Here is a 57671-nt window from a genome sequence, read left to right on the forward strand (position 1 = left end):
CAACATCAAGCATAACTTGTTCTACTTCTAAAGATTTAGCAAGCTCAAGACATTCTTTAATAAGTGCTTTTCCTGCTCCAAGTCCGCGTGCTTTTGGAGATACATATACAGAACCGATTTTAGCTTTATGTTCTTGTTTTACATATGGTTTCGTTTCCAGTGTTGCAACCCCGATTAATTTTCCATCTTTAAATGCACCTAGCGTATAGTTTTCATCTTGTGCTAATTTTTGTGCTTTATATTCAATCGCACACTCTTTATTAATAATATCTTCATAAGAAGAGCTGAATGCTTCAGGGTTTTGCTTTAATCCTTCTACGCGAAGTTCTAAGTAAATTTCTGCTTCGTCTTTTGTTAATACATGGATATCCAATTATATCACCCTCCAAATCTTTGCAAATGTACCTTTATTTTATATTGAAATAAGAATAATTTCAAAAGCTTAGCTTATATGAGCTGTTTTTATGAACAAAATAACACCAGTAGTGTTTACTACTACTGGTGTTTTCACACGCATATTATTCAAAAGGTAGCTCGATTATAAAGTTTGTTCCCGCTCCTAATTGGCTTGTTACTAGAATAGAACCGTTATGCAATTCTACAATTTCCTTTGCAACAGCTAGCCCGATGCCTTTTCCGCCTGTAGCTCGTGTTCTAGATTTATCAACACGATAAAAACGGTCAAAAATATGCGGGATATCTTCTTCAGGAATACCTTCACCTTCATCTTGTACACTTATTGTAAAAGAATCTGTTTCTATGAGTACACGTATCGTAATGGATGTGTTTTCTGGCGAATGTTGATAAGCGTTGTGTAATAAATTTAACATAACTTGTTCCATACGTCTTTCGTCTATACAAACTTCTAAATCATCTTTGCAATATACATGAAGTTGCATTTGCTTATTCGTTAATGTTGTTTTTGTCTTTTCAACCATTCGTTCTAAAAATGGCTGAAGAAGCACTTTTTGTTTTTTTATAACAAATTGGTGTTGTTCTAATTGTACAAGCATAAATAAATCTTGGACGAGATCGGTTACACTATCCGTTTCATCCTCAATGATTTGTAAGTATTCTTCTCGCTCCGCTTTTGTTAAAGAGTCTCTCTTTGCTACCTTTGCATAACCTTTCATATAGGTCAATGGAGTTAATAGTTCATGAGCGACACTAGCGAGAAATTCATTGCGCTCTTTTTTCATATACGTAAGCTCACTCGATAAATCTTCAATTGTTTTTGCTAAACTTCCGAGTTCATCATTTCGTTTAATACCTAATTGAATTGGCTTGTTTAATTTTGACATTTTTTCTGTCGCTCTCTTCATTTTTATAAGAGGATCTGTAATAAGTTTAGAAAAAACAAAGACAGAAATAGTTGTTAAAATAATCGTCAAAATACTAATGATAAGAAATTGATGCAGGAGTTTAAGTAACATCTTTTCTAAGAAAGATGTTTTTAATAACATATGTAAATTACCTTGAAATCCTTGAATTTCAAGTGGACTTACTGTTGAGATGAATTTTGATTTTTTCCAGTTTCTTTCTACAATTAACCCGCTTTTTGGAATAGATTTTGTTTTACAAATAAGTTGTTTTTGCATGTCTTTCGTTATGGGTTCTGAGTTAGAAATAATTTTGCCGTTATTGTCAGTTATAATGATTGTGATATCAGTATTAGCAATTAATTCGGAACCGATTAAATCTTCAGCTGCATGCTCGATAGTGAAATCCTGATACCGAGGGTGTTTAGGACGTTCTGTGTATTGCTGTTGTTTAGAATGATCATTCCATCTTGCACGGTTTACAATCTTATCACGATACCGATTACCTTTCTCTAATAGAGCATCGGTTTCTTCTTTCACACGCATTGTTGAAAGGCTTTTATAAAAAGATACGAAAGCAATTGTTTCAATACATAAAGCTAATATTAAAAAGTATGTCCCAATTTTAAGGGAAAGTTTACTCATTTTCTCACCATACCTTATTCATAATAAAGAGTCAGTGGTATACGATTTCCCACTGACCGAAGTAATTATTCACTTTTCCATTTATATCCGACTTTATAGACCGTTTCTAGGTAATCTTCAATCGGAAATCCTTTTTTGCGTAGTTTATCACGGATATTACGAATGTGTGAATCAATTGTTCTATATTCGATATCTGTTTCATAGCCCCAAATTTTTTCGATTAAATCATCTCGGCTATAAGCACGGTTTGTATTTTGCAAAAATAGTCCGAGTAACGAAAATTCGATAGGAGTTAGCGAGATTTTTTCATCGTACACTGTGACGGTATGTTTCGTTTTATCCCACTCAATACCATTGAAACTAACAAAGCCATCTTTTTTTGTACGGCGTAATATAGCCTCGATTCGTGCGACTAATACATGCTCATCAAATGGTTTTGTAATATAATCATCTGCGCCCATCGTGAGGCCTTTCACCATATCGTAGTTTTGGTTGCGAGCTGTTAACATAATGATAGGAACGTTAGAAATTTGACGAATTTGATAGCAAGTATCCCATCCATCCATATTCGGCATCATAACATCTAATAAAATAATATCGAATTCTTTTTGTTCGATTAATTTTAGTGCTTCAAGGCCAGAGGTAGCTTTCATACAAAAATAGCCGCGAGGGCTTAAGAATAGATCTAATAATCGTAACATACGTTCTTCATCGTCTACTAATAAAATTTTTACCATAATCTTGTGCACCCCAAACTGTTCATTCTACTTGTATAGTTTACATGAAAATAATAAAAAACTCTTTTTATGTGATTGAATGGAGGGATGATTTTTTCGCTCGGAGTAATTGACATAAAAAATGCACTAGTTTTGCACAACTATTTTTTATAATAAAAAACGTAGCGACACAAAATACCCTATGTTGCGACATAACGTCATGTCATTTTATTTATAAAATGACAATTCCATTCTATTGTGTATGTGAGATAGAGAGGGTTTTCGTATTCACCTCGCATCGGATAAGAAAAATTTCCTATCTCACACTTTTTTTAAAAGGAGATCATACACATGAATTCAAAAGAAGAAATTTCAAAAAAAGAAAAGCAAGATCGTAATACGGTTGTCATGTGCGTTGCCGTATCTATGGTTATTATTATAAGTTGCGTAAATAAAATTTTGGGGATTTTATAATATAAAAAAAGCTGATTGCTTCTTAAGAAGCAATCAGCTTTTTTCATTGTTAGGGGAGTATTCCTATATGATAAACCAAGGTAAAATTGCTAACCCAGAAGTTACAATTGCTGTAGTAAATATTAAAAGCATAGCTCGTTTGTTTTGTTTCATGTCACATTCTCCTCTACATATCAAGTACATGCGATCAGCGTGGGATGTAGTTCCCCACTGAGTAAAGTTTCACTTTATATTTTTAGTATAATGAATGGTAAGGATTGGTACGATCGATAAAGGTGACATGAAGATTACATTGTTGTAATGCAAAAAAACATCTTTCTTATTAAGAAAGATGTTTTTGGAAAACTACCCCGCAAAAGCCCGATTGGTTCAGCTAATACTCAGTAGGGGATGGAAAAATCACCCACTGAGTAAAGTTTCACTTTATATTGAAGTATTAATCATTTAAGAACAGAACCATATGTTCCTCGTCCCAATATTGACCGTTATGTTTTAATGAACGCTCTTGTACGCCGTAAGTTTGGAAACCTAATGACTCATATAATTTTTTTGCTGCATCGTTACCAACTACAACATCGAGCATAAGTTGTTCTACATGTAATTTATCGGCATTTTCAATAATTGCTTTAATTAGAGCTCGTCCTGCTCCAAGGCCACGCGCTTTTGGAGAAACAAAAACGGAACCGATTTTTGCTTTATGTTCTTGTTTAATAAATGGTTTTGTTTCTAAAGTAGCGATACCAATTAAATCATTATCTTTGAAGACACCTAGAGTATACTTATCCGGATTGCTTAATCGTTTAGCCATAGCAGCCACAGGATTTTCATGTTTAAGAACATCTTCATAAGAAGAGCTAAAAGCTTCCGGATTCTTCGTTAAACCTTCCATACAAACTTTTAAATATATTTCTGCGTCCTCTGTTGTTAATAAGCGAATTTCCATAGTTGTAACCTCCCTGGTGGATTTCAAATAAATCCATTACTTTTATAAGATTGAGTATATGTTTTGTTAGTATTCTCTTTTAATTTGTAAAAGAATGAAAAGATATATGCTACAATGTTTTGTTTTAATTATGTAATGAAATTATATATTAACTTTGTTAACTATTCAAGTGTTTAATATGTTACATTTTTATAACTAAAATAACTCCTCGATTGAGGAGTTATTTTTTAAACATTGGATTGATAGCCATCAATTCGTTTTGGATGTGTGTAAATATTACAAGATTCATTTCTAATAAACCCTACGACTGTAATGCCTAAATCATGGGCAAGTTGCAATGCCAGTTTTGTTGGAGCGGATTTAGATAGAACAATTTCACATCCGATTTTTGAAACTTTGAGTAAAATTTCGGATGAAATACGTCCGCTAAATGCGATGATTTTTCCTTTAATGGATATATCGTTACGCAAACAATGACCATATATTTTATCTAATGCATTATGTCTTCCAATATCCATTCTTGATAGGAGGATATTGTTTCGATCACATAGCGCGGTATTGTGAACACCGCCAGTTTGGCGAAATGTAGTAGAAGATTGTTGCAAGGTATTCATTAAATGAAAGCATTCTTCAGGAGTAATTTTTACATGTATATCATGTAAGTCTTTTGCTTTTGCTGCGTCGTTTACGAAAATAAAACCTTGTCTACCTTTTCCGCAGCAAGAAGTGATGTATCGTTTATTATATAAAGTTTGATAGAGCGGATTCACTTTTGATGATTTTACATGGACAATTCCGTTATCTTTTTGAACCCATAGTTCTTCAACATCTTTATAGGAAGAAATAATCCCCTCAGAAATTAAAAAACCAATTACCATATCTTCAATATAATTTGGTGTGCATACGACTGTTACATATTCTTCACCATTCAATTTAATAGTAATAGGAGATTCTGTAACAATCTCATCAAGTTGTTTTGAAAATGTACCAGATTGATAACGTACAATTGTATAAGTCTCTTGCGTAGGCCCCATATTTAATTCCCCTTTTATATGTATTTATCTCCCACATTTATCATAAAACAATGGAAAAAATAAAAACACCTATTAACAAGAAGATCACAGATTATTTTGGTTATTATTGTATATGTACGATATAATAGAACTGTAGAATAGTGATATTTTCAAGCTTTCGTAGTTATACCTTATAACATCTAGAATCGACTTCATAAGAAAGTATTTGGGTAGAGCGTTTCAAAAATATGTACAGTAATGCGATTTTGAAAACGGATTCATAATTGTGTTGTACAGTTGGTTGTAAGGAGAGGGGAAACTATGGCAGAACAGACAGTCCGTGTAACCGTCGATGGTAAAGAATTTTCTGCATCAGGTGAAAAGACGATACTACAATTATTTAACGAGAGTAATTTGGAACATCCTCAAATTTGTCATGTACCAGAAGTAGATCCAATTCAAACTTGTGATACGTGTATTGTAGAAGTAAATGGAAAGTTATTGCGTGCTTGTTCAACGAAATTAGAGGACGGTATGCATATCGAAAGACAGTCCCAGCGTGCAAAAGAGGCACAGACTGAGGCAATGGATCGAATATTAGAGAATCATCTATTGTATTGTACCGTTTGTGATAACAATAATGGTAACTGTAAAGTCCATAATACAGTACATATGATGGGAATTGAGGAACAGAAATATCCGTATGAGCCAAAAGTAAGTGCGTGTGAAGTGGATATGTCACATCCATTTTATCGATATGATCCAAATCAATGTATTGCTTGTGGGCAGTGTGTAGAAGTATGTCAAAACTTACAAGTGAATGAAACTATATCGATTGATTGGAGCTTAGACCGTCCACGTGTTATATGGGACAATGGTGTAAGTATAAATGACTCATCTTGTGTAAGTTGTGGGCAGTGTGTAACAGTATGTCCATGTAATGCGTTAATGGAAAAAACAATGCTGGGTGAAGCTGGATTCATGACAGGATTGAAACCGGATGTGTTAGATCCGATGATTGATTTTGTAAAGGATGTAGAGCCGGGATATAGTAGTATTTTAGCAGTTTCAGAAGTAGAGGCTGCGATGCGTAAGACGAAAGTGAATAAAACAAAAACAGTTTGTACATTTTGTGGTGTAGGTTGTTCATTTGAAGTATGGACGAAAGACCGCCACATTTTGAAAGTGCAGCCTGTTTCAGATGCGCCGGTTAACGGTATTTCCACATGTGTAAAAGGCAAATTTGGATGGGATTTTGTAAACAGTGAAGATCGTATTACAAAGCCATTAATTCGCCAAGGAGATACGTTTGTTGAAGCTTCATGGGAAGAGGCTCTGGAAGTTGTTGCATCCAATATGCAGCATATTAAATCAGAATATGGAAGTGATGCATTTGGATTTATTTCTTCTTCGAAAGTAACGAATGAAGAAAATTATCTTATGCAAAAACTAGCCCGTCAAATATATGGAACGAATAATGTAGACAATTGTTCCCGTTATTGTCAATCTCCAGCAACAGACGGTTTATTTAAAACTGTCGGTATGGGCGGGGACGCTGGAACAGTGAAAGATATTGCGGAAGCAGGCCTTGTCATTATCGTTGGAGCAAATCCAACAGAAGGACATCCTGTACTTGCAACGCGTGTAAAACGTGCTCATAAATTACATGACCAAAAATTAATTGTGGCAGACCTTCGTAAACATGAAATGGCAGAGCGTGCGGATTTATTCATTCATCCGCGCCAAGGAACTGATTACGTATGGCTCGCTGGTATTACGAAATATATTATCGATCAAGATTGGCACGATAAAAAGTTCATAGCTGAAAATGTGAAGAATTTTGATGAATATAGCAAAATGGTAGAAAAGTATACGCTTGATTATACAGAAGAAATTACGGGGATTTCGAAAGAAAATCTGAAAGAAATGGCTCGTATGGTATATGAAGCAGATGGTACTTGTGTACTTTGGGGAATGGGTGTAACTCAAAATACTGGAGGAAGTACAACTTCAGCAGCAATTTCAAATCTATTGCTTGTTACGGGTAACTATCGTCGTCCTGGTGCAGGAGCATATCCATTACGCGGACATAATAACGTACAAGGCGCTTGTGATATGGCAACATTACCAAACTGGCTTCCAGGTTACCAAGCGGTTTCAGATGATGCGCTCCGTGCGAAATTTGAAAAAGCATACGGTACTACAATTCCGAAAGCACCAGGTTTAAATAATATTGCAATGTTACTTGCGGCAGATGAAGGAAAACTGCGTGGTATGTATGTTATGGGTGAAGAAATGGCTTTAGTAGATTCGAATGCCAACCATGTACAACATATTTTAGCGAATTTAGATTTCCTTGTTGTTCAAGATATGTTCTTATCGAAAACAGCTCGTTTTGCTGATGTTATTTTACCGGCAGCACCAAGCTTAGAAAAAGAGGGAACATTTACGAATACAGAGCGCCGTATTCAAAGATTATATGAAGTATTGAAGCCGCTTGGTGATTCAAAGCCAGACTGGTGGATTTTACAAAAAGTAGCTCGTGCACTTGGCGGGGACTGGAATTATGAAAGTCCAAGTGAAATCATGGATGAAATTGCATCGCTTGCACCTTTATATTCTCAGGCAACATACGATCGTTTAGAAGGATGGAATAGTTTATGTTGGGGTAGCCATGATGGTAGCGATACACCGCTATTATATGTGCATGGATTTAACTTCCCGGATAAACTAGCTCGTCTATCATTAGATGAATGGGTACCACCAGTTGTAGCGCCAGATGAGTATGATTTACTTTTAAATAATGGACGTATGTTAGAACATTTCCACGAAGGGAATATGACGAATAAATCGGCTGGTATTTTATCTAAAGTATCTGAAGTGTTCGTTGAAATCTCGCCTGAACTTGCCCTAGAGCGCAATGTGAAAGATGGTGGCCTTGTAGAATTAGCATCACCATTTGGGAAAATTAAAGTACAGGCACTTGTTACAGATCGTGTAACGGGGAAAGAGCTATATTTACCGATGCATGCAACGGTAAATGAAGAGGCAATCAATATTTTAACTGGAACGGCGACAGATCTTTATACGTGTACACCAGCGTATAAACAAACGATGGTAAAGATGCGTGTATTACGTGAAAAAGGGAATCGTCCGTTACCATCTTCAAACCCGAGAGATAAAAAGCGTAATCCGCAAAACGGTGTTGAAATCGAGCAAAAATGGCAAAGAAAACAATACGTATCACTTGTGGACTAGGGGGGCGGAGATAGTGGCGAAAGAAATTACTATAATTAAAAAGAAAGTTGTAACAGAGGAAGAACAGAAACAGCAATTAGCAGATGAACTTCTAAATGAGCTATCTAATAATCGTGAAGCAGTAGAAGAAACGATGCAGCTTTTAGCACAGTTGCAGAAGGCTGGTATATTAGATGCAGCGATTAGTTTACTTGCTGCGAAGGAAGATGTTTCAAAAATCGCTGTGGAGCAATTAAATCGTGAACCAGTTAAAAATGCACTCAACAATATGATGGGGGCAGGAGAAGCGTTATCTTCAGTTGACCCAGAAATAACGAAGCAAATTACGTCCAGTTTAGTTACAGGATTGCAATTTGCAACAGATGAATTAAATAGTGGTAAAAAAACAAAAGTGATGGATTTCTTTAAAGTATTAAAAGATCCAGATATCAATAGAGCTATTACATTCGGTTTTAGCTTCTTGAAAGCATTTGGACAAGGGCTAGAGAAAAAATAGAATAAATGAAAAAGTGATGGGAAGTAGCCATCACTTTTTTCATTATATGTATAAGAGTGTTCATGTTAAGCGGAATATATTATTATTAAAAAGATGGATTAGAACTGGAAATATGGAATCCATCTCAAATATCGTTTTAGAATGTGGAGGAATATATGCAACACCGTAAAAAACTATCTATACCAGGAGTAATAGGACATTCCTTTCAAACAGTTAAATTTGCTTTTTGGAATGTATTAACTTTTCAACTTGCTTATAAATTATTAGCAGCGATTGTGTTTGTTCCACTATTTGGAATCATTTTTAATAAGTTATTGTATTTTGGTGGTTATGCAAATGCGACAAATGATGAATTATTAGCGTTTTTAAAGACGCCTTATGGGATCTTAGCAATCGTAATTTTATCATTGTTAGCACTGTTTCTTATCTTTACAGAATTTGCGGTGCTTATTATTATTTCGTATTTCGCTCATAAAAGACAGAAGGTGAAATTACGTCCGATTTTATATAAAACGGTAACGTATTTACCTACTCTTTTTACATATTGCTTACCAGGATTTATTTTATATGCTGTCGTATTGTTGCCTCTTTTAAATATGGGATATGAAACGGCATTAATCCCGCAAATTCAAATTCCTAACTTTATTACAGGAGAACTGTTTAAGACAACGATGGGACAAGTTGGTTATTACACGTTCTTTGCTGTAGTCGCGTATTTGAATCTTCGATGGATTTTCGTTCTACCTATTGTTGTTTTAGAGCAAAAACCATTTCGCGTGGCAGCACGTAAAAGTGCAACTTTAGTAAAGGAAAGCTTTTTTAAAGTACTATTCTTTTTAGTAGGTTTTTTTATTTCAATTGGAATTGTATATGTCGTGTTTTTGGGAATATATTTATTGTGCCTATGGGGTGTTTATGAATTTACAAACCCGAAAGGAACATTTGCATTATTAGCTGAATCAACGATTTCTGTATTTTTAACGAGCACATTGTATTTATTCAGCTTTATCGTGACGCCATTTTATATTATGGCGATTACGCGATTATACTTACAAAAGGTACCGGTTGAGGATGTTTTATTAGAAGAAGGATTAGATTATTCGAAAACGAAAGCAGATAAATGTTTTTTTCAAAAACATCGTTGGAAATTCATTGGCGTATACATTGTAGGAATTATTACTGCCGGAATGGTCGTTGCCTTCATTGTAACGTTTATTTCAAATTCGTATAAAGAACCGATTATTATGGCGCACCGCGGGTATATATCAAAAGGCGTAGAAAATACGAAAGAAGCTGTGCAAGGTGCTATTGATGCAAAAGCAGACTACGCTGAAATAGATGTATTACAAACGAAAGACGGTGAACTAGCGGTTATACATGATTTGAAGCTGAAACGTCTCGCAAATGCCAATGTGCATGTGTCAGATTTAACGATGGCGGAGTTAAGGCAACTTACCCTTAGTCAAGATGGACTTTCAGGACAAATAAGTACACTTGATGAAATCATTAAGCTAGCAAATGGCAAAATCAAACTTAATATAGAAGTGAAGCTTCATGGGGGCGAAAAAGATTTTGTAAACAAAGTCTTAAAAACGATTAAAGATAATGAATTTGAGAAGCAATGTGTAATTCAAACGTTACACTATCCACTTATTAAAGAGTTTAAGCGTGCAAATCCAGATATAAAAGTAGGGTATATATTGTATGCAAGTAGAGCCAACTTAAAGAATGTGAAGGCTGACTTTTACGTAGCAGAAGAATATATGTTAAATAAGAAATTAGTAAAAGAAGCAAGGAAGTTAAACAAACCAATTTACGTATGGACAGTAAATGATATGGAAAATTTAAAGGCATATTATAAGTTGAACGTAGATGGTATCATAACCGATTACCCTGAAGATGCACGTGAAACAATTAAGATGTTAAAAGAGCAAGAAGCGGAAGAAAGTGATCTGTTTGATAAAATTACTGAAACGACAGATGATTTATTTTCTAAGTTATTTATAAGTTACCCAGCTGCTGGCTAAATGCTAGCAGCTGTTTTTTTTGTGAAAAGAATATATCTCTAAAGTATTGAGTAAAGTAATAACTGTATATGTATACGTTATCGCTTAGGTTTCTTACATTGTTACATTATTGTCAAATAATAAATGATTGCTGTTTATTTTGAAGTAGTATAATAAAAATAGAGTGAAAGATAATGAAATGACACGAAACCCCTAATAGAATCAATGTTTTATATATTTACACTATTCTAAATATAAAAACTTTAGGAAAATGTTATGTTAGCGTTTTCATAACTTTTAAGTTATGCTAGAATAAGGACATAAGTTATTAATTATTACAAAAAGAAAAAAGAATCTCTTTTTTCTGTTAATTATAAGGGGGCATTTCATTATGCGTATTGGGGTACCAGCAGAAATTAAAAACAACGAAAACCGTGTGGCAATGACACCAGCAGGTGTTGTACATTTAATTCGTAACAATCACGAAGTATTCATTCAAAAGGGTGCAGGTTTAGGGTCTGGTTTCACAGACGCTCAGTATGTTGAAGCGGGAGCAAAAATTGTTGATACAGCTGAAGAAGCTTGGAACATGGAAATGGTTATGAAAGTTAAGGAACCAATTGAAAGCGAATACAAACACTTCAGTGAAGGCTTAATCTTATTCACATACTTACACCTAGCTCCAGAGCCAGAATTAACAAAAGCTTTAATCGAGAAAAAAGTTGTTTCTATCGCATATGAAACAGTACAATTAGAAAACCGTTCATTACCATTACTTGCACCTATGAGTGAAGTAGCTGGTCGTATGGCTGCACAAATTGGTGCACAATTCCTTGAGAAAAACAAAGGCGGTAAAGGTATCTTACTTGCAGGTGTTCCAGGGGTTAAACGTGGTAAAGTAACAATCATCGGTGGTGGACAAGCTGGTACAAATGCTGCTAAAATTGCAGTTGGACTAGGTGCGGATGTAACAATCATCGACTTAAGTGCAGAACGTCTTCGTCAATTAGATGACATTTTCGGAAACCAAGTAAAAACTTTAATGTCTAATCCTTACAATATTGCAGAAGCTGTTAAAGAGTCTGATCTTGTAATCGGTGCAGTATTAATCCCAGGTGCAAAAGCTCCAAAACTTGTAACAGAAGAAATGATTAAATCAATGGAACCAGGTTCTGTTGTTGTAGATATCGCGATTGACCAAGGTGGTATTTTCGAAACAACTGATCGTATTACAACTCATGATAACCCAACTTATGAAAAACACGGCGTTGTTCATTATGCAGTTGCAAACATGCCAGGTGCGGTTCCACGTACATCAACTCTTGCATTAACAAACGTAACAGTACCATATGCAGTACAAATTGCTAACAAAGGCTACAAAGAAGCTTGCCTAGGTAACACTGCATTACTAAAAGGTATTAACACATTAGATGGCTATGTAACATTCGAAGCAGTTGCAGAAGCTCACGGTGTAGAGTACAAAGGTGCTAAAGAATTATTAGAAGCAGAAACAGTATCTTGCTAATAGAAGCATTATACAAAACAAAATCGAACAATATATAAAACAACATGATAAGAGCTAAGAGTGAAGATCTCTTAGCTCTTCTTGGCAAAAGGGGGCATACATCGTGGCCAACCTATTTAAAAAGAAATCCGTTACGCAATTGTTAGGGGAAAGTAAAAGTAAAACTTTGACGAAAACGCTAGGGGCATTTGACCTAACAATGCTAGGGATTGGTGCGATAATTGGTACAGGAGTTCTAGTATTAACTGGATTAGTAGCAGCAAGAGATGCTGGTCCAGCAGTTATTTTTTCATTCATGATTGCAGCCATCGTTTGTGGATTTGCAGCATTATGTTACGCGGAGGTTGCTTCTACACTTCCTGTTTCAGGTAGTGTGTACACATACTCATATGCAACAATTGGTGAGTTTGTAGCTCATTTAATGGGATGGACATTACTATCCGTATATGTTGTAACGACTGCCGCAGTAGCTGGCGGATGGACTGGTTACTTCCATAACTTAGTGAGTGGATTAGGGCTTGAAATTCCAAAAGCACTGCTAACGATTCCGTCTCAAGGTGGTATAGTGAATTTACCAGCAGTTATCGTTACATTAGTTATAACTTGGTTATTATCAAGAGGTACGAAAGAAAGTAAACGAGTGAATAACATAATGGTATTAATTAAAATTGGTATCGTTGTTTTATTCATTGCAGTTGGTGTATTCTACGTGAAACCAGAAAACTGGATACCATTTGCACCGTATGGTTTAAGTGGAGTTTTCGCGGGGGGAGCAGCAGTATTCTTTGCTTTCTTAGGATTTGATGCATTAGCAACTTCTGCTGAAGAAGTAAAAAATCCGCAACGTGATCTACCGATTGGTATTATCGCTTCGTTAGTCATTTGTACAATCATTTATGTTGTAGTTTGTCTCGTTATGACGGGTATGGTTTCATATAAAGAGCTAGATGTACCGGAAGCGATGGCGTATGTGTTAGAAGTTGTAGGACAAGATAAAGTAGCTGGTATAATCGCAATTGGAGCTGTAATTGGTATTATGGCAGTAATTTTTGCTTACATTTATGCAACGACACGTGTATTCTTCGCTATGAGCCGTGACGGTTTATTGCCAGAATCTTTCGCGAAAATTAATAAAAAGACAGAAGCACCAACATTTACAGTTTGGTTAACAGGAATTGGTAGTGCTTTAATTGCTGGATTTATCGATTTGAAAGAATTGTCGAATTTAGCGAATATTGGAGCGTTGTTAACATTTGCGATGGTTGGTGTGTCAGTTATTATTCTTCGTAAAACACATCCAAAATTACAACGTGGATTTATGGTACCACTTGTACCGATCTTGCCGATTATTTCAATTGCATGTTGTCTATTCTTAATGGTAAACCTACCATTAAAAACATGGATGTACTTCGGTGCTTGGTTAGCAATCGGAGTAGTTGTATACTTTGTTTATTCGAAAAAACATAGTCATTTAAAAGACGATGGAAGTTCGCAGGATAATTTAGAACAAGCTAATTAAAGGGATATAAACACAGTAAGCCTTGTGCGTCTAGGGAGCGCGCAAGGCTTTTTCTTTTGTTGAAATAAAGGGAATGTATATTATTTTGTCGAATTTTTCTGTCGGAATATGAAAAAAGGGTGGGAGCGAAATGGAAGAAGCAAAAGTTGTTGTTGGAGCAGAGGGTTATAATAATAACCCTGGTTGGTTACATACGAATGAAGAAGAATTAAATTTATTACGGAGAGAAACTTGGCTTGATAAATTTCAACCTAATTCTTTATCAGTAATTTTGGCAGAACATGTATGGGAGCATTTATCATATGAAGAAGGAATTGAAGCTGCAAAAATTTGTTATGAGTTTTTAATGGAGAATGGATATATTCGTTGTGCAGTACCAGATGCATTTTTTCCAGATGAAGAATATCAGCAAGGGGTACAAGTAGGTGGACCTGGTCCATTAGATCATCCTGCAGCAAGTCATAAAATTATTCATAGCTATAAAACAATCACGTCCATGTTTGAATCAGCAGGTTTTCAAGTGATGCTCTTAGAATACTGTGATGAGAATGGTAAGTTTCACTATAATGATTGGAATGAGAAAGATGGATTTATTTATCGTTCGAAACGTTTTGACCATAGAAATCGGGATAATCATTTAGGATTTGTTTCTTTAATTGTGGATGCGGTGAAAAATGAAAAGTAAGTAAAAAGGGGTGTGCGAATTGTGCATCCTTTTTTGTATGAGAATATAGAGAGTGCGGAAAATATGTATACGACTTATTAAAATGTGAACGGAATGTTCATAAAAAAATTCAGATTTCATTGACACATATGAGTGGGCGCTCATATAATAAGAGTATAAGATATATGAATGATTGTTCATATGTTCAATTAAAGAGGTGAGCTATAATGGCTGGAAATAAAGTAGAAACACCACAAGAGACATGTTCTCAAACGATAATTCATGAAGAAGTTGTAGAGCAAGTAAAACAAACAATTCCAACTGATGAAAGTTTAAGTAAAGTAGCAGAACTATTTAAAGTATTAGGTGACCGTACACGTACGAGAATATTACATGCGCTATTTGAAGCTGAAATGTGCGTTTGTGATTTAGCTTATTTATTAGGAATGACACAATCATCTATTTCGCATCAGCTTCGTGTGTTAAAGCAAGCGAAACTTGTGAAGAATCGTAAAGAAGGAAAGGTTGTTTATTATTCGTTAGCTGACCAGCACGTAATTCATATTTTCGAGCAAGCGTTTGAACACGTAAACGAAGAAGAATAAAAGAACGCGAGGAGGGAGAACGATGGCTGAAGCATTGGTGAAAAAGAAACTGATGTTAGAAGGTTTAGATTGTGCGAACTGTGCAATGAAAATTGAAAAAGGTGTTGGGAATATAGAAGGAGTAAATTCTTGTTCTGTAAACTTCGCAACAAAGACAATGATCTTAGAAACAGCACAAAATAAAGAAAACGAAGTTGTTACGGAAGCAAAACAACTCGTTACAAAATTAGAACCGCATATTAAAGTTCAAGAAGAACAAAAAAATAAAATTGCTAAAGAAGTATTTATATTAGAAGGTTTAGATTGCGCGAACTGTGCAATGAAAATTGAAAATAAAGTGAAGGAAATGCCAGCTGTCTCAGAAGCAACTGTTGATTTCGTATCGAAGAAATTACGAGTAGAAGTTGCGAATAAAAGAGAACTAGAAGCGACTGTAGCAAATATAACAAATGTCGTTCAAAAGTTAGAACCAGATGTGAAAGTTATTCGTGAAGAGAAGAACGGTCATGACCACAGACATAGTCACGATCATGGTGAAGCAAATGTGAAAAAGATGGTAGGGAGATTAGTGGTCGGCGGAATTTTGACAGCAATTGCTGCATTAGCGGGCTTACCACAAATGGTAACAATTCCGTTATTCGTCCTTGCTTATTTATTAATAGGTGGAGATATCGTTTGGAGAGCGATAAGAAACATAACTCGTGGCCAAGTATTTGATGAAAACTTCTTAATGGCAATTGCAACTGTAGGAGCTTTTGCAATTCAACAATATTCTGAAGCTGTAGCAGTAATGCTATTTTATCAAGTAGGAGAACTATTCCAAAGTATTGCGGTAAACCGCTCCCGAAAATCAATTACTTCATTAATGGATATTCGTCCTGATTATGCGAATGTAAAGGTTGGAAATGAAACGAAGCAAGTATCACCAGAAGATGTACAAATTGGCGATTATATTATCGTTAAGCCAGGTGAGAAAGTGCCGTTAGACGGAAAAGTAATTGAAGGAACATCAATGGTAGATACTTCAGCATTAACAGGTGAATCTGTACCACGTGAAGTAGAAGTTGGAAATGATGTATTAAGTGGCTTTGTGAACCAAAATGGTGTGTTGACAATTGAAGTTACAAAAGAATTCGGTGAATCCACTGTATCGAAAATTTTAGATTTAGTTCAAAATGCAAGCAGTAAAAAAGCACCAACGGAAAACTTTATTACGAAGTTTGCACGTTACTACACTCCAGTTGTAGTTATTACAGCGGCGATCATGGCGTTTATTCCACCACTTATTTTAGAAGGAGCTACATTCTCTGAGTGGATTTATAGAGCTTTAGTGTTCTTAGTAATCTCTTGTCCATGTGCGTTAGTTGTATCCATTCCTCTTGGATTCTTTGGAGGTATTGGCGGTGCATCTAAAAGTGGTGTGTTAGTAAAAGGTAGTAACTATTTAGAAGCTTTAAATGATGTAAAATATATTGTTTTTGACAAAACAGGAACATTAACAAAAGGTGTTTTCAAAGTTACAAAAATGGAACCGAGCGAAGGTACTACAAGTGAAGAGTTATTAGAGTATGCGGCATTTGCTGAAGTATATTCTAACCATCCAATTGCCCAATCTATTCGAAAGGCATATGGAAAATCAATTGATGAAAAAATAATCGATGATTATAACGAAATTTCTGGTCACGGTACAGTCGTAAAAGTACAAGGAAAAGAAATTTTTGCAGGTAATGCAAAATTAATGAGAAAAGAAAATATTGAATTTAAGCAACCAGAAACAGTAGGTACATTAGTTCACGTTGCTGTAGATGGAAGATATGCAGGTTATATTGTTATCTCTGATGAGGTAAAAGAGGATTCGAAACAAGCGATTCAAAAGTTAAAAGAACTAGGTATTAAAAAGACAGTAATGTTAACTGGTGATGCAAAACCAGTTGGTGAAGCTGTCGGTAAAGAATTAGGCTTAGATGAAGTTCATGCGGAATTACTACCGCAACAAAAAGTAGAAGAGATTGAAAAAATTGATGCAGCGAAGCACGGAAAAGAAAAAATTGCCTTCGTTGGTGACGGTATTAACGATACACCAGTATTAGCCCGTGCAGACGTTGGTATTGCGATGGGTGGTTTAGGATCAGATGCAGCAATTGAAGCGGCAGACATTGTTATTATGACTGATGAGCCTTCAAAAATTGCGACAGCTGTAAAAATTGCAAAACGTACAAGAAGTATAGTGTGGCAAAATATCATCTTTGCTCTAGGTGTAAAAGGGATCGTTTTATTACTTGGTGCTTTTGGTATTGCAACAATGTGGGAAGCTGTTTTCTCAGATGTTGGTGTGACACTACTTGCAGTGTTAAATGCAATGCGTGTATTAAGAGTGAAAGATTTATAAAAAAGAGGACGCGACCCGCGTCCTCTTTTTTATTGGTGATTTTGTTGAAATTGACTCAATAAAATAATACCAAATATTATTTTACTTTTAAATAGCGTTATATTAAAATTTACAAATAAAATACATTCGTCTTATTCTTTTAATATATTTTTTACAAATATCCATATAGTATTGAAAAAACAGAGAAGGGGAAACTTCTCTGTTTACTTTTGTATGTTTTTTTCGACTTGTTCTCGAACTGTTTGAATGTAATTCATTTTATGATCCCAGCACTCTTGGCTTAAATCGACAGGGTATTCTTCAGGATTTAAAGTTCGCATATATTCTTCCCAAAATAGAGAGAGACTCTGTTCATTATATTTTTGAATATCTAATATACTTGGTAGTTCATATGTTCTTTCACCGTTAACGAAAATATCTTTATGCAGTTCACGGGCTTCAAAGTTTGTTACGAATTTACTTATATATGTGTGAACTGGATGGAACATTTTTAAGCGCTCTTCTTTTCCAGGTTCTTCAGAATCTAATGCAATATAATCGCCTTCTGCATGATCGTTTACCCGATTGATAATACGATAAATTCGTTTCAGTCCTGGAGTGGTAATTTTTTCAGGGTTAGATGAAATTTTAATCGTATCATTTAATTTTCCGTCAGTATCTTCAATCGCAACTAGTTTGTAAACAGCCCCCAATGCAGGTTGCTCAAAGGACGTAATTAATTTTGTCCCAACGCCCCATACGTCAATTTTTGCTCCTTGAGATTTAAGGTGCATAATTGTGTATTCATCTAAATCGCTAGAAGCGATAATTTTTGTATTTGTAAACCCTGCTTCATCTAATAGTTTTCGTGCCTTTTTCGATAAATAAGCCATATCACCACTATCAAGACGTATGCCATAGAAATCAATACGATCCCCAAATTCTTTTGCAACACGAATCGCATTTGGAACACCAGATTTCAATGTGTCATATGTATCAACGAGAAAGACGCACTTTTTATGAGTTTCAGCGTATTTTTTAAACGCGACGTATTCATCGCGATATGCTTGAACGAAAGAGTGAGCGTGTGTGCCAGCTACAGGAATCCCAAAGCGTTTCCCAGCACGAACGTTGCTTGTAGAGGAGAAACCACCAATAAAGGCAGCACGCGTCCCCCAAAGGGCAGCATCGAACTCATGGGCACGTCTTGTGCCGAACTCTAAAAGCTCATCATTACTTGCAGCATGTTTCATACGTGCTGCTTTTGTGGAAATTAATGTTTGGTAATTCACAATATTTAAGAGGGCAGTCTCAATAATTTGTGCTTCACCAAGTGGTGCATCAACACGTAATAAAGGTTCGTTATTAAATACAACTTCGCCTTCTTGCATACTGCGAATCGTCCCAGTGAATTTCATATTTTGTAAATAATGAAGGAATTCTTCTTCAAATTGTAATTCTGCTAAATAAGCGATATCGCTTTCAGTAAAACTGAAATTTTCTATGTACTCTACAATTTTCTCAAGGCCAGCAAAAACAGCGTAGCCGTTCTCAAATGGAAGCTTTCGAAAATATAAATCAAAAACAGAACGGCGATTATGAATACCATCTTTCCAATATGTATAAGCCATGTTGATTTGATATAGGTCTGTATGTAAGGCATAACTATCGTCTTTATAATGAGTCATCGCGAGAACACCTCCATAATTTGGTTATAGTATACCAATTTTTCACCATTCGTAGCAAAGAAGAGATATTGATGTGAAGTCAAGAGAGAAAAAAATGAAATTATGCATATTTTTTAGAAAATTTATATTTATCAATTTATATTTCTCCAGATTTTATGTATTATTAGAGTAATGGGGGTAATGAGAATGGAGGAGGACAATGCAACAAACATTAGAAAAAATAGGCAAACAAGTCTTTTATAAACGGCTACAGCAAAAAATGACACAAGAAGAATTATGTCAGGGCATTTGTTCTGTCTCATACTTAAGTAAGATCGAAAATGGAAAGATCGAAGCATCAGAAGAAATTCTACAATTGCTCTGCACAAGACTAGAAATTGCTGTGACGGATTTGAGAGATGTAGAAGAAGATGTGAAGGGGAAGCTGGATGAATGGTTAAATGCACTAGTTCATTTAGACAAGCAACAAGTAGAACGTATATATGAAGAGTTGCAAGGTGAAATGAAGCATGTGTTGGATTTTGAAATTATAAATTATTATAAACTGCTGTATACGCGGTATTTAATTATGAAAAGGGATATTTCTGCACTCGAAGAAGAATTAGATAAGTTGAAGAAGGTATATAAAAAATATTCTCCATTTCAGAAGTTGTTATATATGTACAGTAGAGGATTATTGTGCTGTTTACAGTATAGATGGAAGGATGGGCTAGATTACTTATTAAAAACAGAAGTAATGGCCAAAGAACAAGGGTATCATGAAACAGGCTTGTATTATAATATAGCGCTTGCATATACTCATTTAGATATTCATCATCTTGCAATTCATTTTGTAAATATGGCATTAGAAGGATTTCGTAGTGAATATAAGTTTAGAAACATAATTAATTGCCAAATCCTTATTGCGGTAAGTTATACAGAAAAAGGTCAGTATGAAGAAGCTTTAAAAATGTATGAGAGTATATTGAGAGAGGCCACATCTTTTGCTGATAAGGATGTACTATTAGCTATTACTTTAAGTAATATGGGAAGTATCTATTATAAAAAAGGCAAATATCAGCAAGCGAAAAAATATTATTTAGATAGTCTACAACTTCAAAAACAAATAGATTTAAACTATTTAGATACAATATACGAAATGGCATTAGTATGCATTAAATTAGAAGAGTTGGAAGAGGCAAGGACATTAATTGATAAGGGAATTGATGCAGCAAAACAGGAAGAGAGATTTAATGCAAAATTATATTTGCTTTTAATGCTTAGATATAAATATTTTGAAGAAGCAAAAGATTATAAAGCATTTTTGGAAAATGAGGCTATCCCGTTGTATAAATCTGCAGGAAATAAAATAGAATTAAAGAAAGTATACGTTGAACTAGCAGAACATTTTTCCAGTTTATCGAGATTTGAAGAAAGTAATCGATACTATAGGTTAGTTATTGATTTAATGAATGATAATAAGGAGGAATAAAAATGAAAAAGATGGTATTTGGAGTATTGGCGTTTATAGTGACTCTTACAGTTGCTGGAGGAATACATCAATATAGCAGTAAACCTGATATTGTTGGTCAACAAGCTAAAACTGTTGAACAAGTTAATTTATAATCTCCCCCCTTTCCAACCGGAAAGGGGTTTTTCAATATTTGTTCCTCAAAATTCTACAAAACTTGAGAAAAAAATTATTTGAATTTTTAGTATATTAATAGTGGAAACATAATGCTAATATGAAACTACTCTTTTTCAAAAAAATTTTTTATTAGGGGGAAGGTTCATGAAAAAGAAAAGTTTAGCGTTAGTGTTAGCGACAGGAATGGCAGTTACAACGTTTGGAGGGACAGGCTCTGCATTTGCGGATTCTAAAAATGTGCTCTCTACGAAGAAGTACAATGAGACGGTGCAGTCACCTGAGTTTATTTCTGGTGATCTAACTGAAGCAACTGGCAAGAAAGCAGAATCTGTTGTGTTTGATTACTTAAACGCAGCAAAAGGTGATTACAAGCTAGGGGAAAAGAGTGCACAAGATTCTTTCAAAGTGAAACAAGTGAAGAAAGATGCTGTAACTGATTCAACAGTAGTACGTATGCAACAAGTTTACGAAGGAGTGCCTGTATGGGGTTCTACTCAAGTAGCTCACGTAAGTAAAGACGGTTCTTTAAAAGTATTGTCTGGAACAGTTGCACCTGATTTAGACAAAAAGGAAAAGTTGAAAAATAAAAATAAGATTGAAGGCGCAAAAGCAATTGAAATCGCGCAGCAAGATTTAGGGGTAACACCGAAATATGAAGTAGAACCAAAAGCGGACTTATATGTATATCAAAACGGTGAGGAAACAACATATGCATATGTTGTAAATCTAAACTTCTTAGATCCAAGCCCAGGAAACTACTACTATTTCATTGAGGCAGACAGCGGTAAAGTATTAAATAAGTTTAATACAATTGATCATGTGACGAATGATGATAAGTCACCAGTTAAGCAAGAGGCTCCTAAACAGGATGCGAAAGCTGTTGTAAAGCCTGTAACAGGAACGAATAAAGTAGGAACTGGTAAAGGTGTATTAGGAGATACGAAGTCGCTTAATACAACGTTATCTGGATCATCTTACTACTTACAAGATAATACACGCGGGGCAACGATTTTCACATATGATGCGAAAAACCGTTCAACATTACCAGGAACATTATGGGCAGATGCAGATAATGTTTTCAATGCAGCGTATGATGCAGCAGCAGTAGATGCTCATTACTATGCAGGTAAAACATATGATTACTATAAAGCTACGTTTAATAGAAATTCTATTAATGATGCAGGAGCACCGTTAAAATCGACAGTTCATTACGGAAGTAATTATAACAATGCATTCTGGAACGGATCACAGATGGTATACGGAGATGGTGATGGTGTAACGTTTACTTCATTATCTGGTGGAATTGATGTAATTGGTCACGAGTTAACGCATGCTGTTACGGAAAATAGTTCAAATCTAATTTATCAAAATGAATCTGGGGCTTTAAATGAAGCGATTTCTGATATCTTTGGTACTTTAGTAGAATTCTATGATAACCGTAACCCGGATTGGGAGATTGGTGAAGATATTTACACACCTGGTAAAGCAGGAGACGCACTTCGCTCTATGAGTGATCCTACGAAGTATGGTGATCCAGACCATTATTCTAAGCGTTACACTGGTTCAAGTGATAACGGTGGTGTTCATACAAACAGTGGCATTATTAATAAACAAGCTTATTTATTAGCAAATGGTGGTACGCATTATGGTGTAACTGTAACTGGTATCGGTAAAGATAAATTAGGTGCGATTTACTACCGTGCAAATACACAGTATTTCACGCAATCTACTACATTTAGCCAAGCTCGTGCTGGTGCAGTACAAGCTGCTGCAGACTTATATGGTGCAAATTCTGCTGAAGTAGCAGCAGTTAAGCAATCATTTAGTGCTGTTGGTGTAAACTAAGGCTTTAAGGAAGAGCTAGTAATAAAATACCTCAAAAATAAAGAAGGAGCATAGGCTCCTTCTTTATTTTTTTCTCCATTTTTTCCACAAATAAAACAATCCAATAACGCCTGCGATTGTTACAACCCACTTCGCTTCATTTGTTCCGTTCATGACTTGGTATGCCGAATATACTTCAATCAATAAGGCCGGTATTTTACCTATTGTACTGGCAATACTGAAGGAGAGTAATGACATTTTCCCTAGAGCTGCAAATAAAGTCACGATACTTGATGGGATGAAAGGTATCAATCGAAACGATAGAACGAGTAGAAAGGCCTCTCTACCTTCTACATAAAGAAGACGCTCTACCTTTGGGTACTTATTTACTTTATCGTGAGTGAACTTTTGAAGGCCCAGGCGGTAAATATAAAACGAGATAATAGCCCCTAAGGCCTCACCTGTGATCGAAATGATTGTGCCATTTGTTACACCGAAGAGCTGTATATTAATGGCGGTTAAAAAGATGCTAGGAATAACACCTAAAAGACTAATGATGATGTTAATTAAGATACTAAGTGGAATTGCGATTGAATAGTATTCTGTTAAGAAATTTTGAATCGTTTCAGCCATTGTTTAAAATCCTTTATCTTTTTTTGCATTACACCATATTTCGATTGTATAGGCAAGGGGAAATTTACATAATGTAGAAAAACGTTGATAAGAAGGGGTCCTGATACCTTATATAGGTATTAGGTATATAAAAATAGGGGTATTTTAAATCGTTTTGAAAAACAGTATAAAACCCTTTTTATAAAAGGGTTTTATAATTATATTATTGGTGATTTTATTCGGGAAATAATTATAAAATATAGGGGGTATATATTATAAAAGGCGAAAAATAGAGGGTTGATGAAATTGCGCGGGTAAATATGGAAAAATAGATGAAAAAAATGAAAACTGATAGATTTTTTCGTTGTGAAATTGACTTTTAGTGAAGTTGCGATAATAATCATGGAAGAGGTGATATGATGAAACGAATAAGTAGTCTTTTCTTCAGTAGTTTATTGGCATTAATGCTGATCTTAAGTGGATGTGCAGGAAAAGAACAAAAAACAGAGAAACAGACAGGTAATCAAGCTACATCGGTAGAAAAAATTAGTGATAATATTTTAGATGAAATGGAAGGACCACCTAAAAATGGTCATACGATTGAAAGACATGTAGGCAAGTCAGAAGAGGATTTGAAGAATCGCTTGAAGACAGATAAAGTGTCAGCCGCAAGTACATACTATGATAAAGAAACAGCGACGAAAGCTGTAAAAGATAGCTTGAAGCAACATGACAAGGAAATTCAAGATTGGTTAAAAAATTCTAAAGAGGCTCGTCTCGTAGTAAATACAACTCATTCATTCCCTGTTGGAAAAACGGTAATAAAGAAAAATATGAGTGTAAAAGACAAGTTGGTAAAAACTGTTACAGTTTTAGCAAGAGATAAGTCAGGGGAATTAGGGTTTAAGATTATTACTTCTTATCCATCTGATAAATAAGAAGGGGGAGTACATTATGTATATGACATTACAATACTTTCTTAAATCGTACTGTACGTTAAGTATTCATGAGGATGAAATAGTAAGCGTGATGGAAGAGTTTATTGAACAAGAAGACGAAGAAATTGTTTTGAAATTACGTGATGAATTAATAAATATGAAGAAAAAGAACGCGTGGGAAGAGGCGTGTGTATTAGCTGCGAAGCAAGGAAATCGTATGTGGTCTTTAGAAGAAACGAAAGACCATCTTGAAACTTTTTTACTATTACTGCAAAAGAAAAAGGCGTGATTTAATCACGCCTTTTTCTTTATACTATTCGGTTGATAGTATCTATTCCTTTGGAGCGCTTTTATATACGCTTTTTGAAATTTGTCCATTTGATATTACTTCCCCGTTTTGTGTTACTTTTTTATACGTAACCGCTGTGATTTTATCACTAGTTCTACTAATTACTTGAGAAGAAACTTCAACATTTTTACCAGTATTTGTACCGAAAATGCGTGTAGTAATACTACCTCCATTTGAAAATGCTTGAATATAAATATGATTGCCTGTATTATTTTTAAATTTTAAATCTGGACCATAATCTGCTACTGCTGCATCTTGCCCAAGTGGTAAATAATTTACTGGCATAGAATGATTGCTTCGAGAAACAATTCCTAAATCAGCCCTTAAAGCTGCGCTGTATAAAGTACTACTGACTTGGCAAACTCCTCCGCCTGCACTTTGTATTACTTTACCTTGTGAATATACTGCTGCAGATTTGTAACCATGTGCAGCATCAGTTACGCCAACGCGGCCGTTAAAACTAAATGTTTCATCAGGTGCCACAATAACCCCACTTAAAGTATTAGCTGACTTATTTACGTTAAATGATTGATTTCCGTTACGGCCAGCCATTGGAGTAGAATATTCAGCAATGACTTCTTTAATACCCATTTTCTGTATATCTTCTGTAGAACGTTCTGGTTTTATGAATGTAACTGGTAATGTAACATCTGATTTACCAGTAGTAATAGCTTCGTTTGTTAAACTGTTTAGTTTTCCTTTATCAATTTTTTCTCCGTTTTGGCTTTGACTAACATTTACTGTTGAGCCTTCAATGCTTAATTCTGCATTAACAGGATTTTTTAATGTTTCATTATATTTATCTTTTATAAAGGTTTCATAAGCTGTTGCATTTAATTGTGGTGTTAATTTATAGTCACGTTTTAATTCACCGTTTTCAGCTTGCTTGCGCATTTTGTAACGATTCATTACGTTTCCTTCTTGTTCTTTGAAGATTTTGTCAATAATATCTTTCTCTTTATAATTTACCCCTAAATCTTTCCATGTGTAAGTTTGTTTATCGTTTTGGAATATGTAGGTAAGGGATTTTTGATCTAATTCAGTTACCCTTTGATTAATAATTGCTTGAATATCTTTCTTATTTTTTCCATCGAGAGAAATACCTTCAAATGTAGTATTTGGTAATGCAGTAGTATCTAATTGATTATTTAATTTGGATACATATTGATATCCCCCAACACCGCCTACACAAAGTAATATGCCCCCAGCAATTGCAGAACCAATCAGTATTTTACTTAGCTTCATTTATTTCCCCCCAGAAATTTATGTATAAACATATGTATTACATTTTTTGTATAAAAATGATGAAAATAACATTATGTACGTACTAGTATACTATTATTTTCACTGTGTGTGTAATGTTTTCATAAAAAATGTTACATTGCTGTAATAATTGTCACTTCTTGTCACAATGTGTATGAAAAATATGTTGAAAAATATAATAAAAAGGCTGTCTAGAATGATCTAGCAGCCTTTTTATTATAATTTTTTATGTTCATTTTTATTCGTAACACCGAGATGTTTTTGAAGGGTAGTTGAAATAGTATCGACGCTTTTTTCATTTGGCACGTAATAATAAATACCACCTATATATTTATCTGTACCTTCTACTTGCATTTTTTCCATCTTTAAATTTGAATCCATTGAATTTTTTGTAATTGTCATCATATCATCAAAAGTTAAATTGGTTTTTAAGTCTTTATCGACAGCGTCTAGTAGGCCACCGATTTTATTAATGGAATTAAGAGATAGTGCCTTTTCAGCAATGGCCTCTAATACAAGCTGTTGTCGTTGGCCACGCATATAATCACTATCGATGTGACGAGTTCTAGCTAGTGCCAGTGCCTCTTCTCCATTTAAATGTTGACGTCCTTTTTTTAGATGAATTGCATCTGCTTCATCTTTACTATTTTGCTCTGTGAATTCAACTGGAACGTCCACAGTAATGCCACCAAGAGAATCAACAATTTTAATAAAGGATTTAAAATTGAATTTTACATAATAATCAACTGGAACATCTAAAAAGTTCTCTACCGTATCAATTGTGCTGTCTACACCACCGAATACGTGCGCATGTGTGATTTTATCGTATTTATCACGTGATTTAATGTAGACGCGTGAGTCACGTGGAATGCTTACAAGTTTAACGGATTTATCGTTTTTATTAATTGTTGCAAGTAATAACGCATCTGTTCGAGTTGCTTTTCCATAATCTTTTTCCCTAATATCACTTTCATCAACACCCATAATTAGTACGGAAATGTTGTCGGTCATAGGTTTAACAGCTTTTTCACGTTTACTGGACTTTTCTCCTCGACCTAGTTCAGCATAAGCATTATTTAAGACGGACTTTGCTTTACTGTATATATGGAAGGAGTAGCCTCCTGCTCCAAGTGCTACAATTAGTAATGGAATAAGAAGGAACCAAAGTAGGCGTTTTTTCTTTGAGCGTCCTTTTTTGGCTCGCGTATCGTTGTTCGTGTCGGATTTCATCATTTTTTCTCCTTTAAAACTATCAAAGTGTATACATTTAGAAGTGTATTCAAACACATAAAAAATATTTTACGCTAAATAAAAGCGATTGTACATGTATAAAAAATAGATGTCTTGATTATTTATCCCGTATTAACGAGCAGTAAAACGCCCACCTCAAAGTCCAGTGAATACAATGAAGTTAGGTGGGAGATAACTGCCCGTAAATACCCGATTGATGAAGGCTAATAATCAGAGTGGGGATAGCCCCACTCTGATTAAAGTTTCACTTTATAAGACACCTATTCGTTATTGTATACAAAAGATAGGGATAAGAAAATGATAAAATTTTACCTAATTACAACATAATGCTTACGATAATTGCAGATAAAATACTAACGAGAGTAGCTCCATATAGTAATTTAAGGCCAAACCTCGCAACAACGTTTCCTTGTTCTTCGTTTAGTCCTTTTACCGCACCTGAAATAATACCAATGGAAGAAAAATTGGCAAAAGATACAAGGAAAACGGAAATAATACCAACTGTACGGGGAGAAAGGCTATTAGAAATTTTACTAAGGTCCATCATTGCGACAAATTCATTCGTTACAAGCTTCGTTGCCATAATGCTGCCAGCTGCTACAATTTCAGAGCTTGGTACACCGATAAGGAATGCGATAGGTGCAAATACGTAGCCAATTAATTGTTGGAACGTAATACCGAATATAATGAGGAACAAGTCATTAATACAACTAATTAATGCGACAAATCCGATGAGCATAGCGCCGACAACAATGGCTACACGAAAACCATCAAGAATGTATTCTCCAAGCATTTCAAAAAAGCTTTGTTTTTCACCTTTGATTTCTAAAATATCTTCGTCATCTTTAACGTCGTAAGGGTTAATGATGAGTACGATAATAAAACCGCTAAATAAATTGAGAACGAGTGCAGTTACTACATACTTAGGTTCAATCATTGTCATATAGGCACCTACGATAGACATAGATACGGTTGACATAGCGGAGGCACAAAGTGTATAAAGACGGTGTTTTGGAATTTGAGCTAATTGCTTTTTCACTGTAATAAAAACTTCTGATTGGCCGACAATGGCAGAAGCGATAGCGTTGTAAGATTCTAATCTCCCAAGACCATTTATTTTACTAAGAAAGTACCCGATCCAACGAATGAAAAGTGGTAGTATTTTGAAATGTTGTAATATACCAATTAAAACAGAAATAAAGACGATTGGTAATAATACAGTAAGGAAAAATGGCATTTCACCTTTATTTGCAAGACCACCAAATACGAAATTTATTCCATTAGCAGCATACTCGAGTAGCTTTGTAAACAAACTGGAAATGATTCTAATAAGTATGAGGCCGATTTCTGTATTTAATAGTAAATAGGTTAAAATTAACTGTATAATAAGCATGATAAAAATTGGTTTAAATTTAATATGCTTCTTATTATTGCTAGCGATATAAGCGAGCAAGAAAACAACAATTAATCCGACGAAAAAAGTAATGAATTTCATGGTAAGCCCCCTAAAAGAGATATTCTGCTATATATGTTTTTCATTTCAAGGGAGAATATGCATCTTTGGTAAAGAAAGGAATAGAGAGAGTATGAATATATGTAGAGTGCATCACGTTGCAATTATTTGTTCGAATTATGAGACGTCAAAGTATTTTTATACTAGAATATTAGGGTTTAAAGAAATGAATGAAGTATATAGAAAGGAACGAGATTCTTATAAATTAGATTTATGTGTAGGAGAAGAGTATCAAATCGAATTATTTTCATTTCCAAATCCGCCTGAGCGCAAAAGTTTTCCAGAAGCAGCCGGTCTTAGACATTTAGCATTTGCTGTTACAAATATAGAAGAAGCTGTGAAGCATTTAAATCAATGTGGTGTTGAGATCGAACCGATCCGTATTGATGAAATAACGGGGAAGAAATTCGTCTTTTTCCAAGACCCTGATGGTTTACCTTTAGAATTGTATGAGGTTTGAAAATTGGTGGATTTTATATAGAGTTGCTTTCCAATAATTGAAGAAACTAAAGTGAAACTTCTTTTTAAAAGGAGGTGTAACTTTAGCTAAGAAAGCTAAAGAGCATATGTGGATATTTTAAAATTATTGATGGTAGTCATTCTTATTGGGTTAACAGCATTTTTTGTGGCTGTTGAATTTGCAATTATTAAGGTACGTAGCAGTCGTATTGATCAACTCGTTAGTGAAAAAAGACGAGGTGCACTGGCAGCTAAAAAGGTAACTACAAATTTAGATGAATATTTATCCGCCTGTCAGCTAGGTATTACAATTACTGCTTTAGGGCTCGGGTGGTTAGGGGAACCAACCATTAAACATTTACTCGAGCCGTTGTTTTTAAAATTGCAATTCTCACCTGCAATTTCCAGTACAGTTTCATTTATTATTGCCTTTGCAGTAATTACATTTTTACATGTTGTCATTGGGGAACTTGCTCCAAAGACGTTTGCTATACAAAAAGCAGAACAAGTTAGCTTATTGTTATCGAAACCACTTATTTATTTTTACCGAGTTATGTATCCGTTTATTTGGGCTTTGAATGGTTCAGCGAGGGTTGTAACTGGTTTATTTGGATTAAATCCAGCTTCTGAACATGAAGTAGCTCATTCAGAAGAAGAATTAAGGTTAATCTTATCTGAGAGCTATGAGAGCGGAGAGATTAACCAAAGGGAATTTAAATATGTAAATAATATTTTTGAATTTGATAATAGAGTAGCAAAAGAAATTATGGTACCTCGTACGGAAGTTGTAGGCTTATATGAGGACGAACCATTTGAAACACATATTAAAGTAATCGCGCAAGAAAAGTACACGAGATATCCTGTATTTGGTGAAGATAAAGATGAAATTATTGGGATGGTTAATGTAAAAGATTTATTTATTCGTTATATGGATGGGAATCGGGACGAGGAGTGCTCGATTATGCCGTATACAAGGCCAGTTATTGAAGTGCTAGAAAATATTCCAATTCATGATTTACTATTACAAATGCAAAGAAAACACATTCCATTAGCTGTATTGTATGATGAATATGGTGGTACAGCAGGGATTGTTACACTAGAAGATATTTTAGAAGAAATTGTTGGAGAAATTCGAGATGAATACGATGAAGATGAGAATCCACCTATAGAGCATGTAAGTGAAGGTTATAAAATCGTAGAGGGAAAAGTGCTTATTAGTGAAGTAAATGATTTGCTTGGCATACATTTAATTGCTGATGATGTAGATACAATTGGTGGCTGGATTATGGTACAAAAACAAATCGTTGCTGAAGGAGATGTTATTGAGAAATACGGTTTTTATTTTAAAGTCCTTGAAAAGGATATGCATCAAATTAAACGAGTGGAAATAAGGAAAGTAGAAGAATGATTTTCTATAAACTTTAATAAAAAGGATATGCAGAAAAATAAATGTTTGCGCTTTCAAAAAAGGTGCTATATAGTGAAGGTGGATACTGAAAAATTCTTCTGAATGATACTCGTGTTTTTCGAGGCGGATTTTTTGGATAAGGATTTAGAATGAAAAAGTATAGGTGATAAAAATGATAGCAACGAAGGATATACGTATAGAAAAAGATTTTTTAGGTGAAAAAGAAGTACCAAGTGCAGCTTATTATGGTGTACAAACATTACGTGCCGTAGAAAACTTCCCAATTACAGGATATCGCATTCATCCATCACTCATTACAGCAATGGCAATTGTGAAAAAAGCGGCGGCGCTTGCGAATATAGATACTGGTTACTTAGCTAAAGACATTGGACATGAAATTGCAGAAGCAGCGCAAGAAATTGTTGATGGAAAGTTTCATGATCAATTTATCGTAGACCCTATTCAAGGCGGAGCCGGAACTTCTATTAATATGAATACAAATGAAGTAATTGCGAATAGAGCGTTAGAACGTATGGGATATGAAAAAGGGGCGTATGCGAAAATTAGCCCAAACACTCATGTGAACATGGCCCAATCAACGAACGATGCGTTTCCGACAGGAATTCATATTGCAACTCTTATGATGTTAGAAAAGCTTCTTATTACAATGGAAGAACTTCATTCTGCTTTTCGTAAAAAAGCAAAAGAGTTTGATCACGTTATTAAAATGGGACGCACACATTTACAAGATGCAGTTCCAATTCGCCTTGGACAAGAATTTGAAGCGTATAGCCGAGTGCTTGCGCGTGATATAAAAAGAATTAAACAGTCTCGTCAACATTTATATGAAGTGAATATGGGGGCGACAGCTGTTGGTACAGGATTAAATGCAAATCCTACGTATATTGAACAAGTAGTAAAACATTTAAGAACGTTTAGTGGATTCCCACTTGTTGGTGCAGAGCATTTAGTTGATGCAACGCAAAATACAGATGCATACACAGAAGTATCTGCAGCACTTAAAGTATGCATGATGAACATGTCTAAAATTGCAAACGATCTTCGTATTATGGCGTCTGGGCCACGTGTTGGGTTAGCTGAAATTCAATTGCCAGCACGTCAGCCGGGTTCATCGATTATGCCAGGTAAAGTGAATCCAGTTATGGCAGAAGTGATTAACCAAGTCGCATTCCAAGTAATCGGAAACGATCATACAATTTGCTTAGCATCAGAAGCAGGACAATTAGAGTTAAACGTAATGGAGCCTGTGCTTGTATTTAATTTAATTCAATCTATAAGTATTATGAATAATGGATTCCGTGTATTCCGTGAATATTGTATTGAAGGAATTACAGCAAATGAAGAATTGCTGAAGCAATATGTTGAGAAAAGTGTTGGAATTATTACAGCAGTTAATCCTCATATTGGTTATGAAGCAGCATCTCGTATTGCACGTGAAGCAATTGAAACAGGAAAATCTGTTAGGGAGTTATGTTTAGAACATGGCGTACTGACAGAAGAGGAATTGGATATTATTTTAGATCCATTCGAAATGACTCACCCTGAAATTGCTGGAGCTTCTTTATTAAAAAATAAAAAAATGTAATGTGAAAAACACCGATCCATTTGGATCGGTGTTTTATTTTTAAAAGATATTAAATACAGCGTTTAATTGAAGTAAGCTAATAACAGCTAAGAAGATTAAACTGTATTTCATTGCTGTTTTAAATAGAGCAGATTCTTTACCAACTAGTCCAACTGCGGCACAAGCAACTGCTACAGATTGTGGTGAAACCATTTTTGCCATTGTACCACCTACTACGTTTAAGGCAACGAGTGTAGAAGGAACGATGTTTAACTGGTCTGCTGTTACTGCTTGAAGTGGTGCGAATAAAGAACCACTTGAAACTACTGAACCTGTAATGAATACGCCAATCCATCCTAAGATTGGAGAAAGAATTGGGAATGCATTACCAGTAGAAGAGAATGCAAGTCCAAGTGTAGATGACATACCAGAGTAGTTCTCTACGTAAGCTAACGCGATAACGCTACAAATTGTATATACTGGAGCTTTTAATTCTTTCATTGTTTCAATCATTAATTCTTTAACCATTTTACCTTTTACGCGGTAAACGATAAGTGAAACGATAATTGCTAGTACAATCGCAGTAGTTGTAGAAGAGAATACATCAAATTTGAAAACAGCTGCGAAAGGTGTATCAGCTTTTGTAATTGGTGTAGTTTTCATAACAGCATTATGAAGACCAGGGAACTGAATGTTAAATACTAAGTTTGCTAACGCACCATCTGGAGCAAATAAAGCTTTAATCGGTTTTAAGTTAAAGATTGTTACAAATGCAGTTAAGAATACGAATGGAGACCAAGCATATAAAATTTGATTGAATGTATGTGATACTTTAGTTTCTTGTTTTTCTTCTTTAGTAGAAGATTTTGGTTGCCAAACACGTAAGAATAATGCAAGAGCAATCATACTTACAACGGCTGCGAAAATATTAGTAAGTTCTGCGCCTAAGAAGTAAGTTACAGCGAATTGAGTAATAGCGAAAGAAACACCACTTACAAGAATACCTTGCCAAGTTTCTTTAATACCTTTAATTCCATCGACCATTGAAACAAGTAAGAAAGGTAAGATAACACTAATGAAAGGTAAAATAAGAACAGTTTGACGACCAATAGTTAATGCGTCAAGTTGAGTTAATTGTGCTGGTACTGTAACTGGAATACCCATAGCACCCATAGCACCACCAGCAATATTAGCTACTAAACAAATACCTGCTGCTTTTAATGGATTAAAGCCCATACCTACAAGTAGTGCGGCTGTAATAGCAACTGGAACCCCTAGACCAGCTGCGCCTTCTAAGAAAGCACCGAAAGAATAAGCGATTAATAATACTTGTAAACGTTGATCATTTGTAATGCTTGAAATACTATCGCGAATAATATTGAATTGCTCTGTTTTAACAGTTAATTTGTAAAGGAAAATTGCAGCGATAACGATAGTACAAATTGGATAAAATCCAGATAAAACACCGAATCCGGCAGATGCTACAGCTACTGTTGCTGGCATTTTATAAACAAATATTGCAAGGATAATAGCGACAATCACACTATAAAGACCAGCCATGTAACTTTTCATTTTGAATCCCATTAAACAAATGATGAAACAAAAGATTGGAAGTGCTGCGATTAGTGCAGATAACCAAATATTGTTTAACGGGTCATAAATTTGTGTCCAAGTACTCATAATAATGACAACTCCTATCTATTATATGTGAAGAAATTCACATTATTTGTGAAACAATTCACAATCAACTTACATGCTTAGTATATTCTCCTTCAACACTATTGTCAACGTAAAAAAGTATAATTATTCCATAATAGTGTTAAAAGAAAAGCTTTGTTCATAAAGTAGACAAAAAACACACTCAAATGAATTTAAGTGTGCTGTATAAACTATGTGCATATTATTTTGCTTATTCAGATGGCATGTTCCTTATAGGCGTATATTAGATGAAGTCTTTTATATTAAGTATAAAGTTTGATATATGCAATTATCTGTCCTGTTTGATCTAGTGGGGGGAACGGTGAGTGGATTTAATAGGAAGTTTTGCACAACAATCCAACCGCTTGCAATACGAATAAAAAATAAGAAACAAATTTTTAATATCACATCATCTCTTTTTACTGAAAATTCCTTTTAGCGTAACAAAGAGGTTAATTATAGTTCAACTACATTACGATAGGTTATCAATTATAGACGGTATTTTACAATACCGTTACTGTGCATTTCAATGAGGTGAAAATATAACAAAAAGCCTGATAAAACAACGTTTGCAAGCAAAGTATTCGTAGGCCATTATTTTGCTTTTTCGTTATATCATATAGTATAATATTCAAAATCAGCAAGGATTTTTTCCTGAATTTTTGCTGATAAAGATGGAAAATTTTTTCGGCTTTATAGGTTGATAAAGTTATGTCGTAACAGGAAATATAAGAACAGATATATAAATAAATAAAAAGAACATAAAAACGCAAATAAAAATGAAAATGAGGGGAACTTTATGAGCCAAAATCAATTCGAATGTCGTATTTCAGAAGAAGATGTACAAATGTTAAGAGCGTTAGCTCATCCACTTCGTCTACGTCTAGTAATGGAACTTATGCAAAGAGGAACATGTAATGTAACACAGCTACAGGAAGTATTAGAAATTCCACAATCAACTGTTTCACAACATTTAACGAAGTTAAAGCAAAATAAAGTAGTACGCTTTGAAAGACGAGGATTAGAAGTGTATTATCAAATCCATAATGATAAAGTAAGTGCGGTAGTAAAAACATTATTTTCTTAAAATTTGAATATTATGGAAAAAGACGTGTAGAATATACGTCTTTTTTTATTTGTCAGAAAGGTAGCGAGAGAGTAAATATTAGCATGTGAGGAAGAAATGACTATCAATCAACATGCTGCCTTACGGAATATATTCTAAAAGGAAAAGAAAAAATAGAAAGGAGTGTAGTAAGCAAAAGGAGGGATAGTAGTATGGATGTAAAACGTGTGAAGCAAATTTTATCTTCTTCAAGTAGAATTGACGTTACATATGAGGGCGTACCAGTATGGATTGAGAGCTGTGATGAGCAGAAGGGGAGTGCTCAAGTGTATGATGTATCTAATCCTGGTGAGAGCGTTCATGTGGACGTGACAGCTTTAGAGGAGAAGTAATAAAAAAGACGCTTCTAATTTTAGAAGCGTCTTTTTGTGTGTTATTCCATCATACTCGCAACTTTTTTAGAGAAGAGAAGGAGTACAAGTCCTAAGACGATAACGATAATACCGATACTTGCAAATACTTCAAGGTATCCTAATGATTGTGTAAAGGAAGCAAGTTTACCTGCTAACCAGTTAGCCATACCCGTACCAGCTAACCATACACCCATTAATAATGATGCTAATTTTACAGGAGCGATTGCACTTACCATTGATAGACCGATTGGTGATAAGAATAACTCACCAATTGTATGGAAGAGATAAGTGATAACGATGAATAATAAATTCGCTTTTACAGTTATATCTGCTTCACTACTTCCAGTTTTTAGAACTGCTAATGTTAAAACAAGATAACCTATACCTAGTAAAATCATACCAAATGCCATTTTTGTTGGCACGTTTAAATCACCGCGTTTTGTTTTAGAAAGTTTTAACCATAGCATAGATACAAATGGTGCAAGTAGTACGATGAATGCTGGATTAACGGATTGGAACCAAGATGTTGGAACTTCCCAACCGAAAATTGTACGATCTACAAATTTATTTGTATAAAGTGTTAAAGAACTACCAGCTTGTTCAAATCCTGCCCAGAAGAATATTACGAAACAAGTTAAAATTACAATTGCCCAAGTACGATTTTTCTCTTGTTTTGTTAAAGGTTTCTTTTCGATTACAGGTTGATCTTTTGATTTTTTACCAACAACTGTTGTTCCTGCTTTACCAAGATAACGAGGAGCTAATAAGTTGAAAACAATTTGTCCAATAATCATACCGATACAAGCTGCTAAGAATCCGTATTTATATCCCATTACAATAACGCCATTAGCGCTTGTTTTAAAGAAATCTTCTGCTAAAAATCCACAAATAAGTGGAGCGAAGAAAGCACCTACGTTAATACCCATATAGAAGATAGTAAATGCACTGTCACGACGTGAATCATTTTCGCCATACAATTCACCTAACAGTGTAGAAATATTTGGTTTGAAGAATCCATTACCAATAACTAATAGTATTAATCCAAGGAATAGTCCTGTTTTTGTATTCATTGAGAATAGTACAAAATTGCCGATTGCCATAATGATTCCGCCGAGAGTAATGGCATGACGTCTTGTGATATAATGATCCGTTAGCCATCCGCCTATAATTGGCATGAAATATACTGCCGCTGTAAAAGTACCATATAATTGCACTGCGACTGCCTTATCAAATCCTAACCCGCCACTAACAGCAGCAGTTGTTAAATAAAGAACTAAAAGGCCACGCATTCCATAATAACTAAATCTTTCCCACATTTCTGTTAAGAACAACAAGTACAACCCTGGTGGATGTTTTTTTGGTGATTGTTGCTCTCCAGCTTTGTCTAATTTTAAAGCTGCATCCATTTTTGTTTCCCCCTAATCCTGTATAACGGATATTTATGTAATCATTTTAATTTACAAAATATTTAGAAGTCAATAGAATTATATGGAAATAGAAAGAAAATTTCTAAAAAAGTTCTATTTTTCTTCGACCGTTACTGTATTTTGCCCTAAAAACGAGATGATAAGCGTTTTCAAATGTAATAATTGAATTCTAAAAGAAAATAAAATAGTGATTAATCAGAAAATTTAGATTAAAACATTTATTCTGATATAAAGAAAATATATTCTATTTACTTTCTCAATATAACATATTGGGAATAAAAATACAAAACGAAATAATGTGACATTTAAGTGAATTGAAAAATAACCAGCTCCACAGAAGGGAGCTGGTTAAGGAAATATTATTTAACAAAGCGTTTTTCGATGTCATCTAATAGTAGGTTAGCGGCCATTACGCCACCAGCTGTATTCCAAATAACGTCATCAACTTTGTATGCTTTACCATTTTTTACTGCATTTAAATTTGTAAATAGAGGATCGTTTATATACTCTTTTTCTAGTTCAGATCCTTTTTTCTCATTTCCTTTATCGAATGTGAAGTAGAATAATACGTCACCATCCATAGCAGAAATACGCTCTTTAGATACGTTACGCTCTGCAAAATCATCTTTATTTTGATCTCCAGGACGTTTAAATCCAAGTTCTTTTAAAATAACACCAGAGAATGTATCGCCATGATAAATACGAACATCACCAGGCATGAAACGAACCATAGAGATTTCTTGGTTTACTTTATCGCCAAGTTTGCCTTTTAAATCTTTTATACGTGATTCGTAATCAGCTACAACTTTTTGACCTTCTTTTTCTTTATTTAATGCTTTTGCATAAAATTTGAAGTTATCTTTCCATTCACCACGTAATGTTTCTGAGAACACAGTAGGTGCAATTGCTTTTAGTTGTTCGTACACTTTTTCGTGGCGCATTTTATTACCGATAATTAAGTCTGGTTTTAAAGAAGCAATTGTTTCAACGTTAACTTGTCCTTCATCACCAACAACTTTTACATCTTTCATTTTATCCTTAATATGTGGATACCATGGGTCACCAGTCCAAGACTTTACAGCACCAACTGGTTTCACACCTAATTCAAGTAAAGCTTCAGTTCCTTCATTTGTTAAGATAACTACACGTTTTGGATTAGCAGGAACTTCTGTTTTACCCATTGCATGTTCTACAGTAACCACTTCTTTTTTATTATCTTCTTTTGTAGATTCTTCTTTGTTATTTGATTTTCCACAAGCGCTTAAAAGCATTGAAAATGCTAGTAAAAATACAAATACTGTAAACGATTTCTTCCGCATGAAATTCATTATGTACCCCCTACATGTTGAGAATATTTTTCAATAGCAAGCATGATATTAAGGCTTTATCTTTTGATTGTCAATACATATGGGTGAAAATAATTCTCATTTCCGTTGACAATGAGAATTAAGTTGAAATACACTAACAACGTATCATTATACATTGAAGGGGAAACGCTGCATGTTATTAAAAACAAATCGAGCAAAATGGATTGGATTATTTGTTGGAATCATTGCAGTCGTTATTTGTATTTGGGGAAGTATTATTTTCGGGTATACAAATACGAGTTGGAAACTAGCATTGGATGCTTTTTTCCATTTTAACGGTTCCAATGAACATATTATTATTCAAAATGTACGTCTGCCTAGGGCGTTAATTGCAGCTAGTGTTGGTGCTAGTTTAGCCATTGCTGGTTGTCTTATGCAAACTTTAACTAAGAATCCACTTGCTTCTCCAGATTTTATTGGATTAAATTCAGGTGCTGCGTTCTTCATAGTTGTAGCAATTGTAATCTTTTCAGTAACATCATTATCAGCTTTCACATGGATTGCCTTTTTAGGAGCGGCGGTTGCAGCTGTACTTGTATTTGCTTCTAGTTCTTTAGGAAAAGAAGGAACTACTCCTCTTAAGTTAACGTTAGCAGGGGTCGCAATTAGTGCGTTATTTTCATCATTAACACAAGGATTACTTGTGTTAAATGAAAAAGCACTTGAAGAGGTATTATTTTGGCTTGCTGGATCTGTGCAAGGGAGAAAGTTAGAAATTTTACAATCTGTATTCCCATATTTATTAATAGGATGGATTGCATCTCTTATGATGGCAGGGAAAGTAAATACATTGATGATGGGAGAAGACGTCGCGAAAGGACTTGGACAACGAACAATTTTAATGAAATCATTCGTGTTACTTATTATTGTACTGTTGTCTGGTGGTTCGGTTGCGGTTGCTGGCCCAATTGGATTTATTGGAATTATTACTCCGCATTTTGCTAGATTTCTTGTTGGAGTTGACCACAGATGGAGAGTGCCTTATAGCGGATTGTTAGGTGCAATACTACTAATATTGGCTGATATAGCAGCAAGATATGTCATTATGCCACAAGAAGTACCAGTAGGAGTTATGACAGCATTTATTGGAGCTCCATTCTTTATTTATATTGCACGTAAGAGAGGGCTTAGCAAATGAAGAAGTATATTCCGTTTCGTATAGGAAAAGGTGAGCTCTCGTTTTTAATGTATAAACGAGCTTGTCTCGTCTTGTTAAGTTTACTAGTTGTTTTAATAGGATTATTTTTGGCGAGTGCAGGTATGGGAGACATGAAAATTGCTCCTTATGACGTATGGCAAGCAATTACTGGAAATGGCGATGCGATGTCAAATATGGTTGTGAATAAGTTTCGTATGCCACGTATTTTAATTGCTATCCTCGTAGGAATTGCGCTTGCTGTAGCAGGATGTATTTTACAAGGTCTCGTTCGAAATCCACTTGCTTCTCCGGATATCATCGGGATTACGGGCGGGGCAAGTGTTGCAGTTGTATTGTTTTTAGCTATATTTAGTGATAAAAATAATGCGCTAACTGTAAGCATTCATTATATGCCGTTAGCAGCCTTTGTTGGGGCAACGATTGTGGCGCTTTTTGTATATTTATTTGCATGGAGAAATGACGGGTTATCGCCGATTAGTCTTGTTTTAATTGGTGTGGGGTTTTGGGCATTAACGAAAGCGGCAACGACTTTGTTTATGTTGTTAGCACCAATTTATCAAGCGAGTCAAGCGAATGTATGGATTACAGGTACTGTTTATGGTTCTTCATGGCAAAACGTTATGGTGCTTGCACCGTGGGTTCTCATTTTAACGGTAATATCATTTATAGCTGCTAGACATTTAAATGCGCAAGAGCTAGGGGATGATATTGCGGTAGGACTTGGTGTTCCTTTAACGAAGTCACGCGTATTCATGTTATTACTTAGTACGGCTTTAATTGGGGGAGCAGTTGCCTTCGCCGGAGGAATTGGATTTGTCGGTTTAATGGCACCTCATATTTCACGAAGGCTAGTTGGTTCTTTATACGGTGCATTACTCCCAGTTGCAGCTATTGTCGGTGCAATTCTAGTACTTGCTGCAGATTTAATTGGGCGTACAGTTTTCACACCACTTGAAATTCCAGCAGGGGTATTTACATCAGCAATTGGTGCACCTTATTTTATTTATTTACTTTATAAAAGTCGGAATTCATAAAGGGAGATGAATATGCAAAAAGCATTGGAGACGAAACGTTTGACGTTGTCTTATGGTGAAACAATTATTATCGATGAGTTGAATTTAGAAATTTCAAAAGGTGAAATTACAATCTTTATCGGTTCCAACGGTTGCGGGAAATCAACTTTATTACGTTCACTAGCTAGATTATTAAAGCCAACAACTGGTGACATTTTGTTAGATAATCAAGCTATTCGAAGTATGCAAACGAAGCAAATTGCTCGTCAAATGGCAATTTTACCGCAAGGACCGCAAGCACCTGAAGGGCTTACAGTATTGCAACTTGTAAAACAAGGACGCTATCCATATCAAACATGGCTGAAACAGTGGTCAGAAAAAGATGAGGAAATGGTACAGAAGGCACTTGCAGCAACAGGTATGACAGAATTTGCTGAGCGTGATGTGCATGCTCTTTCAGGTGGACAACGACAACGTGCTTGGATTGCAATGACGCTTGCACAAGATACAGATATTATTTTACTGGATGAGCCTACTACATATTTAGATATGACTCACCAAATTGAGGTGCTAGATTTATTATTCGAATTAAATGAAACAGAACAAAGAACAATTGTCATGGTATTACACGATTTAAATTTAGCATGCCGCTATGCAGATAACATTGTAGCCATTCAGGATAAACAAATATATGCACAAGGTAAACCTGAAGAAGTGGTAGATGAGAAACTAGTACGTGATGTATTCCGAATGGAGTGTCAAATTAGTACGGATCCGTTGTTTGGAACACCGCTTTGTATACCTCACGGAAGAGGAAGACGTGTAGTTAAAGAAGTTGCTCAGGTAATGAGATAAAAAAACGATGAGTGATTCATCGTTTTTTTTATTTGGTACAAGAAAATAAGAGGAAGAGAGGAATACGTAAGCGACGTTTATACTCTTCTTCATTTTGAAAATAGGTTGGATTTGGTGTAGCTTCTTTTAATGATGTAATGGTAAATCCGGCTTGCTGTAATAATGTGAAATAATCTTCCGGTGTACGATGATATTTAATAACTTCTTGGTCAATCCATGGTTCAACCCGTTTGCCTAGTTTAAAGTAATCATCGACGAGCCAACTCGTTCTTTTACCACTTGTTTGTAAGCTTTCAAACGAAGAAGTAATAACGGGATGTTGAACGCTAAAGGTAAAGGTGCCATTTGTTTTTAAAGTTTGAAACACATTTTGAAAAATGGCATCAAGATGTTCAATATAATGTAAGGTGAGTCTAGATGTTACTAAATCAAAAGTGGAAGAGGGGTAGGTATAATCTTTGAGGTTTAAAAAATGAACAGATCCATTTTTATTTTCTAGTTGTTTTTTAGCTTTTTCATACATAAGTTCGGAGCCTTCAATGCCGGTGTAAGAGTAGCATCCCTTTTCTAATAATTCCGCGCCAAACTTAGCATCACCACAGCCTAAATCGAGAATTTGTTTTCCTCGTACATGACCAATGAGCTGAAAGAATACTGGTTTTTCAATGGATTCATTTGGGCTATTTTCTCGGTATCTTCGTTTCATATATTGTTCGAAAAATGCTGTGTTATTGTATACATCAGATTCTGTAAATGCCATGTTTGAAACCTCCTGAAATATTTTTTTAATTCTATCAAATATGAAAAGTAAATAATAGATTTATTGTAATGAATCATATATAATCTAAAATTGTAAGCGGTTACTTTAAACTATTTTTCTATAATAAATTCTGAAAACGTGTTAAGCTAGTAGAGGGATTATTAGAACTATTAAGACAATAATCCGCTTACATGAACGATGGGAGGCTTCACGATGTCTAGTAAAACACTTGCGAAATTTTTAGAAGAAAATTTAGAGGATTTAAAATCAAAGGGGCTTTATAACGTAATTGATCCGCTTGAGAGTTCAAATGGACCGATCATTACAATTGGCGGAAAAGAATATATTAACTTATCTTCAAACAACTATCTTGGATTAGCAACAGATAGCCGTTTGCAAGAAGCAGCAATTGGTGCTATTCATAAGTACGGTGTTGGAGCAGGGGCTGTTCGTACAATTAACGGTACTTTAGATTTGCATATTAAGTTAGAAGAAACAATTGCAAAGTTTAAACATACAGAAGCAGCAATTGCTTATCAATCAGGATTTAACTGTAATATGGCAGCGATTTCAGCTGTTATGGATAAAAATGATGCAATTCTTTCAGACGAATTAAACCATGCTTCTATTATTGATGGTAGTCGTCTATCAAAAGCAAAAATTATTGTTTATAAACATTCGGATATGGAAGATTTACGCCAAAAAGCAATTGCGGCGAAAGAATCAGGTCTTTACAATAAATTAATGGTAATTACAGACGGTGTCTTTTCAATGGATGGAGATGTTGCAAAACTACCAGAAATTGTTGAGATTGCAGAAGAGTTAGATTTAATGACATACGTAGATGATGCACACGGTTCAGGTGTACTTGGAAAAGGTGCAGGAACTGTAAAGCACTTCGGTCTTTCTGATAAAGTTGATTTCCAAATTGGTACATTATCAAAAGCAATTGGGGTAATTGGTGGATATGTAGCAGGGAAACAAAACTTAATTGACTGGTTAAAAGTTCGTTCACGTCCATTCTTATTCTCTACAGCATTAACACCAGCTGATGCAGCAGCTTGCATGAGATCAATTGAAATCTTAATGGAAAGCACAGAGTTACACGATCGCTTATGGGAAAATGGCCGCTACTTGAAACAAGGATTAAAAGAACTTGGCTTTAACATTGGAGAAAGTGAAACGCCAATTACACCTTGTATCATTGGGGACGAAGTATTAACACAAGAATTTAGTAAACGTCTAAATGAAGAAGGGGTATACGCAAAATCTATCGTGTTCCCAACTGTAGCAAAAGGAACAGGGCGCGTTCGTAATATGCCTACAGCAGCTCATACGAAAGAAATGTTAGATGAAGCAATTCTTAAGTATGAAAAAGTAGGAAAAGAAATGGGCATCATTTAAGTAACGACATCTTTTGAATAGCTTGCAAATGAGGAGTGGGGAAAATGAAAAAAATTCTAGTAACCGGTTCTTTAGGGCAAATTGGTTCTGAACTAGTAATGAAACTTCGTGATGTATACGGCGCATCAAATGTTATTGCAACAGATATTCGTGAAACAGATAGTGAAGTAGTAACGTCTGGTCCATTTGAAACGTTAGATGTAACAGATGGACAAAAACTACATGATATCGCAAAGCGTAATGAAGTAGATACAATTATTCATTTAGCAGCTTTACTTTCAGCAACAGCAGAAAAAAATCCGTTATTTGCATGGAACTTAAATATGGGCGGACTTGTAAATGCATTAGAAGCAGCTCGTGAATTAAACTGTAAGTTCTTCACGCCAAGTTCTATCGGTGCATTCGGTCCATCGACGCCAAAAGATAATACACCGCAAGATACAATTCAGCGTCCTACTACGATGTATGGGGTAAACAAAGTGGCAGGAGAATTACTATGTGATTATTATCATCAAAAATTTGGCGTAGATACGCGCGGTGTCCGTTTCCCAGGTTTAATTTCTTACGTAGCTCCTCCAGGAGGCGGAACGACTGATTATGCAGTTGAAATTTATTATGAGGCGATTAAAAAAGGTGCATACACCTCATACATTGCTGAAGGAACGTACATGGACATGATGTATATGCCTGATGCTTTACAAGCGATCATTTCATTAATGGAAGCTGATCCAAGTAAGCTAGTGCATAGAAATGCATTTAACATTACAGCAATGAGCTTCGAGCCAGAGCAAATTGCAGCGTCAATTCGTAAACACATTCCGACGTTTACAATGGATTATGCAGTAGATTCAGCTCGTCAAACAATCGCTGATAGCTGGCCAAACTCTATTGACGCAACTGCAGCAATGAAAGAGTGGGGCTTTAAAGCAGAATACGATTTAGACAAAATGACAACTGACATGCTGGCTAAGTTAAAAAAAAAGCTCACAGCTGAGTTAGTGATGAATTAATAGGAAGAGTCGATTCTTAGGAATCGGCTCTTCATTATTTTTGGGAGGAGAGAAGTCTTATGCAAAGAGTTGATGTCGTATACGCACTAATACATGACGAAGAAACAGATAAAATATTAATGGTACATAATGTAGAACAAAACGTTTGGTCATTGCCAGGTGGGGCTGTGGAAAAAGGTGAAATATTAGAGGAAGCACTAATAAGAGAAGTGAAAGAAGAGACAGGTTTAACCGCCTTGGCTGGGGGGCTTGTTGCGATCAATGAAAAATTCTTTGAAGAATCAGGGAATCATGCACTATTTTTTACATTCCGAGCGAATGTAGTAAAAGGGGAACTTATTGCGGAAGATGAAGGTGAAATTTCTGCAATAGAGTGGGTAGATCGAACAATTGCGAATGAGCGTTTCCCATACTATGACGGAGGATTTGAATCTTTATTAGAAGTAGCCATTCCATACAAGTTTCAACCAGAAACAAAGTAATTGAACGAAAAAACAGGAGCCACAAGGCTCCTATTTTCTATTCAATCGTCTTCAGTAATAGTTTTTTCAGCAATGGTTTAATCTTCAATCGTAAATCTTCAGCATGATTTGCAACTAAGAAGTGATGGTTATAAATGTTTTTCATCAATTGATAAGTTGCTTCTTTCGCTTCGCCTTCTTCGATGAAGATACCGATTACTTCCATACCACTTTTACGCGCGAGTTTAACAGCTTCATGCGTATCTAAAATTCCGTCTTGTTGATAGTCTAGCGCAGAAGGCTCACCGTCTGTGAAGACTAGTAAGAATTTATGTTTCTCAGGTCTTTTGGCAAGTTTTTCAGAAACGATACGAATAATATATCCGTCGCGGTTATCTTCTTCTTCACGAAGTTGCATAATTTCTGGACCAACGTTTGGCAACGTTGAGTTTTTATAATTTACAACTTCATGAATAACGTTCGGCTTATCTTCAGGTTTAGCGCTAGAGGCATCTTCCCAAAATCCGCTAATAGCGTGCGGGATTTTTAAAGACTTTAAAGCTTCATGGAATAGTACAACACTCTTCTTCGTTTCTTCCATTTTGTTATACATAGAACCAGAACAGTCAACTAACAGTTGGAATGCAACATCCAGTTCTTGTGACTCTTGTCCTTTTTTATAAAACATACGCGGTTGTTTTTCGGTATAAATACGAAGGAATTTCTTACGAAGTCTTCCGTAATATTTATCACTATTCGCATTCGTTTTATTTTCAATCGTTTTTTCGATAATTTTCTTTAATTCTTTTACATCTTTATTGACGACTGATTTGATAGCTTGGTAATCTTTTTTCTCATCTGAGTTTGGTTTGCGAGCTTCTTTAAATGTATGAGAAGCACCTACATTATACTTACCGTATGCACCGTCGTGCTGGCTAGAAGCGTGTGAAGCCCTTGCTTCTTCTGTATCAGCGCCATCAAAGTTGGATTGTGTACTTTTTTGTGAAGTACCTTGTACAGAACCAAGTGCTTGGTCGCCATCTTCTGATTCACGGGCAGTATCACCCATCATATTAGTTTTTGTTCCGCTTTCTAATTCAAAGCGTAAAAAGTTCTCGTTTTCGTTATTTTTATTTTCACGATGCCATGTGGAGAAACTTTCATCCATTTTGTTTTTATTTTCATCGTCATCTATAAGCTGCGTATCATCATTTGCTAAATCTTCGACGCGACAGTTCTTTTCGTCTGCAAGGACAGATAAGTAAAGTGGAGCATGTCCGAAATAGTTGTTAAGCATATCGCTTTCAAGAAGCGCCTCTAAGCGATAGCGAATTTTCTCAACGATATACATAATATCTTCTGTATTACGTGCTTGGAATGTTTCATGTAAAATCGCTTCAATTTGCTCAAAATATTCATTATTAAACATTTCGTATTTATCGCTAGTTAATGAAAGATAGCATAGGCAAAATAGACGATCACCGTGATAATTACGAACACGGTTTATTTCATTTTGAGAGCCGAAATAATTGCGGTACATTTCTTTTCGACGTTTAAAAACATGCTTCGTGCCAGGACGTAAGTTCTTTACGATTTCCTCAACGCGTAAATCTTCTAATAGAACAAATAATTGTGTTAAAAACTTTTTTAGGGGCGATTCTTGCAATTCAATCGCATAAGAACGAATTAAAGTCATGTCCGAGTAATGTTTATTACCAAGTGCTTTTAAGAACACTTCGCTTTTTAATCCGATTACTGTATCTTCTTCTTTTCGATCATCCCAAAAGTGACTAATGACAACTTTCTTTTCAATTTCGTCGTAGTATGCTTTATAGCCATATTCAAGATAGGCATCGTCTTCTTTTAGAAGGGCATACATTAAGTTTTCCATTTGTAGAAACAGCGACGCATCAATTTTTTTGTCACTAAAAATTTGTCTCATAAATTATCCCTCAAAGAAATAACTTTCTGCTAATTCACGGACAGTCATTTGTTCTGTTTCATCATTAAGTTTTGCAATTATGCTTCGTTCAATCGCTCGCATAACAGGAATATATACACCTAAATCACATGCGTCGATAATACCACGAATACTTGCTGCTTCTTCACTTACACGTCCATCGCGAGCTAAAGGCATAAGGTCGCTTGCAAATGCAACAAACTTTTCAATTGTTGCAACATCATTTAATTTTGATTCTGCTAATAATAGTTCTTTTAATGTATCACCTTGAATGTAAGGAACTTCAATAATAACGAAACGGTTTTTTAACGCTTCATTTAGTTCACTTGTTCCAACGTAACCTTCGTTAATCGCAGCAATTACACGGTATTCGTCATCACCGTATACAACCTCTTGTGTAAATGGGTTTGTAATCATTTTACGGTAATCTAATGCGCCGTGAAGAAGTGGTAACGTTTCAGGTTTTGCCATATTGATTTCGTCAATATATAGGAAGTGACCGTTCTTCATTGCTTTCATAAGAGGACCGTTAACGAATGAAACTTCAGATGCACCATCTTTCGTTTGTAGTGTGTTGTATCCTAAAATCCCCTCTACATCTAAGTCGACAGAGCAGTTAATGCTATGCATTGGTTTTTGGAATAAAGAAGAAAGAGTTTCCGCTAGTACTGTTTTACCACTACCAGTCGGTCCTTTTAATAGAATGTTCTTGCCAAGAAGAAGTGCTGTAATCGCATCTTCAATAATGCTATTATCAGACGCTTTATATATTTTCGTTCCGATTAAATGTGCATTTTCACCAGCTTCTTGTTTATTCTTTTCATGAATCGTAGAAAGCTGTTGTTTTAAATCAGCATGTATATGAAATTGTTCTAACATGTATTTCCCACCTAACATTATTTTCATAAAGTAATACATCTTATGATAACTTGTTTTAATATGGTATGCAAAGAAAAGGAAGGAGGATAAAGGGAAAAGAAAAAGCAATCAAGATGAAGTTGATTGCCTACAGTAAAGGAGAAATGAGCCTCATGAAAGACTCCAATATGCGTTTTTTTATACTTCTTTTTTGGAAAGAGTTCCATTTAATTTCAGTTGAATGTTTAAAATCTTCTTCAAAATCACGTTTAATGTCGTGAACTGTTTTTGATTCATAAAGCACGCTAATAATTTCGTAATTCAATTCAAAGCTACGTACATCCATGTTCGCTGTTCCAATAGTTGCAATTGTATCATCAACGAGTACAATTTTTGCATGCATAAAACCATCTTTATAACTGTAAATAGAAGCACCAGCTTTTAAAAGCGGAGTGAAATAGGATTGAGATGCTTGATCACTAATGATGCTATCACTTTTACCTGGATATAAAATCCGTACATCTATTCCGGCAATTGCACTTAAGCGTAATAATGTTAAAGTTTCTTGATCTGGAATAAAGTAGGGTGTAGCGATCCAAATGGATTTTTTTGCAGAGCCCATAACAGCTAATAATGTATTACGAATACTTTTATCATCGGAGCTTGGTCCGCTTGCTACGATTTGAACAGCACCTTCTGCATTTGAAATCTCTTTACCTGGGAAGTATTGTCTATTCATGAATTGATCCCAGGAATAAGTATTTAAACCACTAGAGGCATAGAGCCAGTCTTCTAGAAAGATTGCTTGTAATTTATATAATGCTTTTCCTTCTATTTTTAAATGACTATCACGCCAAACAGGAAATTTCTTGGAACGGCCAAGATATTCATCACCGACATTGAGTCCTCCGGTAAAACCAATTTTTCCATCTACAATAACAATTTTTCGATGGTTACGATAATTGACAGTTTCAAGTAACCAAGCTGAAAAAATAGGGTCAAATTCTACAATTTCAATCCCAGCTTCTTTCATAGGTTGCAAAAATCGTCGTCGTAACGTATTACTTCCAAGGCCATCATAAAGGAAGCGTACAATAACACCATCTTTTGCTTTTTGTATTAAAGCATCTCGAACTTTTGTACCAATTTCATCAGATTTATAAATGTAGTATTGAATATGTATATGATGCTTTGCCTGCTCTATAGCTCGCAAAATTTCTGAAAATGTTTGATCTCCGTTTGTTAAAAGTTTTGTAGTTGTTTTATCTGCGGCAGGACCACCTCCAAATTTTTGTATGACTTCTGTTAAATGTATGGAACGTTCATTTAGTGAGACTGTGAGTAATAACTCTAGTCTTCTTCCTTCTAATATTTCACGGAATAATTTTCTTTGTTCTTCTGAACGATGGAGATGTTTTTTTCTTCTCCAGCGGCTGCGTCCGAAAATAGCGTATAAAAGCACACCTATAATAGGAAGAAGTGCTAATACTAAAAACCATGCTAACGTACTTTGTGGAGATCTATTTTCTATAAAAATAACGAATGAAATTCCGACAATTGTGATGGACCATAGAGCACCGACAAATGTATATAACGAAATATACGATGTATTTAATAGGAACAGAACGATAGATACAATTGTAAATATTAATAGTAATTGAACGATAGGCTTCTTCATTTCTATATAATTCCCCTAATCTTTTTTCAATATAGACTTCTTAAATAGAAGATGTAATATGACATCTTTATTATAAGGTGTTTTGCTTTTTTTACAAAATATAGACATTTCACCTATACTTTCCGCATTTGTCCTACATACAGTGTACTATCCCATTTTTTATCCCACTCTTAACGCATATGAAAATGAAAAAATCGAAAAGGAGCGGAGAAACATGAATTATATAGAAAATAATGGATTGTACTATCGAAATCATCATCATGGAGGACACAATCATGGTGGACATCATCACCATGGAGGACACAATCACTATGATCACCATCATCATCACGGAGGCGGATGGGGCTGGGGTGGTGGTAGTTCATGGGGAGGCGGATTTTTCCCTGGAAGCTTTGCAGGAGGAGTGTTAGGCGGACTGACAGCTGGTGCATTAACAGGTGCAACAAGTGGAGGATATTATCCGGCTCCATATCCAGTAGCTTATCCATCACCATACCCTGTAACGTATCCAATGCCATACCCAGGTTATCAGCAAATACCATATTCGTATTAAACTAAAAAAGAGGCTATCCTCTTTTTTAGTTTAATACAGTATTTATTTATAAAATAATTCCAAAGTTAAGGTGGAAATATGTTAATATTTTGTTATTGTAATTCAAAAACATGCACATTAATGTAGATTTTCATATTATTATTTGTGAATAGTTATGTAGTATGATCTAATTTCTATTTCGTTATTAAAAACAAAGAGATCAGATATGAGTGGTATTAGTTGGAAACAAGGCTTGCATAGAGCTACTTAAAAGGATTGCGGTATAATAAGGCGCGAAGTAATTAGAGATATGGGAAGCTACCAGTTATAATTGAAACGGTATAATATTGCTTTTTATTACAAATAATATTATGTTATTTTAATCGGTTTATTTAAAAAGATAATTTATGTAAAGGGCTAGTATTAGAAAATGAAATATCTCTATTTCTATGAAGAGAAACAGGTTGTGTTTTAGTCAGATAGAAGCAAGGAGAGATGCGCATGCTAGAACAGAGAGGTCATGCATTATATGACTCTTCGTTGCGAGATTTAAAGTTAGCATTAGATGAGTCTTCAATTGTTGCAATTACAGATCGAAAAGGTCTTATTACATATGTAAATGATAAATTTTGTGAAATCTCTAAATACAAAAGAGAAGAATTAATTGGAAAAGATCACCGTATTTTAAATTCAGGTCATCATCCGAAAACCTTTTTTCAAAACTTATGGAAACGTATTTTGAATGGGAAAGTATGGACAGGTGAGATTCGGAATCGAGCAAAAGATGGTACATATTATTGGGTCAAAACAACAATTGTTCCATTTTTAAATGAAAAAGGAGAGCCTTACCAGTTTATCGCAATACGAAATGATATTAGTAGTAGAAAAGAAGCGGAACAGAGGTTGCGGCTAAGTGAAAGTCGTTATAGGGAACTTGCCTATCATGATGCTTTAACGAGTTTGCCGAACCGTTTGCAATTAATAACGACCGTTAATAAATTGATTGCAGATAAAAAAGAATTTGGTATGATTTACTTTGATTTGGACCGTTTTAAATTAGTAAATGATACGTTAGGTCATATGATAGGGGACTTACTTTTAAGCGAAGTCGCTTCAAGGTTGCATTATGTACTAGGAGAGAAAGATGTTCTGGCTAGGCTAGGTGGCGACGAATTTGTGCTGTTAACAAAAAATCATAGACAAGATGATATGAGGCAGTTAGCGACATCTGTGTTGTCATGTTTCCAGGCACCATTTATTCTTGAAGGCCATGAAGTATATATTTCAGCTAGTCTAGGACTTTGTTCTTATCCACAAGACGGACAAGACGTGGAAACATTATTGAAAAACTCCGACTTAGCTATGTATAGTGCAAAAGAACAGGGGAGAAATGCTGCATGTTTCTTTACAGATGAGCTACGCGCGAAAATAAATCGTAGAATGAAAGTTGAGTTTGCTTTGCAAAAGGCAATTCGTGATGAAGAGTTAGATGTAGTATTGCAGCCTATTATTGATTTGAAAACGAAGAGATATTCTGGTATAGAAGCTCTAGTACGCTGTATGACAGAAGATGGACCTATTTCACCAAACGAATTTATCCCGGTAGCTGAAGAGTCTGGACTTATTATAAAGCTAGGAGACTGGGTATTAGAAAAATCGTGCCGATTGTTTAAAACATTGCCCAATTATCAAGAAGGACTAAAGTTATCAGTGAATTTATCTATACAACAATTAATGCAGAAACGTTTTATTTTCTCTGTACGTAGCATTTTAAAGAGAACTGGTTTTCCTCCGAACCGTTTAATATTAGAAATAACGGAAAGCATAGCAGTCCGCCATTTTGATTATATTATTGCTACATTACAAGAATTAAGAAATATGGGTGTTTTAATTGCTTTGGATGATTTCGGAACTGGCTATTCTTCCTTATATTATTTAAAACAACTACCACTGGATATTGTAAAAATTGATCGTAATTTTATTCGTGAATTTCATTATGATCACGCACAACCAGAACGAACGATTGTAAAATCCGTTATTGAAATTGCTCATAGTTTAAATTTAGCAGTAGTTGCTGAAGGAGTAGAAACAGTAGAGCAAGAGAGTTTGTTACAATCAATGAGCTGTGATTATGTACAGGGATTTTATTATGCGAAACCTTTATCTGTAGGAGAGCTAAAAGAAAAGTTAATTACAGATTTTTAATAAAAAAGAGAAGCCAGCAGCTTCTCTTTATTTAATCCGTTTTTTGTGAGTCTTTCATTAGTACTGGATAAAGAATAAGACCTAATATAAACAATCCAATTCCTAAGAAGAACGTTTTTAAATCAGCAGTTCCCGTTTTGATAACCCAAATGGAGTATACCAATGCCAATGTAGTGATAATTCCATCTTTTACTCGAGATCCTGGTAGTATATCATACGTTTCTCCTGTAATAACTAATTTTAATTGGTACAAGGTAGAAACAAGGTATGGAATTAAATAGGCTAATGTTGCTACGACGATAGCGAAACTATATGCTTCTGAAACAGTACCAGAAATCGTTGAAAATAAGAAAATTTGCGTCATTACATTTGTAATCAATAATGATTTTGAAGGACTACCTTTTTTATTTGTTTTCCCGAAAAACTTAGGAAAAAGTCCATTTTTTGCTGCCTGGTAAGGTACTTCTGAACTAACAACGATCCAGCCAACTGTAGATCCAAATAAAGATATAAGAGCGAGTAAGGCCATTATATACGCGCCTTTATTTCCAATTGCTAAATTTAATGCATCTACTAACGGTTTTTGAGACTCCTTTAAAGCATCTTGCGGAAGAGCTCCCATTGTAAGTAAAGTAATTGACATGTAAATAAGAAGAGCGATAATTAATCCGAAAATCGTAGCTTTTTTTACATCGCGCTGTGATTTTGCACGATTAGAAAGCATAACTGCTGATTCAATACCGATAAATGCCCAGAGTGTTGCAATAGCAGCTGAATTGATCTGGCCACCTAATGAGATTGATTGTCCTGCTTCATTCATAAAGGTTTGACCGTCTCCGAAATTAGAGGCGTTGAAAATGAACAATGTAATTACAATAAACATTGTAAATCCGATAATTTTTGCAATAGTAGCAAGTAGATTCATATTTCCAGCTCGATCAATATTTTGCGAAAGAATATATTGAATTCCCCACAGCATAAGGCTACATACGAGGAAAGTTAATCCTTTTCCGAGCTCCAGTGAAAATCCATTTATTGAAAAAAGAATTTGCTTACTTTGTAAAACTGGAAAGAATGTTGATAAATATCCAGCAAAGGAAATAATAACAGATGCTGTTGCAGCCCAGTTAGCAGCCCAATATCCCCATGCCATACTATATCCTGCAACTTTACCAGCTTTTTTTGAAGGAAACATCGCTTGAGCATAGCTTTGTGGTCCAGCTTTTAATTCTGGTTTACGAATCGCTAAATTTCCAAATACAAGTGCAATCATAAATACGCCAAGGCCTGTAATACTCCATGCGAGTGTAGAACCCATTGGACCTGATACTTGTGCTAAATTTGCTGGAAGCATAAATACGCCACCGCCAACCATATTCCCGATAACAAATGCTGTTAAAACCCATAATCCCCACTTTTTCGTTTCCATTTTTGTTAACTCCTTTGTAGTAAGTTTTGCTTAAACATCATTTTTTACTAGCTTTTGACAATAAAAAAAGAGCCATGTAGATAAAAAAATACCTACATGGCTCTTTTGCCAAAGCGTAGGTACAACGGGAATAACCCTTGTACCTACGCGTAATTTTTCCGCTAGGTTTCAAGGGTTACGTATGATGATGATGTTTTTGTGCAAATGTAACTACAGTTGTTGTATAAGTAAGCATAGTTCTTTGCTCCCTTTCTCCTCTGATTTTGAAGTTAGTATACTACATGTTTTTTTGAATGAAAAGAAAAATATAAAAATTTTTATAAAAATACGTTTTAAAGATTAAATATTTACCTATATTTTTCTTGTACTGGAAAATAAGTGAGAGATTGGCAGAAGAGTGAAGCATGTTATAATACATATAGAATTAGAAGGTGACAAGGGGCTATTGTAGATGATGAGTAAGTATGAACAAATTTATACAGAAATCAGTAAATCTATTGATAATAAACAATTAAAAGAGGGATGCAAAATCCCATCAGAAACAGAATTAATGAAGCAGTATGAGGCAAGCCGAGGCACGGTGAGAAAAGCTGTAGATTTACTGCAAGAGCGTGGATATGTGCAAAAAATTCATGGAAAAGGTGTTTTTGTTTTAAAGCGAAAAAATATTGAATTTAATTTTGGCGGTATTGTAAGTTTCCAAGAAGAAAATGAACGTTTGGGACGTCATTGTATTACGGAAGTTGTGGAAATGGACAAAGAAAAAGCCACAAAAGAAATTGCAAAATTATTAAATGTAAAAGAAAAAACAGAGATTGATCATATTAAACGTGTACGAAATATTGATGGAGAAAAAGTAATTTTAGATATAAATCATTTTGTATCTGAGTTTATTCCAGGATTAACGAAAGAAATTGCAACTGCATCGATTTATAAATACATCGAGAAAGAGCTTGGGCTACATATTAGTTATTCGCAGAGGGTAATTGAAGTACAGCCATGTACAGAGGATGACAGAAAGTATTTAGATTTAAATGGAACAGACTATGTTGTCGTTGTGAAAAACTTTACACATTTGTATGATGGAAGTCAGTTTGAATATACAGAATCACGCCACCGTTTAGATATTTTTCACTTTTCGGATGTGGCACGCAGGAAGTAAAGAGGTGGAACAAAATATTGTTTCATCTCTTTTTTTATAAAAAAAAACACAAACTCGTATATACGAGTGTTGACTAACTTATATATACGAGTTAATATGTAATTGTAAACGGTATCAAAAAAGAAAAGAGGGACGGGAATATGGGGAAAGACTATCGTAAAACAGCAGAGGAAGTGTTGCAGTATATTGGTGGGAAAGACAATATTGAACAAGCTGCACATTGTGTGACGAGGCTCCGTATCGCTTTAAAAGATGAAAGTAAAATAGATAATGATAAATTACAGTCTGTTTCATTAGTGAAAGGAGCGTTTCATAACGCTGGTATATTTCAAGTTGTAATTGGTCCAGGAGATGTAGATCGTGTTTACGCTGAATTGATAACGCTTGCGGGTATGAAAGAATCGACTGTAGCTGACGTAAAAGACTCTGGAAATCAGAAGTTAAATCCAGCTCAAAAGTTTGTAAAAATATTTTCAGATGTATTTATGCCGATATTACCAGCGATCGTAACGGCTGGTTTACTAATGGGTATTAACAATCTATTAGGCGCAAAGGACTTATTTTTTGATGGGAAAAATTTATTAGATGTTTATCCGAACTTAGGCGGGCTTTGGGATTTAATTAATATGATGGCCAATACAGCATTCGTATTCTTACCAGCACTTGTCGGGTGGTCAGCAACGAAGCGTTTTGGTGGTAGTCCAATACTAGGGATTGTTATGGGATTAATGCTTGTGCACCCGGCCTTATTAAACGCTTGGGACTATGGAAAAGCAGCGACTGGTTTAGACGGACAAAAGATTGAGTACTTCGATATTTTAGGACTGTTCCAAATTGAAAAGGTAGGGTATCAAGGTCAAATCTTGCCGGTTTTAGTAGCTGCATTTGTGTTAAGTAAAGTAGAAATTTTCTTAAAGAAACATGTACCAAATGCAATTCAATTATTAGTTGTACCAATTACAACAATCGTTGTGACAGGTGTGTTAGCATTAGGAATTATTGGTCCGGTTACACGTCATATTGGAGATTTATTAACAGTAGGATTAGTAGGTGTATATGAAACAGTACCAGTAGTTGGAGCAGTATTATTTGGAGCGTTATATGCACCACTTGTAATTACAGGTATGCATCATATGTTTATTGCAATTGATTTACAATTGATTGCACAACATGGCGGTACATTTATTTGGCCGATGATTGCTCTTTCTAATATTGCGCAAGGTAGTGCGGCACTTGCGATGTTCTGGATTTCTAAAAATCAAAATGATAAAAGTATGGCATCAACATCAGCCATTTCAGCATACTTCGGTATTACAGAACCAGCGATGTTTGGTGTGAATTTACGAAATAAGTTCCCGTTTTATGCAGCGATTATAGGGTCTGCTGTGGCAGCGATATTCATTACATTAAATGGTGTATTAGCACCTGCTATCGGAATTGGGGGATTGCCAGCATTTATTTCTATCATTCCGAAATCGATTCCAATGTTTATTGTCGGAATGATTATTGCAGTTGTAATCCCATTTACTTTAACATGGTTATTTGCAAAAAGAGTGAAACAGAAGTAGGAGGAAGTTAAACATGAAGGATTGGCATAAAAGTGTAGTCTATCAAATTTATCCGAAGAGCTTTAATAGTTATTACAATAGAGAAACCGGTGATATAAAAGGGGTTACAGAGAAACTAGATTATTTAAAAGAACTCGGAGTGGATTATATTTGGTTAACACCGATATACCAATCACCACAAAATGATAATGGATATGATGTAAGTGATTATTACAGCATTGATCCATCTTACGGAACGATGGAAGAGTTTGAAGAACTTTTAGCAGAAGCGAAAGTACGTAACATTGAGATTATGCTGGATATTGTTGTAAATCATAGTTCGACTGAACATAAGTGGTTTAAAGAAGCGAAGGAAGATAAAAATAGTCCATATCGTAATTACTATATTTGGCGTGATGAAAAAAATAATTGGCAGTCTAAGTTTGGTGGATCTGCTTGGAAATATGATGAGAAGACGGAGCAATATTATTTACATTTATTTGATGAAACACAAGCTGATTTAAATTGGGAAAATGAAAAACTGCGTGAAGAAGTATATGATATGATGCGCTTTTGGCTGGATAAAGGGGTAACGGGATTCCGATTAGATGTCATTAACTTAATTTCAAAAGACCAATGTTTTTTAAACGATGAAGGTAGTACTGCGACAAGTGATGGACGCAAGTATTATACAGATGGCCCGCGTGTTCATGAATATTTACAAGAGATGAACCGAAATGTTTTTGCAGGAAAAGATGTCATTACAGTTGGAGAAATGTCATCTACGACAATTGATAATTGTATTAAATATTCTAATCCTGAGCGTAATGAATTAAGCATGACGTTTAGTTTCCATCATTTAAAAGTAGATTATCCGAATGGTGATAAGTGGACGAAAGCAGAGTTTGATTTTATTAAATTAAAAGAGATTATGTCTAACTGGCAAATTGAAATGCAAAAGGGCGGAGGATGGAATGCGTTATTTTGGTGTAATCATGACCAGCCTCGCATCGTGTCACGCTTTGGTGATGATGGAAAGTACCGAAACGAATCTGCAAAAATGTTAGCGACAGCCATGCACATGCTGCAAGGAACGCCTTATATTTATCAAGGGGAAGAAATCGGTATGACGAATCCTAAATTTGAGTCCATCGAGCAATATCGTGATGTAGAATCGTTAAATATATACGATATAAAGCTAAAAGAAGGGCTATCAAAAGAAGAGATTATAGGGATTTTAAAGCAAAAATCTCGTGACAACTCTCGCACTCCGATGCAGTGGAATGAAGAGATGAACAGTGGTTTTACAACAAGTACACCTTGGATTTCAGCGGCTGAAAATTTTAAAGAAATAAACGTAGAGAAGGCATTAGAAGATAAAGAGTCCGTATTTTATCATTATAAAAAGTTAATAGAGCTTAGAAAAACGTATGATGTAATTACAGAAGGAGAATATGCTATTTTGGATAAAAATGATCCTAAAATTTGGGCATATACTCGTACTACAGAAAGTGAAGTACTACTTGTTATAAATAACTTCTATGGAGAAGAAATAACGTATTCAGTACCAGCGCACGTTCAGTTAGATGGAATGAAACA

At 35.0% G+C, this 57671-nt stretch carries 48 protein-coding genes (2 of these 48 running past the window's edge); 30 read left to right on the forward strand and 18 right to left on the reverse strand.

Going from position 1 to position 57671, the window contains the following annotated elements:
* The 3 genes from DN407_RS03020 to DN407_RS03030 form a co-directional block, all read right to left on the reverse strand.
* Nucleotides 1–373, reverse strand: the 5' portion of a protein-coding gene (locus tag DN407_RS03020) for a GNAT family N-acetyltransferase (RefSeq protein WP_000351212.1). 140 nt of this gene lie to the left of the window's left edge; only the first 373 of its 513 coding nucleotides appear in the window; its start codon is at nt 371–373; its stop codon lies beyond the left edge, outside the window.
* Between the two features lie 145 nt (nt 374–518).
* The gene (locus DN407_RS03025) at nt 519–1964 is read right to left on the reverse strand and encodes a HAMP domain-containing sensor histidine kinase (protein WP_149215995.1); all 1446 of its coding nucleotides are present in this window, start codon (nt 1962–1964) and stop codon (nt 519–521) included.
* A 65-nt stretch (nt 1965–2029) separates the two neighbouring features.
* On the reverse strand, nt 2030–2701 hold the full coding sequence (locus tag DN407_RS03030; RefSeq protein WP_000238956.1) for a response regulator transcription factor: 672 nt from the start codon (nt 2699–2701) through the stop codon (nt 2030–2032).
* A 330-nt stretch (nt 2702–3031) separates the two neighbouring features.
* Here DN407_RS03030 and DN407_RS32030 point away from each other — a divergent pair, with 330 nt between their 5' ends.
* Nucleotides 3032–3154: a hypothetical protein gene (locus tag DN407_RS32030; protein WP_001085006.1), complete on the forward strand. Its 123-nt coding sequence runs from the start codon at nt 3032–3034 to the stop codon at nt 3152–3154.
* Between the two features lie 436 nt (nt 3155–3590).
* On the opposite strand, the gene DN407_RS03035 is transcribed toward DN407_RS32030, so the two are convergent.
* On the reverse strand, nt 3591–4097 hold the full coding sequence (locus DN407_RS03035; RefSeq protein ID WP_000405883.1) for a GNAT family N-acetyltransferase: 507 nt from the start codon (nt 4095–4097) through the stop codon (nt 3591–3593).
* A 227-nt stretch (nt 4098–4324) separates the two neighbouring features.
* Nucleotides 4325–5131 carry a formate dehydrogenase accessory sulfurtransferase FdhD gene (gene fdhD / locus DN407_RS03040; RefSeq protein WP_000529230.1) on the reverse strand — a complete coding sequence of 269 codons (807 nt, stop codon included), beginning with the start codon at nt 5129–5131 and terminating at the stop codon, nt 4325–4327.
* 300 nt (nt 5132–5431) lie between these two features.
* Between fdhD and fdhF the strand changes: the two genes are divergently transcribed.
* From fdhF to DN407_RS03080, 8 genes are all read left to right on the forward strand, one after another.
* Nucleotides 5432–8368: a formate dehydrogenase subunit alpha gene (gene fdhF / locus DN407_RS03045; protein ID WP_149215996.1), complete on the forward strand. Its 2937-nt coding sequence runs from the start codon at nt 5432–5434 to the stop codon at nt 8366–8368.
* A 13-nt stretch (nt 8369–8381) separates the two neighbouring features.
* Nucleotides 8382–8864 carry a helical membrane plugin domain-containing protein gene (locus tag DN407_RS03050; protein ID WP_001040507.1) on the forward strand — a complete coding sequence of 161 codons (483 nt, stop codon included), beginning with the start codon at nt 8382–8384 and terminating at the stop codon, nt 8862–8864.
* A 155-nt stretch (nt 8865–9019) separates the two neighbouring features.
* Nucleotides 9020–10891 carry a glycerophosphodiester phosphodiesterase gene (locus DN407_RS03055; protein WP_001164700.1) on the forward strand — a complete coding sequence of 624 codons (1872 nt, stop codon included), beginning with the start codon at nt 9020–9022 and terminating at the stop codon, nt 10889–10891.
* 370 nt (nt 10892–11261) lie between these two features.
* Nucleotides 11262–12395 carry an alanine dehydrogenase gene (gene ald / locus DN407_RS03060; protein WP_001219744.1) on the forward strand — a complete coding sequence of 378 codons (1134 nt, stop codon included), beginning with the start codon at nt 11262–11264 and terminating at the stop codon, nt 12393–12395.
* Nucleotides 12396–12498: 103 nt separating this feature from the next.
* Nucleotides 12499–13914 (forward strand): amino acid permease, encoded by a 1416-nt coding sequence (locus DN407_RS03065; protein ID WP_001284887.1) that lies wholly within the window; start codon nt 12499–12501, stop codon nt 13912–13914.
* A gap of 130 nt (nt 13915–14044) precedes the next feature.
* A complete protein-coding gene (locus DN407_RS03070) occupies nt 14045–14599 on the forward strand; it encodes a class I SAM-dependent methyltransferase (protein WP_149215997.1) in 555 nt (184 codons plus the stop codon).
* 206 nt (nt 14600–14805) lie between these two features.
* Entirely contained in the window at nt 14806–15183 is a 378-nt protein-coding gene (locus DN407_RS03075; RefSeq protein ID WP_000918378.1) for an ArsR/SmtB family transcription factor, read from the forward strand.
* 22 nt (nt 15184–15205) lie between these two features.
* Nucleotides 15206–17572: a heavy metal translocating P-type ATPase gene (locus DN407_RS03080; RefSeq protein WP_149215998.1), complete on the forward strand. Its 2367-nt coding sequence runs from the start codon at nt 15206–15208 to the stop codon at nt 17570–17572.
* Nucleotides 17573–17775: 203 nt separating this feature from the next.
* Here the strand turns inward: DN407_RS03080 and DN407_RS03085 are convergent, their stop codons facing one another.
* Nucleotides 17776–19239: a nicotinate phosphoribosyltransferase gene (locus tag DN407_RS03085; protein ID WP_098508762.1), complete on the reverse strand. Its 1464-nt coding sequence runs from the start codon at nt 19237–19239 to the stop codon at nt 17776–17778.
* A 199-nt stretch (nt 19240–19438) separates the two neighbouring features.
* On the opposite strand from DN407_RS03085, the gene DN407_RS03090 reads away from it, so the two are divergent.
* From DN407_RS03090 to DN407_RS03100, 3 genes are all read left to right on the forward strand, one after another.
* A complete protein-coding gene (locus tag DN407_RS03090; RefSeq protein WP_001187961.1) occupies nt 19439–20710 on the forward strand; it encodes a tetratricopeptide repeat protein in 1272 nt (423 codons plus the stop codon).
* 2 nt (nt 20711–20712) lie between these two features.
* On the forward strand, nt 20713–20844 hold the full coding sequence (gene nprX, locus DN407_RS03095) for a quorum-signaling peptide NprX (protein WP_016112135.1): 132 nt from the start codon (nt 20713–20715) through the stop codon (nt 20842–20844).
* 166 nt (nt 20845–21010) lie between these two features.
* Nucleotides 21011–22711: a M4 family metallopeptidase gene (locus tag DN407_RS03100; RefSeq protein ID WP_000730369.1), complete on the forward strand. Its 1701-nt coding sequence runs from the start codon at nt 21011–21013 to the stop codon at nt 22709–22711.
* A gap of 63 nt (nt 22712–22774) precedes the next feature.
* Here DN407_RS03100 and DN407_RS03105 read toward each other — a convergent pair whose 3' ends face one another.
* Nucleotides 22775–23323: a TVP38/TMEM64 family protein gene (locus DN407_RS03105; RefSeq protein WP_044584122.1), complete on the reverse strand. Its 549-nt coding sequence runs from the start codon at nt 23321–23323 to the stop codon at nt 22775–22777.
* A gap of 398 nt (nt 23324–23721) precedes the next feature.
* Between DN407_RS03105 and DN407_RS03110 the strand changes: the two genes are divergently transcribed.
* Both DN407_RS03110 and DN407_RS03115 read left to right on the forward strand, forming a co-directional pair.
* Nucleotides 23722–24240: an RNase A-like domain-containing lipoprotein gene (locus tag DN407_RS03110; RefSeq protein WP_000822695.1), complete on the forward strand. Its 519-nt coding sequence runs from the start codon at nt 23722–23724 to the stop codon at nt 24238–24240.
* Between the two features lie 16 nt (nt 24241–24256).
* The gene (locus DN407_RS03115; RefSeq protein WP_000282019.1) at nt 24257–24529 is read left to right on the forward strand and encodes a hypothetical protein; all 273 of its coding nucleotides are present in this window, start codon (nt 24257–24259) and stop codon (nt 24527–24529) included.
* A 42-nt stretch (nt 24530–24571) separates the two neighbouring features.
* Here DN407_RS03115 and DN407_RS03120 read toward each other — a convergent pair whose 3' ends face one another.
* From DN407_RS03120 to DN407_RS03130, 3 genes are all read right to left on the reverse strand, one after another.
* Complete coding sequence (locus tag DN407_RS03120; RefSeq protein ID WP_000777362.1) at nt 24572–25834, reverse strand: VanW family protein; 1263 nt, start codon at nt 25832–25834, stop codon at nt 24572–24574.
* A gap of 234 nt (nt 25835–26068) precedes the next feature.
* Entirely contained in the window at nt 26069–27085 is a 1017-nt protein-coding gene (locus DN407_RS03125) for an LCP family protein (protein ID WP_001986019.1), read from the reverse strand.
* A 334-nt stretch (nt 27086–27419) separates the two neighbouring features.
* Nucleotides 27420–28598 (reverse strand): NupC/NupG family nucleoside CNT transporter, encoded by a 1179-nt coding sequence (locus tag DN407_RS03130; protein ID WP_149215999.1) that lies wholly within the window; start codon nt 28596–28598, stop codon nt 27420–27422.
* A 91-nt stretch (nt 28599–28689) separates the two neighbouring features.
* Here DN407_RS03130 and gloA2 point away from each other — a divergent pair, with 91 nt between their 5' ends.
* The 3 genes from gloA2 (at nt 28690) to aspA (ending at nt 32089) form a co-directional block, all read left to right on the forward strand.
* Nucleotides 28690–29076: an SMU1112c/YaeR family gloxylase I-like metalloprotein gene (gene gloA2 / locus DN407_RS03135; RefSeq protein WP_001017684.1), complete on the forward strand. Its 387-nt coding sequence runs from the start codon at nt 28690–28692 to the stop codon at nt 29074–29076.
* A 108-nt stretch (nt 29077–29184) separates the two neighbouring features.
* Nucleotides 29185–30483, forward strand: coding sequence for a hemolysin family protein (locus tag DN407_RS03140; protein ID WP_088361411.1), 1299 nt, complete (start codon nt 29185–29187; stop codon nt 30481–30483).
* 172 nt (nt 30484–30655) lie between these two features.
* The gene (gene aspA / locus DN407_RS03145; protein ID WP_000562130.1) at nt 30656–32089 is read left to right on the forward strand and encodes an aspartate ammonia-lyase; all 1434 of its coding nucleotides are present in this window, start codon (nt 30656–30658) and stop codon (nt 32087–32089) included.
* Between the two features lie 39 nt (nt 32090–32128).
* Here the strand turns inward: aspA and DN407_RS03150 are convergent, their stop codons facing one another.
* Nucleotides 32129–33748, reverse strand: coding sequence for an L-lactate permease (locus DN407_RS03150; RefSeq protein WP_030023043.1), 1620 nt, complete (start codon nt 33746–33748; stop codon nt 32129–32131).
* A gap of 817 nt (nt 33749–34565) precedes the next feature.
* On the opposite strand from DN407_RS03150, the gene DN407_RS03155 reads away from it, so the two are divergent.
* Together DN407_RS03155 and DN407_RS03160 are read left to right on the forward strand one after the other, a co-directional pair.
* A complete protein-coding gene (locus tag DN407_RS03155) occupies nt 34566–34853 on the forward strand; it encodes an ArsR/SmtB family transcription factor (protein ID WP_000081428.1) in 288 nt (95 codons plus the stop codon).
* A 191-nt stretch (nt 34854–35044) separates the two neighbouring features.
* The gene (locus DN407_RS03160) at nt 35045–35224 is read left to right on the forward strand and encodes an acid-soluble spore protein H (protein ID WP_000382679.1); all 180 of its coding nucleotides are present in this window, start codon (nt 35045–35047) and stop codon (nt 35222–35224) included.
* 41 nt (nt 35225–35265) lie between these two features.
* Here the strand turns inward: DN407_RS03160 and DN407_RS03165 are convergent, their stop codons facing one another.
* Nucleotides 35266–36651 (reverse strand): peptide MFS transporter, encoded by a 1386-nt coding sequence (locus DN407_RS03165; protein WP_149216000.1) that lies wholly within the window; start codon nt 36649–36651, stop codon nt 35266–35268.
* Nucleotides 36652–37031: 380 nt separating this feature from the next.
* Nucleotides 37032–38000 (reverse strand): ABC transporter substrate-binding protein, encoded by a 969-nt coding sequence (locus DN407_RS03170; RefSeq protein WP_149216001.1) that lies wholly within the window; start codon nt 37998–38000, stop codon nt 37032–37034.
* Between the two features lie 172 nt (nt 38001–38172).
* On the opposite strand from DN407_RS03170, the gene DN407_RS03175 reads away from it, so the two are divergent.
* The 3 genes from DN407_RS03175 to DN407_RS03185 are packed head-to-tail and all read left to right on the forward strand — an operon-like array spanning nt 38173 to nt 41066.
* A complete protein-coding gene (locus DN407_RS03175) occupies nt 38173–39177 on the forward strand; it encodes a FecCD family ABC transporter permease (protein ID WP_000925232.1) in 1005 nt (334 codons plus the stop codon).
* Nucleotides 39174–40232, forward strand: a complete 1059-nt coding sequence (locus tag DN407_RS03180) for a FecCD family ABC transporter permease (protein ID WP_149216002.1) — start codon at nt 39174–39176, stop codon at nt 40230–40232. Before DN407_RS03175 ends, DN407_RS03180 begins: the two co-directional genes overlap by 4 nt.
* A gap of 12 nt (nt 40233–40244) precedes the next feature.
* Entirely contained in the window at nt 40245–41066 is an 822-nt protein-coding gene (locus tag DN407_RS03185; protein WP_098283697.1) for an ABC transporter ATP-binding protein, read from the forward strand.
* A gap of 28 nt (nt 41067–41094) precedes the next feature.
* Here the strand turns inward: DN407_RS03185 and DN407_RS03190 are convergent, their stop codons facing one another.
* Nucleotides 41095–41826, reverse strand: coding sequence for a class I SAM-dependent DNA methyltransferase (locus tag DN407_RS03190; RefSeq protein WP_149216003.1), 732 nt, complete (start codon nt 41824–41826; stop codon nt 41095–41097).
* 213 nt (nt 41827–42039) lie between these two features.
* Here DN407_RS03190 and DN407_RS03195 point away from each other — a divergent pair, with 213 nt between their 5' ends.
* Genes DN407_RS03195 through DN407_RS03205 form a run of 3 tightly spaced genes read left to right on the forward strand, consistent with a single transcriptional unit; the run spans nt 42040 to nt 44722 of the window.
* Nucleotides 42040–43230 (forward strand): glycine C-acetyltransferase, encoded by a 1191-nt coding sequence (locus tag DN407_RS03195; protein WP_000095905.1) that lies wholly within the window; start codon nt 42040–42042, stop codon nt 43228–43230.
* Nucleotides 43231–43274: 44 nt separating this feature from the next.
* Nucleotides 43275–44240, forward strand: coding sequence for an L-threonine 3-dehydrogenase (locus DN407_RS03200; RefSeq protein WP_000723129.1), 966 nt, complete (start codon nt 43275–43277; stop codon nt 44238–44240).
* Between the two features lie 59 nt (nt 44241–44299).
* Nucleotides 44300–44722 (forward strand): NUDIX hydrolase, encoded by a 423-nt coding sequence (locus DN407_RS03205; RefSeq protein WP_001189940.1) that lies wholly within the window; start codon nt 44300–44302, stop codon nt 44720–44722.
* Nucleotides 44723–44759: 37 nt separating this feature from the next.
* Here the strand turns inward: DN407_RS03205 and DN407_RS03210 are convergent, their stop codons facing one another.
* From DN407_RS03210 to DN407_RS03220, 3 genes are all read right to left on the reverse strand, one after another.
* The gene (locus DN407_RS03210; protein WP_001248851.1) at nt 44760–46643 is read right to left on the reverse strand and encodes a vWA domain-containing protein; all 1884 of its coding nucleotides are present in this window, start codon (nt 46641–46643) and stop codon (nt 44760–44762) included.
* Nucleotides 46644–46646: 3 nt separating this feature from the next.
* Nucleotides 46647–47540 carry an ATP-binding protein gene (locus tag DN407_RS03215; protein WP_000892973.1) on the reverse strand — a complete coding sequence of 298 codons (894 nt, stop codon included), beginning with the start codon at nt 47538–47540 and terminating at the stop codon, nt 46647–46649.
* A gap of 127 nt (nt 47541–47667) precedes the next feature.
* Nucleotides 47668–49197 (reverse strand): cardiolipin synthase, encoded by a 1530-nt coding sequence (locus tag DN407_RS03220; protein WP_149216004.1) that lies wholly within the window; start codon nt 49195–49197, stop codon nt 47668–47670.
* A gap of 214 nt (nt 49198–49411) precedes the next feature.
* Here DN407_RS03220 and DN407_RS03225 point away from each other — a divergent pair, with 214 nt between their 5' ends.
* Both DN407_RS03225 and DN407_RS03230 read left to right on the forward strand, forming a co-directional pair.
* Entirely contained in the window at nt 49412–49750 is a 339-nt protein-coding gene (locus tag DN407_RS03225; RefSeq protein WP_001106403.1) for a hypothetical protein, read from the forward strand.
* A gap of 480 nt (nt 49751–50230) precedes the next feature.
* Nucleotides 50231–51934, forward strand: a complete 1704-nt coding sequence (locus DN407_RS03230) for a putative bifunctional diguanylate cyclase/phosphodiesterase (protein WP_000893350.1) — start codon at nt 50231–50233, stop codon at nt 51932–51934.
* A 31-nt stretch (nt 51935–51965) separates the two neighbouring features.
* Here the strand turns inward: DN407_RS03230 and DN407_RS03235 are convergent, their stop codons facing one another.
* Nucleotides 51966–53363 carry an amino acid permease gene (locus DN407_RS03235; RefSeq protein WP_044797131.1) on the reverse strand — a complete coding sequence of 466 codons (1398 nt, stop codon included), beginning with the start codon at nt 53361–53363 and terminating at the stop codon, nt 51966–51968.
* Between the two features lie 451 nt (nt 53364–53814).
* On the opposite strand from DN407_RS03235, the gene treR reads away from it, so the two are divergent.
* From treR to treC, 3 genes are all read left to right on the forward strand, one after another.
* Nucleotides 53815–54525 carry a trehalose operon repressor gene (gene treR / locus DN407_RS03240; RefSeq protein WP_000987242.1) on the forward strand — a complete coding sequence of 237 codons (711 nt, stop codon included), beginning with the start codon at nt 53815–53817 and terminating at the stop codon, nt 54523–54525.
* 140 nt (nt 54526–54665) lie between these two features.
* Nucleotides 54666–56093, forward strand: a complete 1428-nt coding sequence (gene treP, locus DN407_RS03245) for a PTS system trehalose-specific EIIBC component (protein WP_000513940.1) — start codon at nt 54666–54668, stop codon at nt 56091–56093.
* A gap of 13 nt (nt 56094–56106) precedes the next feature.
* Nucleotides 56107–57671: the 5' portion of an alpha,alpha-phosphotrehalase gene (treC, locus tag DN407_RS03250; protein WP_000656144.1), read on the forward strand. It continues 97 nt past the right edge of the window; 1565 of the gene's 1662 nt are visible here — the first part of the coding sequence; the start codon lies at nt 56107–56109; its stop codon lies off the right edge, out of view.

The sequence above is a fragment of the Bacillus sp. JAS24-2 genome (genome assembly GCF_008274905.1).
Classification (GTDB): domain Bacteria; phylum Bacillota; class Bacilli; order Bacillales; family Bacillaceae_G; genus Bacillus_A; species Bacillus_A cereus.

Excerpts from the sequence above, each read along its gene's own strand:
- DN407_RS03025 (WP_149215995.1), bottom strand. The coding sequence starts at position 1,964 with ATGAGTAAACTTTCCCTTAAAATTGGGACATACTTTTTAATATTAGCT.
- DN407_RS03030 (WP_000238956.1), bottom strand. The coding sequence starts at position 2,701 with ATGGTAAAAATTTTATTAGTAGACGATGAAGAACGTATGTTACGATTA.
- DN407_RS32030 (WP_001085006.1), top strand. The coding sequence starts at position 3,032 with ATGAATTCAAAAGAAGAAATTTCAAAAAAAGAAAAGCAAGATCGTAAT.
- DN407_RS03035 (WP_000405883.1), bottom strand. The coding sequence starts at position 4,097 with ATGGAAATTCGCTTATTAACAACAGAGGACGCAGAAATATATTTAAAA.
- fdhD (WP_000529230.1), bottom strand. The coding sequence starts at position 5,131 with ATGGGGCCTACGCAAGAGACTTATACAATTGTACGTTATCAATCTGGT.
- fdhF (WP_149215996.1), top strand. The coding sequence starts at position 5,432 with ATGGCAGAACAGACAGTCCGTGTAACCGTCGATGGTAAAGAATTTTCT.
- DN407_RS03055 (WP_001164700.1), top strand. The coding sequence starts at position 9,020 with ATGCAACACCGTAAAAAACTATCTATACCAGGAGTAATAGGACATTCC.
- ald (WP_001219744.1), top strand. The coding sequence starts at position 11,262 with ATGCGTATTGGGGTACCAGCAGAAATTAAAAACAACGAAAACCGTGTG.
- DN407_RS03070 (WP_149215997.1), top strand. The coding sequence starts at position 14,045 with ATGGAAGAAGCAAAAGTTGTTGTTGGAGCAGAGGGTTATAATAATAAC.
- DN407_RS03075 (WP_000918378.1), top strand. The coding sequence starts at position 14,806 with ATGGCTGGAAATAAAGTAGAAACACCACAAGAGACATGTTCTCAAACG.
- DN407_RS03080 (WP_149215998.1), top strand. The coding sequence starts at position 15,206 with ATGGCTGAAGCATTGGTGAAAAAGAAACTGATGTTAGAAGGTTTAGAT.
- DN407_RS03085 (WP_098508762.1), bottom strand. The coding sequence starts at position 19,239 with ATGACTCATTATAAAGACGATAGTTATGCCTTACATACAGACCTATAT.
- DN407_RS03090 (WP_001187961.1), top strand. The coding sequence starts at position 19,439 with ATGCAACAAACATTAGAAAAAATAGGCAAACAAGTCTTTTATAAACGG.
- nprX (WP_016112135.1), top strand. The coding sequence starts at position 20,713 with ATGAAAAAGATGGTATTTGGAGTATTGGCGTTTATAGTGACTCTTACA.
- DN407_RS03100 (WP_000730369.1), top strand. The coding sequence starts at position 21,011 with ATGAAAAAGAAAAGTTTAGCGTTAGTGTTAGCGACAGGAATGGCAGTT.
- DN407_RS03105 (WP_044584122.1), bottom strand. The coding sequence starts at position 23,323 with ATGGCTGAAACGATTCAAAATTTCTTAACAGAATACTATTCAATCGCA.
- DN407_RS03110 (WP_000822695.1), top strand. The coding sequence starts at position 23,722 with ATGAAACGAATAAGTAGTCTTTTCTTCAGTAGTTTATTGGCATTAATG.
- DN407_RS03115 (WP_000282019.1), top strand. The coding sequence starts at position 24,257 with ATGTATATGACATTACAATACTTTCTTAAATCGTACTGTACGTTAAGT.
- DN407_RS03120 (WP_000777362.1), bottom strand. The coding sequence starts at position 25,834 with ATGAAGCTAAGTAAAATACTGATTGGTTCTGCAATTGCTGGGGGCATA.
- DN407_RS03125 (WP_001986019.1), bottom strand. The coding sequence starts at position 27,085 with ATGATGAAATCCGACACGAACAACGATACGCGAGCCAAAAAAGGACGC.
- DN407_RS03130 (WP_149215999.1), bottom strand. The coding sequence starts at position 28,598 with ATGAAATTCATTACTTTTTTCGTCGGATTAATTGTTGTTTTCTTGCTC.
- gloA2 (WP_001017684.1), top strand. The coding sequence starts at position 28,690 with ATGAATATATGTAGAGTGCATCACGTTGCAATTATTTGTTCGAATTAT.
- aspA (WP_000562130.1), top strand. The coding sequence starts at position 30,656 with ATGATAGCAACGAAGGATATACGTATAGAAAAAGATTTTTTAGGTGAA.
- DN407_RS03150 (WP_030023043.1), bottom strand. The coding sequence starts at position 33,748 with ATGAGTACTTGGACACAAATTTATGACCCGTTAAACAATATTTGGTTA.
- DN407_RS03155 (WP_000081428.1), top strand. The coding sequence starts at position 34,566 with ATGAGCCAAAATCAATTCGAATGTCGTATTTCAGAAGAAGATGTACAA.
- DN407_RS03160 (WP_000382679.1), top strand. The coding sequence starts at position 35,045 with ATGGATGTAAAACGTGTGAAGCAAATTTTATCTTCTTCAAGTAGAATT.
- DN407_RS03165 (WP_149216000.1), bottom strand. The coding sequence starts at position 36,651 with ATGGATGCAGCTTTAAAATTAGACAAAGCTGGAGAGCAACAATCACCA.
- DN407_RS03170 (WP_149216001.1), bottom strand. The coding sequence starts at position 38,000 with ATGAATTTCATGCGGAAGAAATCGTTTACAGTATTTGTATTTTTACTA.
- DN407_RS03175 (WP_000925232.1), top strand. The coding sequence starts at position 38,173 with ATGTTATTAAAAACAAATCGAGCAAAATGGATTGGATTATTTGTTGGA.
- DN407_RS03180 (WP_149216002.1), top strand. The coding sequence starts at position 39,174 with ATGAAGAAGTATATTCCGTTTCGTATAGGAAAAGGTGAGCTCTCGTTT.
- DN407_RS03185 (WP_098283697.1), top strand. The coding sequence starts at position 40,245 with ATGCAAAAAGCATTGGAGACGAAACGTTTGACGTTGTCTTATGGTGAA.
- DN407_RS03190 (WP_149216003.1), bottom strand. The coding sequence starts at position 41,826 with ATGGCATTTACAGAATCTGATGTATACAATAACACAGCATTTTTCGAA.
- DN407_RS03195 (WP_000095905.1), top strand. The coding sequence starts at position 42,040 with ATGTCTAGTAAAACACTTGCGAAATTTTTAGAAGAAAATTTAGAGGAT.
- DN407_RS03200 (WP_000723129.1), top strand. The coding sequence starts at position 43,275 with ATGAAAAAAATTCTAGTAACCGGTTCTTTAGGGCAAATTGGTTCTGAA.
- DN407_RS03205 (WP_001189940.1), top strand. The coding sequence starts at position 44,300 with ATGCAAAGAGTTGATGTCGTATACGCACTAATACATGACGAAGAAACA.
- DN407_RS03210 (WP_001248851.1), bottom strand. The coding sequence starts at position 46,643 with ATGAGACAAATTTTTAGTGACAAAAAAATTGATGCGTCGCTGTTTCTA.
- DN407_RS03215 (WP_000892973.1), bottom strand. The coding sequence starts at position 47,540 with ATGTTAGAACAATTTCATATACATGCTGATTTAAAACAACAGCTTTCT.
- DN407_RS03220 (WP_149216004.1), bottom strand. The coding sequence starts at position 49,197 with ATGAAGAAGCCTATCGTTCAATTACTATTAATATTTACAATTGTATCT.
- DN407_RS03225 (WP_001106403.1), top strand. The coding sequence starts at position 49,412 with ATGAATTATATAGAAAATAATGGATTGTACTATCGAAATCATCATCAT.
- DN407_RS03230 (WP_000893350.1), top strand. The coding sequence starts at position 50,231 with ATGCTAGAACAGAGAGGTCATGCATTATATGACTCTTCGTTGCGAGAT.
- DN407_RS03235 (WP_044797131.1), bottom strand. The coding sequence starts at position 53,363 with ATGGAAACGAAAAAGTGGGGATTATGGGTTTTAACAGCATTTGTTATC.
- treR (WP_000987242.1), top strand. The coding sequence starts at position 53,815 with ATGATGAGTAAGTATGAACAAATTTATACAGAAATCAGTAAATCTATT.
- treP (WP_000513940.1), top strand. The coding sequence starts at position 54,666 with ATGGGGAAAGACTATCGTAAAACAGCAGAGGAAGTGTTGCAGTATATT.